Origin of the sequence: Methylocystis borbori (assembly GCF_036576025.1) — a bacterium.
Classification (GTDB): Bacteria; Pseudomonadota; Alphaproteobacteria; order Rhizobiales; family Beijerinckiaceae; genus Methylocystis; species Methylocystis borbori.
Genome location: NZ_JAZHYN010000018.1, coordinates 1 through 56,565 on the forward strand (window position 1 = coordinate 1; position 56,565 = coordinate 56,565).

Here is a 56,565-nt window from a genome sequence, read left to right on the forward strand (position 1 = left end):
GCCGTCGCGCAGCGCCGCCATGGCCGCCTCGCGCGCGAGACGCGGCGCCGGCGCGCCGGGTTCGCCGAGCTCCAGATGAATGATGCGCCGTCCCGCGCGTTCGAGCGTCCTCGCTTCGCGGAGCGCGTCCATCGCCATGAACGGCGCGACGGCCGAGCGACGCGACGGCTGCAGGGGGCTGGTCATCGGCGTTTCCCTTATCTCGATAAAATCGTTTCGCGTCGTCCCGCGACGCACTACCTCTTATCAAGCGGCGGCGACGTGCGCTTTCCGATCAGACGGAATCGTCTGATCGATTAGAAATCGCGCCATTAAACTGGAGCGAGTTCTGATCGAAAAAGCCTGTCAACTTTTTAAGAATTTGCTCTAAGCGAGAGAGAGCCTCAATGTATGAGATGGACACGGTCGACCTCATCCAGCGTCTCTCCGTCGCGCTGGCGATCGGCCTGCTCATCGGTCTCGAACGCGGCTGGAGCGCGCGCGAGGAGGCGGAGGGAGAACGCGCCGCCGGCTTGCGCACGAACGGGCTCGCGGCGCTTCTCGGCGGCGTCTGGGCCGCGATCGTGCAGCCCTATGGGGCCGTGGGCGTCATCGCGCTCGCATTGGCCTTCGTCTTCGTCGGCGCATTGATCGGCGTTTACCGTTTTCGCGAAATCCAGCATGACGAGACATTCGGCGCGACGACGGCCGTCGCCGTGTCGCTCGCCTTCGCGCTCGGCGCTTTCGCCGTGATCGGCGACATGCAGGCCGCCGCCGCCGCGGCCGTCGCGACGGCGGCGATTCTCGCGCTCAAATCCTTTCTGCACGGCGTCGTCAAACGCGTGACCTGGGACGAACTGCGCTCGGGACTGGCGCTGCTCGCGATGAGCTTCATCCTGCTTCCGGTTCTCCCCAACGACGCGATCGATCCCTGGGGCGCCATCGTTCCCTTCCAGCTCTGGCTGATGACGGTGCTGATCGGCGCCATCTCCTTCGCCGGCTATGTCGCCGTTAAAATTGTTGGCTATCGCAAGGGCGTCGCCGTCGCGGGCCTTGCGGGCGGGCTTGCGTCCTCCACTGCGGCGACCGCGGCGATGTCGCGGCTCGCGCGCGAAAATCCGGGGCAGACGAATGTGCTCGCGGCCGGCGCCGTTTTCGCCAGCGCCATTATGGCGCCGCGGCTCTTGGCGATCGTCGCCCTGCTCAATCCGAATCTTGGCCTGCGACTCGCGGCCCCGCTCGTCGCGGCGGGCGTCGTCTTCGCGCTTGCTGGCTATGTTCTGTTGCGGCGAAGCGGCGATGACAGGCCGGAGGAGTCGCGCGATTTTACGCTCGGCAATCCGCTCGATCTCATCGCCGTGCTGAAATTTGGCGCGCTGCTCTCAGCGGTGATGATCCTCTCGCGGATCATGACCCATTTCGCCGGCAGCGCCGGCGCCTTCGCGCTCGCGGCGATTTCCGGCGTCGTGGACGTCGATGCGATCAGCCTCGCCATGGCGCGCTTGGGCGCGGCCGAGATCGGCGCGACGGCCGCCGCCGGCGCCATCCTGCTGGCGCTGCTCTCGAATACCATTGCCAAGACGGCTATGGGCTGGATTATCGGCGGCGCGCCCATGGGCTTGCGGCTCGCGGCCGTGTCCGCGCTCGCGGTCCTTTGCGCCGGCGCGGCGATCTGGCTCGCGCCGGCGTTATAGAGGTTTGGTCAGGCGACGGCGCCGGTGATCCAGCGCGCCAATTCGCCCTTGGGCGCCGCGCCGACCTTTTGCGACGCGGCCTTGCCGTCCTTGAAGACGATGAGCGTCGGAATCGAGCGAATGCCGAGTTTGCCGGCGACGCCGGGATTTTCGTCGACATTGAGCTTGACCACTTTGACCTTGCCCTTGAGCTCCGTCGCGATTTCCTCGAGCGCGGGCGCGATCATCTTGCAGGGGCCGCACCATTCCGCCCAGAAGTCGACGACGACCGGCTCGGCGGATTTCAGCACTTCCTGCTCGAAAGTGTCATCGGTGACTTTTTGCGTGGACATGGAGGGCCTTTCGTTGGCGGGATTTGATGGCGCGAAGCGTGCGCGGAAGGTAGGAAGCGCGCCGTCGCCCGTCAAGGCGACAAAGCCGTGGCGCCATGACATTCGTCAATCGAGCGCGGGCGTCGTCGTGCAAAAACGCGCCGCTTAAAACACAAAGAGCGGGGATGGCGGCCCGCCGCTCCCCACTCTTTGGCACCCCGTCCTTTACCGAAAGAAACGCCTGGCTCCGAAGTCTTTAAGTCGCTCCGATCACCTGTTCGCGGCGGCTCGTCTTGCGAGCCTCTGGCGAACCGCGTTCCGTTCGGCGTCCTCCCCGACTTGGACCGTAGCTGGGCGATTTCCCGCAACCCATTCGGCGCGAAGTAATATCCCAGCCAACCTGGCGAGGCGGACACTATGACAAAATCCAAAGGCTGTCACTCCAAAAATGTGCAGTCTGTGGAATTTTGAAGTCACGGCGCCGTCATTTTGGGCGTCGTCGGCGCGCCTGCGCCAAAGTGGCGCAAGTCGGCGCCGTCGCAGAGCGATCCGCCGCGCGCCGCTTGCGTCACAGCGGTATGTTGTCGTGCTTCTTCCAGGGATTTTGCAGCTGCTTATTGCGCAGCAGCGCGAGCGCGCGCGCGATTCGCTTGCGCGTGCTGTGCGGCATGATGACTTCGTCGATATAGCCGCGCTCCGCCGCGACGAAGGGAGAGAGGAAACGGTCCTCATATTCCTTGGTGCGCTGCGCAATCTTTTCGGGATCGCCGATGTCGGCGCGGAAGATAATCTCGACCGCGCCCTTGGCGCCCATCACGGCGATCTGCGCCGAGGGCCAGGCATAGTTCACGTCGCCGCGCAGATGCTTCGACGCCATGACGTCATAAGCGCCGCCGAAAGCCTTGCGCGTGATCAGCGTCACCTTCGGCACGGTCGCTTCGGCGTAGGCGAACAGCAGCTTCGCGCCATGCTTGATGAGGCCGCCATATTCCTGCGCCGTGCCCGGCAGAAAGCCCGGCACGTCGACGAAAGTGACGATCGGAATATTGAAACAGTCGCAGAAGCGCACGAAGCGCGCGGCCTTCTTGGAGGCGTCGATGTCGAGGACGCCGGCGAGCACGAGAGGCTGATTGGCGACGAAGCCGACGGTGCGGCCCTCGATGCGGCCGAAGCCGACGACGATGTTTCTGGCGTGCGCCTCCTGGATCTCGAAGAAGTCGCCCTCGTCGACGACCTTATGGATCAGCTCCTTGATGTCGTACGGCTTGTTGGGATTATCGGGCACGAGCGTGTCGAGCGAATCGTCGAAACGGGCGACGTTGTCGAAGCTCGGCCATTCGGGCGCAGCTTCTCCGTTGGAGGCGGGCAGGAAATCGATCAGCCGGCGCATCTGCAACAGCGCCTCGACGTCATTGTCATAGGCGCGGTCGGCGATCGAGCTCTTCGTCGTGTGCACCGAGGCGCCGCCAAGCTCTTCCGCCGTCACCGTCTCATTAGTGACGGTCTTCACGACGTCGGGGCCGGTGACGAACATATAACTCGTGTCGCGCACCATGAAGATGAAGTCGGTCATCGCCGGCGAATAGACGTCGCCGCCGGCGCAGGGGCCCATGATGACGGAAATTTGCGGAATGACGCCTGAGGCGAGCACATTGCGCTGAAACACCTCGCCATAGCCGCCGAGCGCCGCAACGCCTTCCTGAATGCGCGCGCCGCCCGCATCGAAGAGGCCGATGATCGGCGCGCGGTTCTTGAGCGCCATATCCTGCAGCTTGGTGATCTTCTGCGCGTGCGTCTCCGAGAGCGAGCCGCCGAACACGGTGAAGTCCTTGGCGAAGACGAAGACGGCGCGGCCATTGACCGTGCCCCAGCCGGTGACGACGCCGTCGCCCGAAATCTTCTCGCCCTGATCCATGCCGAAATCGGCGCAGCGATGGGCGACGAACATATCGAATTCTTCGAAAGACCCATGGTCGAGCAAGAGATCGATGCGCTCGCGCGCGGTGAGCTTGCCGCGGGCGTGCTGCGCCTCGATGCGCTTATGTCCGCCGCCAAGCCGCGCGGAGGCGCGCCGCTGTTCGAGCCCGTCGAGAATATGTTTCATTTGGCGTCCTGCTTGTGATCTTCGATGGAGGGAAGCGCGCTTTAGAGTTTGCGCGATCCGAGCCGCCAGCGCGCGATGTCGGCGCCGGTCAGCATATAGAGCTGATCGGGCGACGTGCGTTCGGCGAGATTAACGAGGTCGGTGCTGACGCCCATCATATTCGCGTAGCGCGAAAGCATGGCGCGCATGCCGCCGTCGTCGTAATTGCGCTCATGCACGATCCCGCCCTCGGAGAAGTCGAAACTCGTCGAATAGTTGAACATGCGATGGACGCCGACGCGGCTTTGCGCGGGAATGACGCGCTTCTTGCCGCCCATCAGCGCGTAGACGCAGGCCGAGTAGCAGCGGCCCGAGACGAGCGACATATTCTGCCGCGACATATCCGCCGCGGGACGGGCGACGATGACAGCCATGCCGAGCTTACGGATCGCCTGGCCAAGCTCCATCGAGGCGACGACCTTGCCGCCGGGAGAATCAAGCAGCACGATGCCGTGCAGATTGCCGCCGCCGACATTCTCGCGCACGAAGGCGAGAAAGGCGTCAGGCGTCGCCTCGCCGATCTCGCCCTGGGCGGCGACCACCTGCGGGCAGTTTGCGCCGCAGCCCCCCGAGTTCAGCCCGATGACGCGAAAGTTCATCTCCTCGGCGCGCGCCGCGCCGGCCCCCACAAAGAAGCCGAGGCAAAGGGCGAGGACGATGGTTTCGATCAGCTTCATCCGTGCGGCCTTCCTATCCCGACGCCATTGCGACCTAAAGCCTAGCACGAATTCGGCAAACATGAATTCGCGGGCCGCGGCCAGCGACCCCATCGCCGATGGTGGGCGGTGACGGGCTCGAACCGCCGACCCTCTCGGTGTAAACGAGATGCTCTACCAACTGAGCTAACCGCCCGGTCCAGCGAAGAAGATGGCCGCGGCTCGGTTTTTAAAGTCGGCGCCCGCGCGAGGCAAGCGCGGCGCTCTTCCATCCGGAAAGATAGCGCTCAAATGGCGACGGCCGCCGGAGCGCTCCGACGGCCGTCTGCGGTGAAAGGATGGCGACCCCTCTCTGGCGCGCCTCTTAAAGGCGGCGCGCGCGGGCTTACTTGGTCTTGTTGAGCGCCGTCTTCAGCGTCGCGCCGGGCTTGAAGCGGGCGCTCTTGGACGCAGGAATCTTGATCTCTTCGCCGGTCGCCGGGTTGCGGCCCTTGCCGGCCGCGCGCTTCTTGACCGAGAACGTGCCGAAGCCGACGAGACGGACTTCGTCTCCCTTTTTGAGAGCCTTGGTGATGCCGTCGAGCACGGCGTCGATGGCCGCCGCCGCGGCAGCCTTCGAGCTGTCGGTCGCGGCCGCGACATGTTCGACTAATTCAAGCTTGTTGACCATGGCCTGTTCCTTCTTTTTCGCTGCGGTCCGCGGGGCGCGAAAGAGCGCGATCTCGAATCGGCGTCACGCAGCGATGGCGAGTGTTGGGCGCGAATCGCTGCAAATGCAAGGGATACGGGCCAACAGGGACGAAAAAAGGCCGGAAATCCGGGGGAAATGGCCACCCCGTCACGAAAATTGGCTGAAACAGGCGGCTTGCGGCCGTTCGCGCCGCGGCCGTTTCGAGCAAAACGCGCCAAAAGAAAGCCCCGCAAGAGCGGGGCTCTTGCGGGGCTTTCAATTCATTCGCTAGAGCGCGCCGCGAAAAAATGCAGCGTGATCTCGTCTCAATCGATCAGTGGGCGCGAACGCCAGACCCATCGTCGTCGGCGATAGTCGCATTATGCTTGGCGATCGCGGCGGCGTCCTCTTCCCAAGTGATGGGCGTCGGCTGCGAGACGAGCGCATGTTTGAGCACTTCATCCATGCGCCCGACCGGCACGATCTCCAACCCGTTCTTCACCGCGTCGGGGATGTCCGCCAGATCCTTGGCGTTCTCCTCCGGGATCAGAACCTTCTTCATGCCGCCGCGCAGCGCCGCGAGGAGCTTCTCCTTCAGGCCGCCAATCGGCAGAACCCGGCCCCGCAGCGTGATCTCGCCGGTCATGGCGAGATCGCGCCGCACCGGAATGCCGGTGATGACCGAGACGATGGCGGTCGCCATGGCGACGCCCGCCGATGGGCCGTCCTTGGGCGTCGCGCCTTCCGGCACATGCACATGGATGTCGCGGCGATCGAACAGCGGCGGCTCGACGCCGAACTCGACCGCGCGCGAGCGCACATAAGACGCGGCCGCCGAGATCGACTCCTTCATCACGTCGCGCAGATTGCCGGTGACGGTCATTTTGCCCTTGCCGGGCATCATGACGCCTTCGATCGTCAGCAGTTCGCCGCCGACCTCGGTCCAGGCGAGGCCGGTCACGACGCCGACCTGATCTTCCAGCTCGGCTTCGCCATAGCGGTATTTCGGCACGCCGAGATAATCCGCGATGTTGTCGCTGGTGATGAGGATCTTGTCCTTTTTCTTGAGAAGGATTTCCTTCACCGCCTTGCGCGCGAGGTTGGAGATTTCGCGTTCGAGATTACGCACGCCCGCTTCGCGCGTATAGCGGCGAATGAGGGTGAGCAGACCGTCGTCGGCGATCATCCATTCTTCCGGCGCGAGCCCATGCTTATGCACCGCATTGGGGATGAGGTGCCGGCGCGCGATCTCGGCCTTTTCGTCTTCCGTATAGCCGGCGATGCGGATGATCTCCATGCGGTCCATCAGGGGCGCCGGGATATTCAGCGTATTCGCCGTCGTGACGAACATCACGTTCGAAAGGTCGTAATCGACTTCGAGGTAATGGTCGTTGAAGGTTGCGTTCTGCTCCGGGTCGAGCACTTCGAGCAGCGCCGAGGACGGATCGCCGCGGAAGTCCATGCCCATCTTGTCGATCTCGTCGAGGAGGAAGAGCGGATTGGACGTCTTCGCCTTGCGCATCGACTGGATGATCTTGCCCGGCATGGAGCCGATATAGGTGCGCCGGTGGCCGCGGATTTCCGCCTCGTCGCGCACGCCGCCCAGCGACATGCGCACGAATTCGCGGCCCGTCGCCTTGGCGATCGATTTGCCGAGCGAGGTCTTGCCGACGCCGGGCGGGCCGACGAGGCACAGGATCGGGCCGGTCAGCTTATTGGCGCGGCTCTGCACGGCGAGATATTCGAGAATGCGCTCCTTGACCTTGTCGAGGCCGAAATGCTCGGCGTCGAGCACCGTCTGCGCCTGTTCGAGGTCGCGCTTGACCTTCGAGCGCTTGCCCCACGGGATCGAGAGGATCCAGTCGAGATAGTTGCGCACGACGGTCGCTTCCGCCGACATCGGCGACATCTGCCGCAGTTTCTTGAATTCGGCGAAGGCCTTGTCGCGCGCCTCCTTCGAGAGCTTGGTGTTCTTAATGCGCTCCTCGAGCTCGGCGAGATCGTCCTTGCCGTCCTCGTCGCCCAGCTCCTTCTGGATCGCCTTCATCTGCTCGTTGAGATAATATTCGCGCTGCGTCTTCTCCATCTGGCGCTTGACGCGCGTGCGGATGCGCTTTTCGACCTGCAGCACGGAGATTTCGCTCTCCATCAGCGACAGGCACTTCTCAAGGCGCTTGACGACGTTCACCGTCTCCAGGACGTCCTGCTTCTCGGCGATCTTGACCGAAAGATGCGAGGCGATCGTGTCGGCGAGCTTCGAATAATCGTCGATCTGCGTCACCGCGCCGACGACCTCGGAAGACACGCGCTTGTTGAGCTTCACGTAATTTTCGAATTCGCCGACGACCGAGCGGCCGAGCGCCTCGACCTCGACCGGCGAGCCGAGTTCATCGGCGAGCGGCTCGGCGTCCGCCTCGTAATAGTCGTCGGAGCGCGAATAATTGCGCACGCTGGCGCGCGCCACGCCTTCAACGAGCACCTTCACCGTGCCGTCGGGGAGCTTGAGGAGCTGCAGGACAGAGGCGAGCGTGCCGATCGAATAGATGGCGTCGGTGGCGGGATCGTCGTCGCCGGCGTTCTTCTGGGTGGCGAGCAGGATCAGCCGGTCGGATTTCGTCACCTCTTCGAGCGCACGGATGGATTTCTCGCGCGCGACGAAAAGCGGAACGATCATATGCGGAAAAACGACAATATCCCGGAGCGGCAGCACGGGATAGCTTTCCACGGCTCCGGGCGTGATGGCGTCGCGCTTTTCATTCGACATTTTTTTGTGCCCTGTCAGTTGGCGCGCCCCGCTTGGCGGCGACGCGAGTACGCAGCGATTTTCAGGCCAAGCCGCGATACGGTCGCTTTCCGTTATCACGCCGATGGGGATGCGTCGGTCCAGGCCGCCCGAATCCCCTTGAACGCAAAATGGGATACGCGAACAATCGATTCAAGGCGCGGCCGCGCGGCTCCCCTGCGCTGTGACTCGCCGCTGCAACGGGGCGCCCGCTCAGGCGCTGGCGCCGCCGCTCTTCTCGCTGCGTTCCGCGTAAATATAAAGCGGCCGGGCCTTGCCCTCGACGACTTCCGGCCCGATCACGACCTGTTCGACGCCCTCAAGGCCCGGCAGGTCGAACATGGTGTCGAGCAATATGCCCTCCATGATCGAACGCAGGCCGCGCGCGCCGGTGCGGCGTTCGATCGCCTTGCGAGCGACGGAAGACAATGCGTCGTCCTGGAAGGTCAGCTCGACATTCTCCATCTCGAACAGGCGCTGATACTGCTTGACCAGCGCGTTCTTGGGCTCGGTGAGGATTTTCTTCAGCGCCTCCTCGTCGAGGTCCTCTAGGGTGGCGATGACCGGGAGGCGGCCGACGAATTCCGGGATCAGCCCGAACTTCAGCAGGTCCTCCGGCTGCACCTGGCGGAAAATATCGCCGGTGCGGCGCTCGTCGGGCGCTTGGACCGTGGCGGCGAAGCCGATCGAGGTGCTGCGGCCGCGGGCGGAGATGATCTTTTCGAGCCCGGCGAAGGCGCCGCCGCAGATGAAGAGGATGTTGGTCGTGTCGACCTGCAGGAACTCCTGCTGCGGATGCTTGCGTCCGCCCTGCGGCGGCACGGAGGCGATGGTGCCCTCCATGATCTTGAGCAGCGCCTGCTGGACGCCTTCGCCCGAGACGTCGCGGGTGATCGAGGGGTTGTCGGATTTGCGCGAAATCTTGTCGATTTCGTCGACATAGACGATGCCGCGCTGGGCGCGCTCGACATTATAGTCGGACGCCTGCAGCAGCTTCAGAATTATGTTCTCGACGTCCTCGCCGACATAGCCCGCCTCGGTCAGCGTCGTGGCGTCGGCCATGGTGAAGGGCACGTCCAGAATGCGCGCGAGCGTCTGCGCCAGCATGGTCTTGCCGACGCCGGTCGGGCCGATGAGCAGGATGTTGGACTTGGCGAGCTCGACGTCCCCGTGCTTCGTCGCATGGTTCAGGCGCTTGTAGTGATTATGGACGGCGACCGAGAGGACGCGTTTCGCCTGGGCCTGGCCGATCACATAGTCGTCAAGAACTTTGCATATCTCTCGCGGCGTCGGAATGCCGTCCCGCTGCTTCACGAGCGAGGATTTGTTCTCCTCGCGGATGATGTCCATGCAGAGTTCGACGCATTCGTCGCAGATGAACACCGTCGGGCCAGCGATGAGCTTGCGCACTTCATGCTGACTTTTACCGCAGAAGGAGCAGTAAAGCGTATTCTTCGAATCGCCGCCGCCGACTTTGCTCATGTCTTTCTCCCGCTGGGCCGGCTCGTCGGACGAATCGGCCCAAACTAATTTGGTAGCGGCGTCAGCCTAACAAAAGATGGAGGCGTTTGGCGTCGTCGCCCCCGTCCATCGTCGGCCGTCAGCGACGCGCGCCTGTGGAACCCCTGACAGACTACTGTATTTTAGGCGGAGGCCAATTGGCAACCTTCGCCGGGAGTCTCAGGCAAGCAAGAAAGGCGCCCGGCGTCTAGGGTGAAATTTGCGTCACGCCGTCAGGATTTTGGGCACGCGATTGAGCCGCAGCCGATAAGCGTCGGGCATGCCGCTGCCGAGTAGGGGCCGCAGATAGAGGCGGAAGGCGTCGGTCACGTCCGTCCCCGACGGGCCGATGAACTCGTCGGGCATGACTTTGGTCTTGGCGGCGATCTCTTCAAGAGGGGTCAGATGGTAGTCCACCGAGTAAAAGCCGGTGCGGTGGATCGTCACGGAGCCGTCCTTCTCGCCCCAAATGCCGTATTGGACGGCCTTTTCGCCGACCTCCCGCGCCTCGCGCTGGTCGACGTCGGAGACGCAGCCGACGAAGCTTCGCTGCACATAGCCGAAGGTGTCGGCGCGCACCCGCTTATACCCAAGCCTGTCCTTGACGAGCTGGGTCAGTTCGTCGGCGAGCGCGCCGCCGCCCAGATGCACATTGCCGTGATCGTCCCGCTCGACCGATTTGGCGAGTTTTTCGGCAATGGGCGTATGATTTTCGTCGCAGACGCCTTCCGAGACGGCGACGACGCAGCGGCCGTATTTATCCACCGTCGCCTTCACGTCGGCGAGGAACTTGTCGATGATGAAGGCGCGCTCGGGGATATAGATGAGATGCGGCCCGTCGTCAGGGAATTTCTTGCCGAGCGCCGAGGCGGCGGTGAGGAAGCCCGCGTGCCGGCCCATGACGATGGCGATATAGACGCCGGGCAGCGCCCAATTGTCGAGATTGGCCCCGGCGAAGGCCTGCGCCACCCAGCGCGCCGCAGAAGGAAAGCCCGGCGTGTGGTCGTTCACCATCAGATCATTGTCGATGGTTTTCGGAATATGGACGGTCCGTAGCGGATAGCCGGCCTTCTTCGCCTCCTCCGAGACGATGCGCACCGTGTCGGATGAATCATTGCCGCCGATATAAAAGAAGCAGCCGATACCATGCGCGCGCAGCACACGGAAAATCTCCTGGCAATATTTCAGGTCGGGCTTCTCACGCGTCGAGCCGAGCGCGGATGACGGCGTGCAGGCGACGAGTTCGAGATTATGCGTCGTCTCCTGGGTGAGGTCGACGAAGTCCTCATTGACGATGCCGCGCACGCCGTGGAAGGCGCCATAGACGCGCTCCACCTCGCGGAACTTGCGGGACTCAAGCGCGACGCCGACGAGCGACTGGTTGATGACGGCGGTCGGGCCGCCGCCCTGCGCGACGAGGACTTTGGAGAAATCGATTGCGGTCACGACAAGCTCCTGCAAACGCCTGCGGCGGCCGCTTTCCCGCCCGGCGCGGGACAGCGGCGCTTCAACCGCGCTGCGCTTATATTCTGAGGCATGAGGCGGTTCAAATCGGATCGGACGCTATTTCGATGGCTCGCTTGAGCAAACGCGCGCGAAGAGTCCGTCGTAATAGGGCGGCGTCGGCGACCAGCCGTCTTTCCCCGGATAGGGCTTGGTGATTTTCCCTTCGCCCATCTGGCCTTCACGCCAGCCGCCCCCCTCGGATCGGTATTTCCGATTGACGCAATCGAAGGACACTTTCTCGATTTCCGAAAGCCCTTTCGCCGCAAGGCCGAAGGCGGCGGCTTTGGGCGAGGCGGCGTTGTAGTCGGTCAGCGCGTCGACCGTGACGATTCCGTCGGGCGATATCCGCCGCGAGCCGGGATCCAAATAGACAGTGGAAAAATCATCTTTGGAGACCTGAACCCAATCGACGCGGGCCGAGGCGGAGGAAGCCAGCGACGACATGAGCGCCGAGACGCCGATCTTCCACATGGCTCGCCTCATCTTCGGCTCAGACAAGCGCGCCGTGGCAATGCTTGTATTTCTTGCCGGAGCCGCAGGGACAGAGTTCGTTGCGGCCGACCTTGCCCCATGTCCCCGGATTGGCGGGATCGCGCTGCTGCGCCGTCGCCTCGCTCATCGCCGCAAGCCCGCGCGGGGAGAAATCCGCCGTCGCGAGCCGCGCATTGAGATCGTCGAGGGCGGCCTGCGAGCCGGAGCCGATAAGCGCCTCGGGATTGGGATGCGACATTTCCATCGGCGGCAGTTCGGGGGGCGCAGAAGGCGGCGCCTCGAAGGAGACTTCGACCCGCATCAACTGGGCGATGACCGCTTCGTCCCAGCGCGTCATCAGGCTCTTGAAGAGCTCCAGCGCCTCGGACTTATATTCATTGAGCGGATCGCGCTGCGCCATGCCGCGCCAGCCGATGACCTGCCGCAGATGATCGAGCGCGACGAGATGCTCGCGCCAGAGCGTGTCGAGCGATTGCAGCACGACCTGCTTCTCGATCATGCGCATCAGCGGGGCCGTGCTCCTTTCGACGCGTTCCGCATAGGCCGCATCGGCCGCCTTTAGCAGGCGCTCCTTGATCTCTTCGTCGGCGATGCCCTCTTCCTTCGCCCATTGGGCGATGGGCAAATCGAGATTGAGCTTCGCCCGCACGTCTTCGGCGAGGCCTTCGACATCCCAGGCCTCCGCATAGGCGTCGTGCGGAATGCGGCTCGCGACGAGGGCGTCGATCACGTCGGCGCGCATGTCGGCGACCTGCTCCTCGACGCTTTCGTCGGTCATGATTTCGCGCCGGCGCTCGAAGATCACCTTGCGCTGGTCGTTCATGACATTGTCGAATTTCAGAATGTTCTTGCGGATGTCGAAATTGCGCGCCTCGACCTTATGCTGCGCCTTCTCGATCGCCTTGTTGATCCAGGGATGGACGATCGCTTCGCCTTCCTGCAGGCCGAGCTTGACGAGCATGGAGTCCATGCGCTCGGAGCCGAAAATGCGCATGAGATCGTCCTGCAGCGACAGGAAGAATTTCGAGCGGCCGGGGTCGCCCTGGCGGCCCGAGCGGCCGCGGAGCTGATTGTCGATGCGCCGGCTCTCATGGCGCTCCGTGCCGATGATATAGAGGCCGCCGGCGGCGATGGCCTTCTCCTTGAAGGCGGCGACCTCCTCGCGAATTTCCGCTTCTCTCTTCGCGCGCGCCTCGCCCTCAAGCCCGGCGCATTCCTGTGTCACGCGCATCTCGACATTGCCGCCGAGCTGAATGTCGGTGCCGCGGCCGGCCATGTTGGTGGCGATGGTGATCGCGCCCGGAACGCCCGCTTCCGCGACGATATAGGCTTCCTGCTCGTGGAAGCGCGCGTTCAGGACGGCGAAGAGCTTTGGCGGCTTGCCGGAGCGCGCCGCCTCATAGAGCTTGGCGAGGCCCTTGGGATCGCCGAAATCGATCATCTTATAGCCCTGCGTCTGCAGGAATTCGGCGAGCTGCTCGGATTTCTCGATCGAGGTGGTGCCGACGAGCAGCGGCTGCATCCGTGAATTGGCTTCCTGCGCCTCGGCGGCGATGGCGGTGAGTTTCTCCTTAGCCGTGCGATAGACTTCGTCGTCCTCGTCGAGGCGGCACACCGGGCGGTTCGTCGGAATCTCGACGACGTCGAGCCTGTAGATCTCGGAGAATTCATTCGCCTCGGTCGCCGCCGTGCCGGTCATGCCGGCGAGCTTGTCGTAGAGGCGGAAATAATTCTGGAAGGTGATCGAGGCGAGCGTGACGTTCTCGGGCTGGATCTGGACGTGCTCCTTCGCCTCGAGCGCCTGGTGCAGTCCTTCCGAATAGCGGCGGCCCGGCATCATGCGGCCGGTGAATTCGTCGATGATGACCACTTCGCCCTTGCGGACGATATAGTCCTTGTCCTTCTGGAAAAGCTTATGCGCGCGCAGCGCCTGATTGATGTGATGCACCAGCGTGACGTTATGCGCTTCGTAGAGCGCGCCTTCCGTCAGCGCGCCGACTTCCGTCAGCAGCTCTTCCATATGTTCGTTGCCGGCGTCGGTCAGATGGACGGTGCGCTGCTTCTCGTCCAGTTCGAAATCGTCGGCGTTGAGCTTGGGGATGAGGCCGTCGATCGTATTGTAGAGATCAGACTTGTCGTCGACCGCGCCGGAAATGATGAGCGGCGTGCGCGCCTCGTCGATGAGGATCGAATCCACTTCGTCGACGATCGCGAAACTATGCCCGCGCTGAACCATCTGCGCGAATTCATATTTCATATTGTCGCGCAGATAGTCGAAGCCATATTCGTTATTGGTGCCGTAGGTGATGTCGCAGGCGTAGGCCGTGGCGCGCTCGTCGTCCATGATGTCGTGCACGACGACGCCGACGCTCATGCCGAGGAATCGGTATATCTGCCCCATCCACTCGGCGTCGCGCTTGGCGAGATAGTCGTTCACGGTGACGACATGCACGCCCTTACCGGCGAGCGCGTTGAGATAGACCGCGAGCGTCGCGACGAGCGTCTTGCCCTCGCCGGTGCGCATCTCGGCGATGGCGCCTTCATGCAGCACCATGCCGCCGATGAGCTGAACGTCGAAATGGCGCTGGCCGAGGGTGCGCTTGGCGGCTTCGCGCACAGTGGCGAAGGCGGGGACGAGCAAATCGTCGAGCGCCTTGCCAGCGGCGATCTCCTCGCGAAACTGACGGGTGCGGTCGCGCAGCTCGTCGTCGGTCAGCGCTTCCAGCTGCGGCTCCAGGGCGTTGATCGCCTTGACCTTCGGCGCATAGGTCTTGAGGCGGCGGTCATTGGCCGAGCCGAAAATCTTCTTGGCGAGGGCGCCGATCATTCCCGCGAACCTTTCTTCAGCGGAGCGTCTGCCGCCTTCTCGGCGCGCCGGAGGACGGCGGACGGGCGGAGCCTCGCATCATGCAAGAAAAACATCCGCTTGCGACGTCGCCCCGCTTGAGGGCGTCGTGATCGACGCGGCTTTTCCGCCGGAGAGATAAGAGCCGCGCGAACCCTTGTCAATGTAAGGGAATTTGGGGCAGGGGGCCGGGCCGGGGCCAATAGTTTCATGACGCCCGACGCTTATGATCCAAACGGACGAGGACGGGCGCGCCGCCGGGGCCTAGCCTCGCTCAATCGTCTGGGCCGGGCTTGCGTCGCGGCGCGGCGCGGGCGGATTTCCAAGGGGGTTCTCTCATGAGACGCAATTTTCAACTCGTTGCGGCGCTCGCCGCCGCCGCGCTCCTCCTCGCTTGCGGAGAGGCGCAGGCCCAGCGTCGCAAGCCTTCCGAGGCGGCGGTCAGCGGCACCGAGCATTTCGGCGACAAACCGCCTTCAAAGGAAGTCCTGGGGCCGGGAAGCGCGAAGCCGGTCTCTGGGGAGGAAGACGCGCGGCCGGGCGTCGGAGAAGTCTCCAAGGAGCCGACGGTCGCCACGAAGGCGCGATCCGTGCGCCGCGATCCCGCCGAGCAACCCAAGCCAAAGCCCTGAATGTCATTGCAGCCCAAAGCGTTTCCCGGGGAGGGGATTATGCGCAGATTTTTGATTCTATTCGCGGCGTTGGCCGTCAGCCTGATTGCTTTCGCGCCCAGCGCCGCCCAGGCCTGGTTCAAATTCCGCAACAAGACCAACGCCACCGTGTGGGTGTCGTTTCTCTGGTATGCGCCGGGCTGCTCCGACGGCGGCGACTGGGAAAAGAAGGGCTGGTGGAAACTGGAGCCGGGGCAGATCAAAACCGTCTTCGGCCAGGACCTCCAGAGCGTTAACACTTATTACTATTATTACGCCGAATCGAGCGACGGGACGAAGTGGAGCGGCCCCTTCAACATTTGCGTGCCTCAGACCGCCTATGATTGGTGCATCAACACCTGTTGCACGCCGACATGCCGGACCGTCGGCTTCCGCGAAAAATATATCGGCGGCAATAACAACTATACGGTCAACCTGGTGAAATAGCGGGGCTCACGGCGCCTCATTGATCGGCCGCAGCGGGCGGGGCAGCCTGCCCGTCTTGACGAGCCGGGAAAACAGCCGCAGGCCCACGGGCTCATTGCCGTTGGGATGCACCAGCACGATGGAGCCCGGCCGCGGCGGCGGGCCGAGCGCAAGCCAACTGTCCGCGCCGAGCGCCACAAGATGTCGGGCGCGGATATGGTCGAGCAGCGCGCCGTCGGCGACGAGGCCCGGAAAACGGAAGAAGACCGAAGGCGTTTCGCCATTGGCGATGATGAGCTTCTCGGTCTCGAAGATTTCGCGATCCATATCGACGCCGGGGCGCAGCAGATAATTCCGACTGTCCGCGAGTCCGACGACATAGGGGTGGCTGTAGGAGTGGTTCGCCCAGGCGATGTCGAGCGCGCCGCTGCGCGCCTTCTCGCGCAACCAGGCGAAGTCGGCGCCGTGGCGCGCGATCCAACCCCCGGAGACGGCGAGCGTCACGGGGGTGTGCGGACCCTGCGCGGCGAGTTCTTCGAAAAAGGCGCGGTCGAGCGGCTTGCGGCTGGGGCAGAGGTCGCCGGTGACGAAAGCGCCGTCGCCCGCCCCATGAATGAGGCCGGCGTTGACGAGCGCCGGCGGACGCGCCGGGTCGGCGGGCGGGCGCAGCGCCTGCAGATAGCGCGTCTGTTCCTCGGCCGCGTCGCTCGTCTCGGCGCAGCGCCAGCACGCGGCGCGCTCCAGCGACGTCTGCAGCGACTGCGGGTCGACGGCGAGCAGCAGCGCCTCTCCATCGACGCGCATGCGGCGGATGGCGAGCCGAGTCGCGCCGCTTTCGCTCGCGCAGCTCTCGAAGACCGGCGCATAATCATGTACGCGCTCGGCGGTCGACGCAGCTCCAGGCGCGATTTCCGCCGGCGCACAGGACCCTTCTTGGCCGCGCGCAGTTGCGGCGCCGGCGAGGCATGCGCAGAATAGAAGAGCGAACATCCGAGTCATGCGCAGGACCATGGCCAAAAGCATCGAGATTGAAAAGCTCGCTCTGTCGATCGAAACGGCGGAATCGGCGGAGCTTTCGGCGCGTCTTGGCGCGGCGCTGAGCGAACGTTTCGGCGCGCGCGCCGAGCAGACCTTCTCCATTCTGGCGCGCGGGGAAGATGGCGCGCTGATCGGCGGAGTCAATGGCCTCACCCATTGGCGATGGGCCTATGTGCGCCATCTCTGGGTGGCGGAGTCTTGGCGCGGCCAGGGCCTCGGCGCGCGGCTCATGGGGGAGGCGGAGCGCTTCGCGCGGGACTGCGGCTGCGTGGGCGTCTATATCGACACATTCGAGAGGCGCGTCGCCGCCTTCTATGAGACGCTCGGCTTCGCGCCCGTGGGAGAGATCGCCGATTTTCCGCCGGGCCACAGCCGCATCTCCCTGAGCAAGCCGCTCCGATGACTGAGATCATGAAAGCGATGGTCCTGCCGACGCCCCATGCGCCGCTCGTCATGGAGGAGCGGCCGCTCCCGTCGCCTCGCGCGGGCGAACTGCTGCTCAAAATCGAGGCCTGCGGCGTCTGCCGCACCGATCTCCATGTCGTCGACGGCGAATTGACCGAGCCGAAGCTTCCCATCGTTCCGGGCCATGAGATCGTCGGCCGGGTCGCGGCGGTCGGCGCCGACGTCGCGGGCTTCGCCCTCGGCCAACGCGTCGGCGTCCCCTGGCTCGGCCATACATGCGGACATTGCGCCTTTTGTCTGAGCGCGCGCGAGAATCTGTGCGACGATCCGCTCTTCACCGGCTATACGCGCGACGGCGGCTACGCCACCCATACGATCGCCGACGCTTCCTATTGTTTCGCGCTGCCTGAAGCTGGCGATCCGGCGACGCTCGCGCCGCTGCTTTGCGCCGGCCTCATCGGCTGGCGCACGCTGAAGATGGCGGGCGCGGCGCAAGTCGTCGGAATCTACGGCTTTGGCGCCGCCGCCCATATCATCGCGCAGGTCGCCATCGCGCAGGGAAAGCGCATCCACGCCTTCGTGCGGCCGGGAGATAAGGCGGCCGCCGATTTCGCGCTGTCGCTCGGCGCGGCCTCGGCGCAAGGGTCGGACGCGCCTGCGCCGGAAAAGCTCGACGCCGCGCTGATCTTCGCGCCCGTGGGCGCGCTCGTTCCGCCGGCGCTCGCGGCGACGAAGAAGGGCGGCTCGGTCGTTTGCGGCGGCATTCATATGAGCGATATTCCAAGTTTTCCCTATGCGCTGCTGTGGGAGGAGCGGCGGCTTCTCTCGGTCGCGAATTTAACGCGCGAGGATGCGCGCGAATTTCTCGCGCTCGCGCCGACGCTGCCTTTGAAGATGCACGCCGCTCCCTATCCGCTCGCGCTGGCGAATGAGGCGCTTGCCGATCTGCGCGCGGGACGCCTGCAGGGCGCGGCGGTGCTCATTCCATAATCCGTGATCGCTTACGCGCTCCGCAATGATAGGCGCTTGCCGATTGTCATTCCCGGCAGGCCGAAGGCCTGACCGGGAGTCCAGAGCAATATGCAAGACTATTGTTGCGATTCTGGATTCCCGATCGCGCGCAAATCGCGCGTCGGGAATGACATCACGACTTGGCGTCTCGCAACGAGGGGTCCAGCGCCTTCTCGATCTCGGCGGCGATCGTCGCCGCGTCCTTCGACGCGTCGATCTTGAGCCAGTCGATGCCGCCCGTCGCTTTCTCCATTTGTTTGGCGAGCACCTCGCGCGTCGCGTCGGAGACGTCATTGCGGCGCTGATCGACTCGCGCCGCGCGCTTCTCGAAATCGAGATCGAGCCAGACGCCGAGAAAGGGCGCTTGACGCCGATCCGCGACGCTCTTGATTTCTTCGCGGTCGGGCGCGCGGTCGAAGACCGCGTCGACGATAACAGGCCAGCCCGTGGCCGCCGTTCGCGCCGCGGCGTCGAACATCTCGCGATAGACTTTCTCCGAAACCGCGCTCGCATAGGCCTCTTGCGGCAGCCGCTCGGTGGGCGCGGCGCCAAAGAGTCGCTTGCGGATACGGTCGCTGTTGACGATGCGCGCGCCGGGCGGCGCGCCGACGCCGGGCGCCAGCGCCGCGGCGACGCTTGATTTGCCCGAGCCGCTCAGGCCGCCGATGGCGATAACGGCGGCGCGCGGCGCCGCGAGAAGTTGGCGCGCGAGCACGAAATAGGCGCGGGCGCGTTCTTCATGGTCTTGCGAGGCTTCGACATGGGCGCGGATCGCGGCGCGCAGCGACATGAAGAAAGGGAGCAGCGGCAAGCCGTCCGTCTCGTCGCGGGAGTCGAGATAGCGGTTCAGCGCCAGATTGGCGAAAGGCGGCGCGCCGACGCGCCATAGGTCCATCAGGAGAAACGCCAGATCGTACAGCACGTCGATCGTCGCCATTTCCTCATCGAATTCGAGACAGTCGAAAGGCGTCGGCGCGCCCCGATAGAGGCAGATGTTGCGCAAATTCAGATCGCCATGACAGCGCCGGACCTTGCCCTGCGCCTGGCGCGCGTCGAGCAGCGCGGCCTGCGCATCGAGCGCCTTATTTAAGTCAGCGACGAGCGCCTCGACTTCTTCGGGAGCGAAAAGCTTGGCGTCGCGCATGCTCGCCGCCGTGCTGTCGAGACTATGCCGCATCGCCGCCGATCCGCCGCGCGCGCGATCGACGGGCGCTTCGTCATGCGTCCGGGCGAGCTTTCTCGCCAGCGTCTCGATCACCTCTTTCGTCAGCCGGCCGCTTTGCGCGACCTCGTCGAGAAGATCGCCGTCGGCGAAGCGGCGCATCGCCACGACGGCGTCGATCGTCTCGCCTGCGCCGTCGAGCGCGAGGCTCCCGTCCGCTTCGCGCGTGACGCGATGGACGCCGAGATAAAGTTCGGGCGCGAAGCTTTTGTTAAGCGCCGCCTCGCGCTCGCACATGGCGAGGCGAAGCTCGGGCGTCGAGAAATCGAGATAGGGGAAACGCACCGCGCGCTTGAGTTTGAGGACCCGCTCGCGTCCCAGAAACACGATGGAAATATGCGTCGTGACGATCCGCTCCGCGCCGCCGCCCTGCGACGCGAGAAACTCGACGACTTCTTCCTGCGCGCCGAACGTCATGCCTTGGTCGACGCCTCCCGCATCACTCCTCCCAACGTTCCACGAAAGCGGTCTTCGCAAGATGCGCAAGGATGGCGTAGCCGATGAGAAAGCACAGGATGATCGGCCAATAGATCCATGGCAAGGGCGTAAAGCCGAAGACATGCGCGATCGGCGAATAGGGCAGCGCCGCGCCGACAAGACATACGAGGATCGTCGTCGCGAGCAGCGCGCCGCTCGCCCGGCTCTGGAAGAAAGGGATGCGATTGGTGCGGATGATATGGATGATGAGCGTCTGCGTCAGCAGGGATTCGACGAACCAGCCCGTCTGAAACAATTGCGGCTTGTCCCAGGCGTTAAAGAGCGTGAGCATGAGAATGAAGGTCGCATAGTCGAAGATCGAGCTGATCGGCCCCACATACAGCATGAATTTGGCGACGCCGCCGATATCCCATTTGCGCGGAAGCGCGAGATATTCTGGATCGACATTGTCGGTCGGGATGGCGGTCTGCGAGAAATCATAGAGCAGATTATTGGTGAGAATCTGAATGGGCGTCATCGGCAGGAAGGGAAGGAAGGCGCTGGCGCCGACCACGCTGAACATATTGCCGAAATTCGAACTCGCGCCCATCTTGATATATTTGACGATGTTGGCGAACACTTTGCGGCCTTCGACGACGCCGTCGTTGAGCACAGCGAGACTTTTTTCGAGCAGGATGATGTCGGCCGAGTCCCGCGCGATATCGACCGCGGAGTCGACGGAGATGCCGACATCGGCGGCTTTGAGCGCCGGGCCGTCATTGATGCCGTCGCCGAGATAGCCGACGACATGGCCATGCGCGCGCAGCGCCCTGATGACGCGCGCCTTCTGCGGCGGCGACAGTTTCGCGAAAACCGTGACGGAGCCGACGAATTCGGCGAGGCTTTCGTCGTTCATTGGCTCGATCTCGGCGCCAAGCGCCAGGCCCTCGATCGCAAGACCTACGTCGCGGCAAATCTTGCGCGTGACGATCTCATTGTCGCCGGTGAGGATTTTCACAGAGACGCCCACGCGCGCCAGTTCCGCGATCGCCTGCGCGGCGCTGTCCTTGGGCGGGTCGAGAAAGGCGATATAGCCGAGCAGCGTCAGCTCTCTTTCGTCGGCGATCGTATAGGCGCGCTGCTCGGGCGCCATCTCCTTATAGGCGACGGCGACGACGCGAAAGCCGTCGGCGTTCAATTCGGCGGTCTCGCGTTTCGCCGCTTCGCGATGCGAAGGGTCGAGCGCGCCGCGTTCGCCCTCTGTTTCGTAACTGGTCGAGGCGGCGAAGATTTCCTCGACGGCGCCCTTGCAGATCAAAAGATGCGGACCGTCGTCGCGCGCGACGACGACAGAGAGGCGCCGCCGCTCGAAGTCGAAGGGGATTTCGTCGATTTTGTCGAAGCGATGACCGGGTTGAAGTTTTTCTTCGAGTTCGACGTGCTGGAGCACGGCGACGTCGAGGAGGTTCTTGAGGCCGGACTGGAAGTGGCTGTTGAGATAAGCGAATTCGAGCACGCGCGCCGAGTCGTTCCCGTAAAGGTCGGTGTGGCGCTTCAGGATGATGCGGTCCTGCGTCAGCGTGCCGGTTTTGTCGGTGCAGAGCACGTCCATGGCGCCGAAATTCTGTATGGCGTCGAGCCGTTTGACGATCGCCTTCTTGCGCGACATCGCCAGCGCGCCCTTCGCCAGATTGACCGTGACGATCATCGGCAGCATTTCGGGCGTGAGGCCGACGGCGACGGCGACGGCGAAAAGCAAGGCTTCCGTCCAGTCTCCTTTCAGATATCCGTTGATGAGAAAGATCGTCGGCGCCATCACCGACATGAATTTTATCATCAGCCAGGTGAAGCTTTTGACGCCCTCGTCGAAGCTCGTATCGCCCTTCTTGGCGAGAAGGCCGCCCGCGACGGCGCCAAAAGACGTGCGCCCGCCGGTCGCGAGCACGAGTCCGCGCCCATAGCCGCTGAGGACGTTCGAGCCCATAAAGGCGAGATTCTCGGAAGACAACGGGTCGGGGCAATCCGCGACGGCCTGGGCGAATTTTTCTAAAGGCATCGCCTCGCCCGTCAGCGCGGATTGATTGACGAAGAGATCCTTCGCCTCGATGAGCCTCAGATCGGCCGGGATCATATCGCCCGCCGAGAGACGGACCACGTCGCCGGGAACGAGCGCTTCGAGCGGCGTCTCGACGAAGCCGTCATCGACGCCGGCCGCTTCCGGGCGGCGGACGGTCGCGTGGGTTTGAACCATGGCGCGCAGCTTCGCGGCGGCGGCGTTGGAGCGATGCTCCTGCACGAAGGCGAGCGTGACGCTGAGAACGACCATGATCGAAATGACGATCGCGGCTTGCTCGTCGCTCAACAGCCAGGAAATGATGGCGAGCGTCAACAGCAGGCCGTTGAGCGGATTGAGGATGTTTCTGACGATTTCGCGCAGCAGTCCCGCGCGCGCCTCATGCGCGATCGCGTTCGGCCCCACGCGCTTCAGCCGCAGCAAGGCCTCCTCGCCCGACAAGCCTTCTGGCGCGGCCGAAACAAGCCGGAAGGCGGCTTCGACGTCGCCCGTCGCGGCCGCGGTTAGCACGGCGCGGACCTCTCCTTCCGGCTCGAGACGCTTGCGCTCGCGATTGGCCATTGTTTTTCCGTCGGACTTGCTTTGCGACTAGAACAAATCCGCGCGTCGCCCGCAACGCCTCGCGTCAGGGGCGCGACTTTTTAAAATTCACGATCGCGTAACATCGGAGCCTAGCATGTTCCGCTTCGACCCTCGCAGCGGGGTCAGGGGACACGCGGAGCGCGCGCGGCTACTCCATGCCGAGCGCCGAGAGATAGAGGTCGAGAATCTCTTCCTCTTCCTGCCGCTTATGCTTGTCCTGCCGGCGCAGCGATACGATCTTGCGCATCACTTTGGGGTCGAAGCCCGTGCCTTTCGCTTCCGCGTAGACGTCCTTGATGTCGTCGGCGATGGCGCGCTTCTCCTCTTCGAGCTTTTCGATTCGCTCGACAAAGGCGCGCAAATGTCCGCCGTCGACGGCGTTGCTGGCCATGTGATCTTTCCCGAGGCTGTCCCACGCGGGCGAAGGCGCCGCGCCGAGGTAGACCGAGGCTTTCGACAATCGCAGCGCCGCCGTCAAGGCGGGGAAGCGACTAATCCCCGAATTCCGCAGGCAGAGGCTCGATTTTAATCTTGGCCGTCCCTTTATTGTTGCCATAGGTATGGCGGGGGTCGCCGTCGGGATTTGGCTCCTGCCCAAAGATCGTCGTGAGCGGGAGGACGCCCGAATAGGCGTCGTTGAGGTAAAGGAAGAGTTCGCCGGCTGCGGGCGATTTGAACCGCACGGTCATTTCGTTTTTCGGCGATCCGTTCGGGAAGGGCACAAAAGGCTCTCCCGGGACGAGGTCGAAGCCGCTTCGGCCAATTTGCAGGATCGGCTCCAGCCAGGGCTCGCCGAGCACGCGTTTGACCGTGAGCCCCATCAGGAAAAACCCAATTTTTTGGCCGCGGGAGAGTTCGTCGCGCTTAAGGCCGCCGAGATTGGCGGCGAGCGAGGCGTCTTTCCATTCCTTCTCGATCTTGAAGGTCGCGGCGTAATAGCGGCCCTTTTCCAATTTAAAGCCGGTAGCGGCGCAAGGATTGTCGATCGAGAAGTCGATGGTCTCTTCCTTCGACAAATTTTGGAGCGAGGCGGAGTCTTTGCACACGCCGCCCTGAAAAGCGCGATAGTGAAAATAAAGCCGGTCGAAAAAGAAGAACATGGCGATCGCGGTCGCGAGGAACAGGGCGGTTGGCGCGACTTTGAAGGAGAGGAATCGCCAGGCGCCATTGGCGAGTCGGGAGTTCAGCAAAAGGGTCGCGATGGGATCCCAAAGCCAGCGGCCGAAGAAATTTTGAGACCGGCGCTCGGTCATATGCCAGGCGTAGCGGGAGCGATCCGCGATGGTGCGCTTTAAGCGGAATCCCCAAAGGAATGACGCGACAAAGAGCGCGGCTAACAGACCAGAATAGACCGGATATTGGCGGAAGGCGTCGAACCAGGGCGTCAAAAAGCCAGGGAGATAGCCTGCGACAAAGCCGACGATCCAATTGAAAAATGTGGTGAAGGGATTGCGGGGATCGACCTCCCGGCGCTCGAAGAGCGGCGTCAGCAAGAGAAAGATCAGCGACCAAAGCGTGACCTGATAGGAGACGCGCCGCCAGAAAACGGCGGCGGCGACAAGATCGAGGGCTTCCTTGGTGGGCGTGTCCAGCTTTTCAACGAGTTCGGCCAGCCCCGCCATCCTTGCCGGCGCTCCCGTCTGTTTGCCGCTGATGAATCGGCCTTTGCGCGATCGCGCATCGGCGTGGAAATCGACGAAGGCTTTCGGTCGACCCGTATTGTCGACGACATCGAAATGCGGCGGCAGGGCGATGGGCGCATAGCCCTGGAACCCCAGCGCCATTCGATAGATGACGCTTTCATGGATTAATGCGCGCGCCAGCGGCGCTTCGGCGATTTCCCGCGCGCTCTTCCCCCGCACCCTCAAGGTGCGTTGACGCGCGCATCTCAATACGTCGGGAATGTCGCGCGGTTTGTAGCGATAGAGCGCGTTGAATCCGCTGCGCGAGTCATACAACTGCCCGAAGGGAGTCGCCTTGCCGATAATGTCGTTTCTCGCTGAATCGAGAAAGACGAGATCCCCTCGCGCCTCCGCCTCCAGCATCATCCAGCGCAGCGGCAACATCGCCTGGCTGTCGTCGGGATAGCCGCCGCCGACATTGGCGTGCACGCCCGCGAACCAGATCTGCTGGCTGCGCTCACAGACTTCTTGAAAGGCCGTGTCTTCCGCCTCTTCGGGAGTCTTTCCCGCGGCGATCTCGCGCCCGATGATCTTTTCTCGCGCCGCTTGCGCCTCGCGGCGCGCTTCCGCGTCGTCGAAAGGGATCGGCGTAAAGGCGTCGCGCTCGTCGTCGATCGAAAGCGCGTGGCGCGAGACGCGAACGATCGGCAAAAGATCGTAACTGCTGAAGGTTAAGGGAAAGATGAATTTGTCGATGAAGATGCGAAGCTCCTCGACCGGCATGCCATAGGCGCCGACCGTGTCCCATAAGGCGAGAAAATCGATCCCCTCGACATGGCAATTCTTGTTAGGGTCATAAGGATCGACGTTGCGGTCGAGAAAGGGAATAAGAATCCTGTCGCGGAAGCAGCGCCAGATGTTTTCGAGCCTGAAGACGGTGTGGAATTTCTGCGCCCTGAATCGCTGATAGGCGCGCCGCGCCAGCCGATCGAGCTCCTTTTCCGAATCCGCCTTGACCGGCAGGCCTTCCGAAGCGACGAGGCCGATCAGGACGCGAATGGTGAAGGCGCCCCGGCTGAAGCCGAAACAGGCGATTTTCGGAATATATTGTTTCTTGTCCTCGGGGATTTTCCCTGTCGCCGGATCTTTGAGCGTCTGCAACGAATCCGCGTAATGGCGCGTCAGGAATTTATAGAGATCGAGCACATTGCGCTTCAGCCCATAGCCGAAAGCGCCGCCCAGGATGGCGAGCCAGCGATGCTGGGAGGAGCCGACGCCGTCGTCGTAATAGGCGATCTGGCCCTTATCCGGCCGCATGTCGAGGGCGGCGTAGAGACGAAAGACATTGGTCTTGAAAGGCGAGGACGAACTATTGCCGGTGCCGTCCGAAAAAAGGACGATGGTCTTGAACATCTCCATCTCCAAATAAATTGAGCGAAGCGAATTGAAAATTTTACGCGCGCGACGCCGCGTCGTGCAAGGGCTATTCGCGCCTGCAATCCATCGGCGGCGTCGGCTGTCGCATTTACGCCGCGCTGCGGCGGGGCATCGGCTCGGGCGCCGGGCAGACGCGACGCAGGTCCCGCATGAAAGCGTCGATCTTCGCCTTGCTGACATGCGGCATCATGATGAGATGGGCGAAATCGTCCTTCACCGCGAGCTGCCATTTGCGAATGATTTCTCGCGGCGGCCGGTCAAGCACGACGATGTTGGAGTAAGGATTGACCCAGGCCGGCCAGCCGATTTCGGCCAGCCGCGCGAGCGCATAGTCGGCCATGTTCAGGCAGGCTTTCACCTGGGCTTCAAATCCCTTGCGTCCGAGCGCCTGGATCGCGCGCCACAGCATCAACGACGACAGGCCGTTGCGCGATCCCGCGATGGTCGTGTCCGAGGCGCCGATATATTCGATCGCCGCCTTGACGCGCTCGACATTGTGTCGCTTGGCGATGACGACGCCGGAGGGCGTCGGCATGCCGATGAATTTATGGCCCGAAACGGCGATCGAATCGGCGCCCGCGGCGAAATCGAAAGCCGGCGCGTCCTTGATGAACGGCAGCGTCATGCCGAACAATGCGGCGTCGCAGTGAATATAGGAATGGTGGATGGCGTTGTCGTGCAGCGCCTGGCGGATCTTGCCAAGATCGTCTACCGCGCCTTTCATCGTCGTGCCGATATTGGCGAGCGCGATCACGGGCTTGTCGCGGTTGAGCCGGAGCATGTCGGCGAAGTCGCCGTAATCCATCTCGCCGTTCTTTTGCGACCGCACGACGATATGCTTCAAATTGAGGACATGCACGATCTTCATCACGCTGTAATGAGTGTCCTCGGAGAAATAGACGACGCCGTTGGGGCAGACTTCGCGCGCGAGATAAAGGCCGTACATATTGCCTTCGGTGCCGCCTTGCGTGACGTAACCCCAATAATTCGGCTTTTGGATGTGATAGAGCTGCGCGAAGAAGTCGATCGCTTCGCGCTCGAATTCATGGGTGTTGACCGAGTAGAGGGTGTCCTCGAAAGGATCGCCGACATTGTTCATCGAGAAGGCGAAAAAGCGTTCAAGCTCCCGATAGTCGAAATCGAAATTGGTGGGATAGCCCAGCATATGCGCGGCGCGTCTTTTCAGCGCCTCATAGAGCCGGTCGAGGCGGGCCTGCGCCGCGGCGTCCAGCGCGCCGGCGGGCGGCGCCGCGAGCGGTCCTCTTTCCTCAGGGACTGGCGCGAATTCTTCGAGAGCGAAGGTCTTCAACATGGCGGTCCTCCGCTTGCTTAGATATGCGTTTTCGCTGAAATTACGAGGCGCGCGGCCTACTTGAAACCACGGCTCGGCTCGCCGATCTCTGCAGGACCAAACGCAAAGGCGAGGATCGATGAACGACGGCAATTCTTATGACGCCGGCCGGCCGGACGCCGGCGGTTCGCGCGCCGCGCCTTATATTCCGCGCGAAGCTTTGGAGGGCGTGCGGACGCGCCGCATCGTCGCGGTCGGGCTCGACTTCATCCTCGTCGCCGGCCTGTCGGCGGCGCTCTTCGTGGCGCTTTTCATCTTGAGCGCAGGCTTGTCGGCGTTCCTGCTGCCGCCGCTCTTCCCGATCGTCGCCTTTTTCTACAATGGGCTGACCGTCTCCGGCTGGCGCATGGCGACGCCCGGCATGGCCGTCATGGACCTCGAAATGCGCGGCATGGACGGCGAGCCGGTCCCTTTCCTGCAGGCGGCCGTTCACGCCGTGCTGTTCTACGTCACCTGGCTGTTTCCGCCGCTGCTGCTCGTCTCGCTGTTTACAAACGACAAGCGGTGCCTGCACGACATTCTCGCCGATGTCGTCGTTTTGCGCCGTTCGGCCTGAATTCTTCTTTTTGGCGCCTCAAAATTCGGTCTGGGCCAAATCCGGTCTTGGCGCAGCGGGCGCCGGCGCTCTAGATTAATGAACGAATCTGGACCGATCGAGCGTGACGAAAGAACCCCGCGACGCGCCGCAGTTCTATCTGACCTCCCCCGCGCCCTGCCCCTATCTGCCGGGCCGCGAGGAGCGGAAGGTTTTCACCCATCTCATCGGACTGCGCGCGCCGGCGCTTAACGATACGCTGACGCAATCGGGCTTCCGCCGCTCGCAGACGATCGCCTATCGGCCGGCCTGCGAACAATGCCGCGCCTGCGTCTCGGTGCGCGTCAAGATCGACGAGTTTTCGCTCTCGCGCGGCATGCGCCGCGTCCTTCGCCGCAACGCCGATCTCGTCGGCGAGACGCGGCCGGCGCGCGCGACGCCCGAGCAATACGCCTTGTTTCGCCGCTATGTCGGGGCGCGCCATTTCGACGGCGGCATGGCCGACATGAGCATGGTCGATTATCAGATGATGATCGAGGACAGCCATGTCGACACGCGGCTCTTCGAATATCGACTGGCGAGAGGGCGGGGCGGGGCGGCCGGCGCGCTCGTCGCCTGCTGCCTCACCGACCGGCTCTCCGACGGTCTGTCGATGGTCTATTCCTTTTACGAGCCGGAGCTGGAGCAACGCTCGCTCGGGGCCTTCATGATTCTCGACCATGCCGAGCGGGCGCGAGCCTTCGGGCTGCCGCACGTCTACCTTGGCTATTGGGTCGAGGGCTCGCGCAAGATGGAATACAAGTCGCGCTTCCTGCCGCAGGAGCGGCTCGGCATGGGCGGCTGGACGCGGGTCGGCTGACGGTTTCGCGCAAAGGCTCAATTAACAAGGCGTTAACCGCGGTTGAGGCGGCGAAACGGCGGAAGCGTTCCGCTCTCGGCCCCGGCCACAAAAACGCCGGACTATTCGCGCCTTGTTAACGCTGAAGATGCACAAGTGAGGGGAATGACGCGGCGCGGCCCGTGGGCCGGCGTCGTCTTTTGGCCATCCCGCCGCGGTTGCGCCGGGCGGAGGACGCAAAAGTGGAGCGATCTGTGCGAATACTCAAGATTTCCCGGCTTTCCTGCGGCGCGGCGCTGATTCTTTCGGCCGGCCTGTCGCCCGCCCTGGCGGCTTCCGACTTCGGCGGCCAGGCGGAGTGGGCGCAGCGCTATGACGCCGACGCCCGCCTCACGGTTTCCCGCTCGACGACGCCGATTCTCTCGCCGCAGACGGTCGCGGCCACCGAGGCGGCGATCGAACATTTCCGCGAGATCGTCGCCAATGGCGGCTGGCCGCAGGTGCCCGCCGGCCAGCAGTTGCGGCTCGGCTCGAACGGTCCGGCGGTCTCGATGTTGCGCCGGCGCCTGATCGTCTCTGGCGACATCGGGTCGGAGACCGGGACGAGCCCCGTGTTCGATTCCTATGTCGAGGCGGCGGTGCGCCGCTTTCAGGCGCGCCATGGCGTCATCGCCACCGGCGTCGTCAATCAGTCCACGCTTCAGGCGCTCAACGTGCCGGCGGAGACGCGGCTGCAGCAGCTCGAGACCAATCTCGTGCGGCTGCGCAGCTTCTCGCATGATCTCGGCAATCGCTACGTCACCGCCAATATTCCGGCCGCCTCGGTGGAGACGGTCGAGAATGGCGAGGTCATCACCCATCACATGGCGGGCGTCGGCAAGATCGACCGGCAGTCGCCGGTGATGCAGACCAAGGCGATTCAGGTCAATTTCAACCCGTTCTGGACCGTCCCCGCCTCGGTGATCCGCAAGGATCTCATCCCCAAGATGCAGGCGGACCCCAATTATCTCAGCGCCAATCACATCCGCGTCTACAACAAGGACAATCAGGAGCTTCAGCCCGAGCAGATCAACTGGCGCTCGCTCGACGCGCTGAACTTCCGCTTCCGGCAGGACATCGGCGGCGACTTCAATTCGCTCGGCGTCGTGCGCATCGACATCGCCAATCCCTACGGCGTCTATATGCACGACACGCCGGCGAAGGGCGTCTTCGGCGACGACTTCCGCTTCGTCTCCTCGGGCTGCATCCGCCTGCAGAATGTGCGCGACTATGTCGCTTGGCTGCTGAAGGAGACGCCCGGCTGGGACCGCGACCACATCGATCAGGTGATCGCTTCTGGCGAGCGCATCGACGTCAAGATCACGCCTGCCGTGCCGGTCTATTGGGTCTATGTGACGGCCTGGGCGGCGCCGGACGGCGTGACGCAGTTCCGCGACGACATCTATCAGCGCGACGGGCTTGGCCTTCGCGCCGCCGCGGCCGAAACCGCGCAGGCCCCCGCGCCGGTCGCGCAAATGTCCCGCCGGACGGCGAACGAGCCCATATCGCTGCTGCCGCGCGACGACGACGAGATGTTTGTCGACGAGCGGCTGCGCTAACGCCGTTTCCGATCGAACGGAATCGTCCGATCGATCGGAAATAGCCGCAAATCAAGAAATCAGGGCGCGTTCGTGAACGCGCTCTATTGGACCGCCGCCTCGCGGCTGCGCGAAGCGCGCCAGACGCCGCCGCACATGTCGGTGGACGAAGACCAGGCTCCCGACGCCTGGCCGCCCCGCATCGTTCCGTGCAAGCGGACGACGCGCTCGCCGGAGCCGGTGAAGCGCGCGACGATCGAGCCCTCCTGGTCGACATAGCCCCAGGACGAGAGCTGCGCTCCCTGCGTCGGGGCGATCCTGTTGTCGGCGATCTCCAGGGAGGGAGGGATGAGCGTCGGGCATTCGCCGACGGTCGTCGTCGCCTCGACGGTCCAGGAGCCATTGGGATCGCCCGGCATGGACGCCGCTTGTTCGCTCCCAGGCTTCGGCTTGGTCTTGGATGGCTGTTTGGCGTTCGCGCCGCCCGCGGCGACGCATATCGCGAGCATCAACAAAAGTTGCTTCATTTGGCCCCCATCAGCGCCCGTTGCAGAACCTCCTGCATGTCGCAGCCCGCGTAAATGAATTCGGCCACGCCGGCGTGACGCAAACGCTCTTCGAGTTCGCCGGGCCGCCCGGCGAGATAGAGAAGCGCGCCGGCCCCTTTTAGGGCAAGCGCCGCCGCTTCCGCAGCGTCTCCATAAATCCGGTCCGACGAGCAGAGGCAAGCGACTTTCGCGCCACAGTTGCGATAGGCCGCCACGATCTCGCTTGTCGACTCCGTCTCCGGTCCGAATACCGCTTCGACGCCCCCCGCCTCGAAGAAATTCTTGGCGAAATTGGCGCGCGCCGTAAAGGCGGCGACCGAACCGAGATTGGCGAGGAAAATTTTAGGCCGGCGCCCCGTCGCGGCAAGATGCGCGTCGGAATCGTCGCGCAGCCGCTCGAAGGGCGCCGCGAGGCGATGCGGCGCGAGCGGCTGGCTTTGGAGCGCGCCGGCGGGCGCCGGCGCCGCGTCGAGCGCGGGGTTATACGGGGCAAGGACCGACAGCGCGATTTCGTGAATGTCGGGGAACTGATTGGCGCCGATGATCTTGTCCTTCGCCCGCGCGACGTTTTTCGCGCGCAAGGCGGCCGCCTCGGCGACGCGGGCCTGAAAAGCGCCGGTCTCCAGCGATTTGGGAAGGCCGCCCTCGGCCTCGATCTGCTGAAAGCCGGCCCAGGCGCGCTCGCACAGCGCCTCGGTCAGCGCCTCGAAGCCGCCGGCCCCGTTCGTGGGATCGTCGACGGCGTCGATATGGGATTCGTCCTGCAGGACGAGTTGGGTGTCCCGGGCGAGACGGCGCGCGAATTCGTCGGGCGCGCCCAGCGCCTGCGTGAAGGGCAGTACGCTTACGACGTCGGCGCCGCCGATGGCGGCGGAGAAAGCGGCCAGCGTGCCGCGCAGAATATTGTTCCAGGGATCGCGGCGCGACATCATCCGCCACGCCGTTTCGGCGAAAAGCAGCGTCGTCCTGGGCGCAAGGCCGCAAGCTTCCTCGACGCGCGCCCAGAGCCGGCGCGCCGCGCGGAACTTGGCGACGCTCAGGAATTCGTCGGCGTCGGCCGCGAAGCGGAAGGCGATGAGCGCCCGCGCCGCCTCGATGTCGAGGCCGCCGTCCGTCAATCCGCGCAGATAGGCGAGCGCCGCCGAGAGCGCGAAGGCGAGCTCCTGCGCCTCGGCGCCTCCCGCCGCATGGACGCTTCGAGCGTCGGCGACGGCGGTGGCGTAGGCGAAACCGGCCCCTGCGGCGCTTTTGACGCTTTGCGCGAAGCTCTTGGCCGTCTCGTCCCAGGGCGCGGGCGCGAACCCATGGCGCGCCTGCGCGCCGAGCGGGTCGTATCCCAGCGAGACGCGGGTGATGGAGGGGTCGATATGCTGGGCGTCGATGAAGCGCATCAGCGAGAGCGCGGCGCCGGGCGCCCGCGGCGAATAGTCGAGCGTGACCGGAACCCCGTAGTCGAACCGCACATGGGCGAGCGCATGGGAGATCGTCTCCGCGCCGTCGTCGGGGAGGCCCCCGCCATAAGCGCCCGTCGACCCGGCGAAGACGAGATGCAGCCCGTCGGCTCCCCCTTCAAGGTCCTGTAACGCCAAGCGGTTGGCGGCCTCGGGGTCGGCGCCGTCGAGACGGGCGAGGATCGCCCAGCGGCCCGGCCTCTTGCGCAGGGCGCGGGGGCCGGGGAGGGCGGCGCGGCCATAGAGCGGCTGGAGCGCGAGGCCGTCATAGGTCTTGGAGACGAGCGTGGCGGAGGACGCGCCCTTCAGCGCGCGCTCGACGAGCTTTTGCCACTGTTCCTCCGTCGGCTGTGGAAAAACCCCAGCGAGCGCCGTCTCTTGGCCTGTCATTTCGTTCAAAACCCTCCATTGTTCGCGCGGCCTTTTCGCACGAAGCGCTACGGGGGGCCACCGCAAAACCGCCGCAGGCGGGGCGGGCTTTATTTTCGCCGCTAAACCCCTTAACCAGAGGCGCCGCGCCGACGGGCGGGAGAAAGGGACGCGGCGCGGCGGAATTAACGATGGGCGCGCGCCGCTTTGGGCGACGGCGCCTCGCGTCCCGGCCGCATTTGGGCGCGTCGGCGGGCCGCCTTCCCTTATCAACGCCTCACGCGATCGCCGCCTTTCGGGCGGCCGGAAAGACCCCGAACGGAGGGATTCGTGACAGATAATCCGCAGGACAAGAGCCAGCTCGTCGAGGAGATCATCGAGGTGATCGCGGCCGAAGGCATGGTCGACCGCAGCAAGATCACGCCCGACGCCAGCATCGAAAGCCTCGACCTCAAATCCGTGGACATTGTGATGATCCTCACGGCGCTCGAGGAGAAGTTCAACGTCTATATTCCGATGGATGGCTCGCTTCAGGAGGCCAAGGACGTCAAAAGCCTTATCGACGCCATCGCCGACCACATTCAGAAAGAGCGCGAGAAGCAGTAAATGGCGGCATCGCGGGGGCGCGCCGGAGAGCGTCGCGTCGTTATCTCCGGCATGGGCGCCGTCTGCGCCTCGGGCGTCGGCGCGCAAAAGCTCTGGGAGGCTGCGCGCGACGGCGTCGCGCAGATCCGCGCGCTCAAAACTCAGCGACCCTATGACGGGCGCATCAAAATCGCGGCGCAGGTGCCCGATTTCAATCCAGCCGACCATATCGAGCCGGAAGTCCTGCCCTTTTGCGATCCTTTCACCCAGTTCTGCGTGGTCGCCGCCGACGAGGCGATGGCGCAGGCGGGCTTCAAGCGCAAGGATATTTCAGGGCCGAGAACCGCCGTCATCATCGGCTCCGGCATCGGCGGGATGACGACGATCGAGGACGGCATCTATCGCTATTATGTCGAGAAGCAGCGCCCCGAAACTTTAAGCGTCCCGAAGCTCATTCCGAGCGCGGCGCCGACGACGCTCGGCATGCGCTTTTCGGCGCTCGGACCCACTTTCGCCATCGGCAGCGCCTGCTCCTCGGCGAGCCAGTCGCTGGGGCTCGGCATGCAGATGATCCGGCAGGGGCTCGTGGACAAGGCCATCGTCGGGGGCGCCGAGGCCTGCGTCATCAACGCCACGATCCGCGCCTGGGAGGGTCTGCGCGTGATGACGCCCAACCTTTGCCGCCCCTTCTCCAAGGGCCGCAACGGCATGTCGCTCGGCGAGGGCGCGGCGGTCTTCATTCTCGAGACGGAAGAGTCCGCCCGCGCCAGAGGACACGAACCTCTCTGCGAACTCGCGGGCTATGGCACGACGAGCGACGCCAAGGATCCCGTGCGGCCCGACCTCGAAGGCGCGTCGAACGCCATCAGGCTTGCGCTGGAGGATGCGGGGCTCGAGCCCGGCGATATCGATTATATCAACGCCCACGGCACCGCGACGCACGCCAATGACATCACCGAGGCCGAAGCGATCCTGCGCATCTTCGGCGAGTATGGGAAGGTCGTTCCGGTCTCGTCGACGAAGCCCATTCACGGCCATGCGCTCGGCGCGAGCGGCGGCCTCGAGCTTGTCATCACGATCCAGGCGCTACGCGAGCAGATCGCGCCGCCGACGATCAATTTCCTCGAGGCGGACCCGCGCTGTCCGCTCGACGTCGTTCCCAATGTCGCGCGCAAGCATAAGATCGACGCCGCCATGTCGAATTCCTTCGCCTTCGGCGGAATCAACGCCGTACTGGTCGTGCGCCATGCCGGTTGAGACGTCGCTTGAGGCGCCGATCGCGCTCGGGCCCTTCAGGCTGCGCGTCGATCCCGCGCGGGCGGCGGCCTACGCAAGAGAGATCGGCGCCGATGAGGCGAGCGTGCCGCTCGCCTATCCCGCGGTTTGGCTCGCCGAGCCCGAGCTTTTCGCCAAGGTGCGCGAGCTTTGCGCCTCTCTCGACGTTGTGCCGGTGCATGAATCGCAGAGTTTCGCCTATGAGTCGCCGCTCGTCGCCGGCGAGAGCTATGATTTGAGCGTCACGCTGAATCGCGAGGAGAAGCCGCCACGGCTGACTCTTGCGGCCTCGATCGCGACGCCTTCCGGCGCGCCCTGCGGAAGGATCGAAACCATGCTGCGGCTCGTGCCGCGCGCGGGCTTCGGGAGCGGATCATGAGCGCGCCGATCAATGTCGGCGACAGACTGCCGGAGAGGGTCATCGGCCCCTTCGACGCGGGGGCGCTCGCGCGCTACGCCGAAGTTTCCGGCGACGACAATCCGCTCCATCTCGACGATGCGGTGGCGGCGGCGATCGGCCTCGCCGCGCCGCCGGTGCATGGCATGAAGCTTCTCGCCGCTTTCGAGCCGATGCTGAAGGCGTGGCGCGACGACCTCGTCATCGCCGCGCTTGGGGGCAAATTCGTGCAACCGATCCTGCGCGGCGAGACCGTCACGCTCTCGGGCCGGGTGCTGCGCGCCTCGGAGCAGGAGATTTTCGTGCGCCTCTTCGCCCATGGGGCGGCGCGCGCGCCGGGCGTCATCGGCGAAGCGACGCTGCGCCCTGCGGAGCGACGCCTATGAGGTCTCTCGAAACCTTAGGACCGATCCTCTCCCCATGGGAGAGGGCGGGCGCGCGCCTATGACGCCGCGCCTCCTCATCACCGGCGCGTCGAGCGGCATCGGCCGGGCGCTCGCCATCGCCTATGCGCGGGAGGGCGCGAGCCTCGTCCTGCTCGGGCGCGACCGCGCGCGCCTCGAGGAGACAGCGAAGGCCGCTCTCGCCGCCGGCGCCGGGGGCGCGGAGACTTACGTCGCGGATGTGAGAGATCGCGAGGCGATGGCGCGCCTCGTTCGGGACGCGCATGACAAGCGCCCGATCGACATTCTCGTCGCCAACGCCGGCGTCGCCACCGGGCTCGCGCCGGGGCAGATTATGGAGACGCCCGAGGCGGTGCGCGCCATGCTCGCGATCAATGTCGGCGGCGTCTTCAATACGGTGGAGCCGATCCTCACGCAGATGTGCGAGCGAAAGAGCGGGGCGATCGCCATCGTCGGCTCAATGGCGGGCGTGCGCAGCCTGCCTTATTCGCCGTCTTATTGCGCCGCCAAGGCCGCGACTCATATGTGGGCCGATTCGCTGCGCGGGCGCCTCGCGCCGCATGGCGTCTCGGTCAGCCTCATCGTGCCGGGCTTCGTCAAGACGCCCATGTCGGCGCGCACCAAATCCTGGCAGCCCGGCGCGATCTCCGACGAGCAAGCCGCGCAGATCATCAAGCGCGGCCTCGCGCGCCGTCGCCCCGTGATCGCCTTTCCGCGCTCCATGTATTACGCGATGCGCTTCTTCTCGCTCTTGCCGCCCGGTCTCGTCGACGGCGTCATGCGCCGCTTCCATGTCGAAGTGCCGGAGACGGCGGAGCGCGGCGAATCGTGACGGCCATGGCCGTTTTCGCCTGGGCCGCGGGCTTCTACTGGATCGTCGCCGTCGCGTTGCTCGTCGTCTCGGTCGCCGCGACGATCGCGCAGCCCTGGCTCGCCGCGCGCCGAGCGACGCGGCGCGACAAGCCGCCCATTTCTCTCGTTCTGCCGGTGAAGCTGCTCGAAGAAGGGTTCGAGCGCACGCAGGAATCGGCGCTGACGCAGCAATATCCGGTTTACGACGTGACCGTCGCGGCCGTCGAACCCGATTCGCCTGCGCTCGCCGCGATGCGCGCCCTTCTCGCGCGCCATGCGAATGCGCCGTCGCGCATCCTGCGTTCGACCGCGCGATTCGCCGTTAGTCCCAAGGTCGACAATCTTTACGCGCCTTTCATGCAGGCGACGCACGACACGATCTTCATGAAGGACGCCAATGTGCTGCTCGAAGCCGACGCGCTCGCCGAGCATGTCCGGCAATTGACTGATTCGGTCGGCCTCGTTTGCGCCATTCCCTATTGCGCCAGGCTCGAGAATTTCGCCGCCCAGGTGGAGGCGGCGATTATCAACGGGCCGCATGCGCGCATGCTGTTTCTCGCCTCTGCGCTGGGACAGGGGCATGGCGTCGGCAAGATCATGCTTTTCCGCCGCTCGGATTTCCTGCGCGCCGGAGGGTTTGACGCGATTTCCCATACGGTGGGCGAGGACAATGCGCTCGCCAAGGCGATGCGGCGCATCGGCAAGCGGCCGGTCTTCTCGCATCGCCTTGTTCGGCAGGAATTGGGAAAGCGCGCCTTCCGTGATGTTTATCAACGACAATTGCGGTGGAGCGTCGTGCGCCGCAACGACGAGCTTCTCTCCTTCCTGCTGGAGCCGATATGCCAGGCGATTCCAGCGGTTATGGCGGCTATCGTCGCCGCGCCGCTCGCCGGGCTTGCGCCGCTCGCGGCGGCGGGAGCGACGTTTATTCTGTGGTTTGTCTTGGAGACGTTGCTTTCCATGGCAAAAGGATGGCAGTTATCCTGGGTTGCGCCCGTGGTCTTTGTCGTCCGCGAGGCGCTGATGATTGCGGTCTGGTTGAACGCCTGGACCACCGATCGGGTCATCTGGGCGAGGGATAGCGTGAACGCCAGCGCCGGCGCCAAGCCCGCGCCGGTTCCGCATGAAGAAGGATAAGCCGTCTAGTGCTGGGGCTTTTCGGATTCCTCATTGACGTCGTCGCTTTCTCTTGCGCCCTGATCTTGGTCGCGCTCGGCGTCGGCTTCCTGGTCGTTATCGGCCGCTTCTTCTACGATCAGTTGCGCGGGATTCGCGATCCCGAAGCGCGCGCTCCGCAGGACGCGGCGCTGCCATGCGTGCTGTTGCAGATCCCCGTCTTCAACGAGCCGCTCGTCACCGAACAGTCGCTGCGCTGCGTGGCGCAGCTCGACTGGCCGAAGGAGAAGCTGCGCATTCAGCTTCTCGACGATTCGACCGACGAAACCAGCGCGCGCGCCGACGTCGTCGCGGCGGAGTTGCGGGCGGGCGGGGCGGTGATCGACCATGTGCGCCGCGCCGACCGCTCGGGCTTCAAGGCCGGCGCCTGCGCGCATGGGCTGACGCTGACCGACGAGCCCTTCATCGCCATGCTCGACGCCGATTTTCGGCCGCCGACGAACTGGCTGAAATGCGCCGTGCCGCTGTTTCTCACCGACGATCGCGTCGGCTTCGTGCAGTCGCGCTGCGAATTTCAAAATTACGAAAAGAACTGGCTCACGCGCGCCCAGGGCCTCGTGCAGGACGGCCATTACCTCGTCGAGCAGCGAAGCCGCGCCCACGCCGGCTGGCTCTTCCAGTTCAACGGCACCGGCGGCATATGGCGGCGCGCGACGATCGAGGATTCAGGCGGCTGGTCGGATTATTCGCTCTGCGAAGACCTCGATCTCACCGTGCGCGCGGCGCTTCGCGGCTGGCATGGGCTCTTCATCGCCGAGCCTGCGATCCCCGGCCAGGTGCCGGAAGGCATCCGCGACTTCCGCCGCCAGCAGCGGCGCTGGTCCAATGGTTTCGTCCAGGTCGCGCAAAAGACCATTCTGCCGATCTGGCGCTCGCCCTGGAGCCTGACGAGCCGGCTGATGGCGATCTTTCTGATCGTGCATCAGATTTTCTTCCCCATCGTCGCCATCGGACTGATCGCTTTCACCCTCGGCGCGATCCTGCATGGATCGCTCGCGCCTTATCTTTGCGTGCTCAAGCTCATTGCGATCCTGACGGCGCTGGTGGCGCTCGGCTTCACCTTGCCGCCCTATCTCGCGCTGAAACGCGGGACGCTCATCGATTACGCCAAGACGGTCGCCTCGATCCCGCCGCTGATGATCTATCTCGCCTTCGCCAATGGCGCGAAGATTTTGCAGACGCTGCGCGGGCGCAAATCCACTTTCAAGCGCACGCCCAAGCTCGATCATGAGACGGCGGCGGCGGTGGACGTCGAGGCGGAGTGACTCATTCCAGCCGCGCCGGGGCCTCGAAGGCTTCCTGATCGGTGACGATGGTGAGCGTGGCGTCGGCGGCCTTGGGCTTTTCGCCGGTCGCAAAGAGCGTCAGCTCGAATCCGTCGCCGACCTTTTTGCTGTCGAGAAACAAGGGCTCCGGCGCCTCGGGAAATAAATCCAGCGCCTTGCCGGGGCCAAGATAGACGAGCCGCCAAGCGGCGTCGCCTTCCGCCCGTTTGAGCGTGAGGCGCTTTTTCGCCTCCCCCGCCGTCAGTTTTTTGGGCACGAGCCGCTCGGCTTCGGCGATGTCGGCCGCATGGGGCGAAGACCCTTCGCGCGGCAGATCCAGCGACAGATCGGCCCGGCCGGGCAGGCAGATTTTGCTGCAAGCGGCGTAGTCGAGCGCGAGGTTGAGTTTCACCGGCGCGCCGGGATCGCGCGGCGTGACCTTCAGGGGGAAGATCACCCGCGAATCATAGCCGGCGACGGTCGTTCCCGCTTCGTCGATATGTTTGGGCGCCGGAAAGAAGGGCTCCACCTTCGCGACATTGACCGAATGGGAGAAATCGAAAACTGGCGGGGCGCCCGACTCGCCGGGCTGGCGCCAATAGGTGATGGCGCCAGCGTCGAGATCGATCTCGACGCCGGCGCGATAGACGCCCGCCTGCGGCGGACCGGCCGACAGCAGCCGCGCGCTTGAAAGCGCGCCCTTGGCGGCGGCCGAGGCGAAAGGCGCGTCGCCGGCGTGAGAGGCCGGCGTCAGCGCCACGAGCAGAGCCGGGAGAAGGAATGTCAGGCGCGTCATGGGCTTCCTACCGCCTCGACTTATACAGTCGAGGCAATCAGTTGTGACAGTTGAGCCGCTTGTCCTAGCGCGGCGGCCGGCGTAGCATGATTTTATGCGCGCCATCAGCAAGAAAAAAGATTTGGGAAGACCTGTCGGCAGCGGGCCGCGCAAGGCGGAAAAGCGCTACCTCGACGGTCAGATGCTCATCGCCATGCCGAGCATGCTCGATCAACGCTTCGCGCGATCTGTCATCTATATGTGCGCCCATTCCGAGGAAGGCGCGATGGGGATTGTGGTCAACCAGCCCGCGCGCGTGCGCAATTTCCCCGAACTCCTCGTGCAATTGCAGGTCATCGCGCCGGAGGAGCGCATCAGCCTGCCACACGGCGCCGAGGACATTCAGGTGCTCTCGGGCGGACCGGTGCAGACCGATCGCGGCTTCGTGTTGCATTCGCCGGATTTCTTCCTCGACAATTCCACCTTGCCGATCGACGACGACGTGTCGCTCACCGCGACAATCGACATTCTGCGCGCCATCGCCTCTGGGGAGGGGCCGCATCGCGCGCTGCTCGCGCTGGGCTACGCCGGCTGGGACGCCGGCCAGCTCGAAGAGGAAATTCAGCGCAACGGCTGGCTCAACTGTCCCGCCGATCCGGCGCTGCTGTTCGACCGCGATCTCGACACCAAATACGTCCGCGCGCTGCGCTCCATCGGCGTCGACCCCGCGCGCCTGTCGGGAAGCTCGGGCCACGCCTGAGGGCGCGATCGCTGCCTAAAGTATAGAGCGCGCTTTACGCGAAAAGCCGCATTCCACTTTTTCGTAGCGGCCTGCTAACGAAGGCAGTCGCTCGACTGCAGATCGAGCCGCAGTTCGAAGCTTTGAAACTGGGTGAAGATCGGCAAAATCCATGCCTTGAGCGCGGCGCGCACGACAATGGACATGTCGGCTGGCGGCTCCCTCAGAAAGCCCGATAGCGACAGGTCGAGATCGTCGAGTATGGCCGAAATCGGCGCATCGAGGCGCGGAATGACAAATTTGCCTGTCGCCGGATAGCCCGCGAGGATGGCGAGCGCGTCGCGTCCAAGCGGCGCGGCGCCCTGATTGTGAATGACTGTCATGCCCATGTCCGGCCAGCTCGCGGCGAGCGCCTCGGCGCTGTTCGCAGCTCTCTCGCTGGCGTCGGCCTGATAGAGGACGAGCGGCTCGATTCCGATGCGCCGCGCCGCCTCGAAGAAGCCGCTCTCGGCGATCCTCGCGAAGAGCCGCTCGAAGGAATGATGCGAAACATCGACGATCTTGGGCGTTTCGTCCGCGACGAGCAGTCGCTCGAAGAGCGAAACCTGTCCTTTGGCCTCGCCAATGTCGACGACATGGGCGCGGTCGGGGAAGAACAACGCATAGGCGGGTTCGCGCGCGGCGGCGTCGAAGCCGGCGACCTCGACATGGCGGGAGAGATAATAATCGGTGAGGAGGCGCGCCGCCGTGGTGACGCCGGTTCGCGAATGCGGCGAGCAAACGAAGAAAACGAGCGTGCGGCGCCTCATGCGATCCTCGCGGAAACCATAGGCGACGCGACTGCCGCTTTACCGTCTCTTTTCGCTGGAGAGGAGATCGAGAAGCCCGACGCGCTCGAATTCGTCGGCGACGCGCGCCAGCCATGTGCGCACATAGCCGCGCAGCACGAAGGAATGGTCGGCCTGATTGCCTTCCGCATCCTGATTGGCGATGAAGGTCGAGAAGGGCGTCCCGGAGAGCTCCACCTGCTCATAGGCGAGTTCGCCGAGCTTCGGGATAGTGATTTCGCCCGAGGTGATCACGTCTTCGAAATATTTCGCATGGGTCTGAGGGTCCCATTCGAAGAAGGTGGTCTCGTTGACGTGATTCTTCACCATGAAATAATTGGCGTCGGCGACATAGGGCGCGATTTGGGCGATTTCCTCGAGCGAGGCGATCGAAGGGCCGATCACATGGAGCAGGATGAAGCGGAATTCGCCGCTTTTGACCGCGTCGAAAAAGCCAATCTCGTCGAGCGCCTCCAAAGCCGGGCTTAAGCCGCCGGCGCGCACGTCGATGACGCTGACCTTCGCCTGAGAGGTGTTCAGCGTGTCGATGATCTTCATCTGATCGGCGGGCTCCGTCAGATCGACGATGGCCGTTTCCTCGGGATGAAAGCGATGCAGCGTGCCGCGCGGCGTCTCCGTGTCGAAGGCGCGGGCGTGGATATTATTGAGCGCGAGAAAGTCGAGAATGGCGCGTGCGATCGTCGTTTTGCCGACGCCGCCCTTGTCGGCCCCGACGACGATGACGGTCGGCAGCGCCCGAGCGGCGGCGGGCGCTGGCGGCGGCGGGGGGGCTGGCCGCGCCTCTCGTTGCGGCTCGGCTTCCCGCTTTGCGGGCGGGGCTCTCAAGGCTCGGACGGACTTTTTGACCATACGTACTCCTATGGATTGGCGATTGCTAACGCGGCTCGGCAATGAGGATGAGAACTTACCAAACATGGTTTTAAGCTGCTTGTCATGAGCGAATTTGTGTCGCGACAAATGTGACCGGCGTAAAACACAATTAAATCAAGTTAAATAATTTCTTATCCGTCATTTTTAAAGTGAATTGACAAGCGTACGGTTTGGAGGTTTATGCGTTCGAAATACAGAACGTCCGCGACGGGGTCGTCGGGCGGGTTCATTGCCCTCGACGATATGAGCAACTCCGAAGACATCGTCGCGCAGGCCGCGGCGCCGGCGGCCGAAACGCCCGCCGTTTTGCAGGTGGAAGATCGCGCGGGCGCGATCCATGAAGTCGAAGCCGTCGAAGGCTGGCGACTGATGGAGATTTTGCGCGATCATGGAATCGGCATGGCGAACACATGTGGCGGGGCGCTTGCTTGCGCCGAATGTCACGTCGTCCTCGACGCGGAATCGGCGCGGCGCGTGCCGCCTCCGACCGAGGATGAAATCGAAAAGCTCGATGAGTTGCCGATCCTTTACGAAAATTCGCGGCTCGCTTGCCAGATCATCTGGTCGGACGACATGACGGGACTGAGGCTCAAGCTGGCGCAGGAGACATAATGCCGGCCCTGAAGCATCCGCAAATCCTCGTCGCCTCCAATCTGGCGGACGGCGAACCGGTTTTTCTCGGCCTTGAGGGCTGGGCGCGCGCGCTTGGCTGCGCCCGCGTCGCCCGCGCGCCGGAAGAAGCCGCTGCGCTCGAAGCCTTCGGCAAGAGCGAAATTGCGGCGAACCGCGTCGTCGACGCCTATCTCGTGGATGTGGAGATCGGCGCCGATGGCGCGCCGGCGCCTCTGCATTATCGCGAAAAGATAAGGGCGAAAGGTCCGAGCGTTCGGCTCGATCTTGGCAAACAGGCGGCGGGAGGAGCGTCATGACCGCTCACGATCCCCAGGCGACGCGTCGCCCCAACGCGCCGACGACGACCTATCGCTACGACGAATTCGACGCGGCCTTCGTGCGCGAGCGCGTGGCGGAATTTCGCGAGCAGGTGCGCCGACGGCTTTCCGGCGCCCTGACCGAGGAGGAGTTCCGCCCCTTCCGCCTGATGAACGGGCTCTATCTCCAGCTTCATGCCTATATGCTGCGCGTGGCGATCCCCTACGGCACGCTGATCGCGCCGCAAATGCGCCGGCTCGCCGATATCGCCGACAAATGGGACAAGGGCTACGGCCATTTCACCACGCGGCAGAACCTGCAATACAACTGGCCGAAGCTCGTCGACACGCCCGATATTCTCGAAGCGCTCGCCGAAGTCGAGATGCACGCCATTCAGACGTCGGGCAATTGCATCCGCAACGTCACGGCGGATCATTTCGCCGGCGTCGCGCGCGACGAGATCGAAGATCCGCGCCCGACGGCGGAATATCTGCGCCAGTGGTCGAGCCTGCATCCCGAATTTTCGTTCCTGCCGCGCAAGTTCAAGATCGCCGTGACGGGCGGCGAGCACGATCGCGCCGCGATCATGGTGCATGACATCGGCCTGCGCATCGTCAGGAACGAAGCGGGAGAGATCGGCTATCAGGTGGTGGTCGGCGGCGGGCTCGGCCGTTCGCCTTTCGTCGGCAAGGTCGTCCGAGATTTCGCGCCGCGCGCCGATCTCCTCGCCTATATCGAAGCGGTGATGCGGGTCTATAACCGCTTCGGCCGCCGCGACAATAAATATAAGGCGCGCATCAAAATCCTCGTCCATGAGAAGGGGATCGACGAAATCCGCGCCGAGGTGGAAGCGGAATTCTCCGCGATCGACCGCACGGTCTTCGCGCATGATCCCGAGGAATTCGCGCGCATCGCCGCCTTTTTCGCGCCGCCGCCCTATGAGGCGCTGCCCGCCAAATCGCCAGCCCTCGATGCGGCGAAGCTCGAATATCCCGCCTTCGCCAATTTCGTCGACGTGAACGTCAGCCCGCACAAGGTCGACGGCTACGCCATCGTCACCGTGTCGCTCAAACCCATCGGCGGGGTTCCGGGCGACGCGACCTCCGATCAGATGCGCGTCTTGGCCGATTTGAGCGAGCGTTTCGGCTTCGGCGAATTGCGCATCAGCCATGAGCAGAACGTCATCCTGCCGCATGTGAAGCAGGACGACCTCTTCGCTTTATGGCGTGCGCTCGACGCGGCGGGACTCGCGACCGCCAACGCCGGGCTCATCTCGGACATCATCTCCTGCCCAGGCCTCGACTATTGCTCGCTCGCCACGGCGCGCTCGATTCCGATCGCCCAGGCGATCTCGAAGCGCTTCTCCGACATGTCGCGCCAGCGCCGCATCGGCAAATTGGGCGTCAAAATATCCGGCTGCATCAACGCCTGCGGACATCATCACATTGGCGCGATCGGCATTCTCGGCCTTGAGAAGAAGGGCCAGGAATCCTATCAGATCACGCTTGGCGGCGATCCGACCTTCTCGGCGTCGATCGGCGAATTGCTGGGGCCGGGCGTGACGGCGGAGCAGGTGCCCGACGTGATCGAACATCTCGTCGATTTCTATCTTTCCGAGCGGCTGGAAAACGAGCAATTCATCGATACATGGCGGCGCGTCGGCCACGCGCGCTTCAAGGACGCCTTGCGACGGGAGGGCGAGGATGGCGCTGATATCTGACGGCCGCTTCGTGGAAGACGCCTGGCGCCGGCTCGCCGACGAAGAGGCGCTGCCGAAAAGCGGCAAGGTCATCGTCTCTCTGCCGCGGCTCGACCATGCGCTCGAAATTCAAACGTCCGAGATGACGCTGGGCGCGATCGTTCCCAATACGGCGGAGCCGTCGGCGCTTATGAGCGCCTTGCCGCGGCTGGGCCTCGTCTCCATCGCCTTTCCCGCTTTCGCCGACGGACGCGGCTTCTCGCTTGCGCGCCTCTTGAGACGCGCGGGGTTCGCCGGCGAACTGCGGGCGAGCGGGCGCCTCGTCGCCGATCAATATCCGCATCTTGTCGGTTGCGGTTTCGATACGGTCGAAATTCCCGACGATCTTGCGGAGCGGCAGGACGAGAGCCAGTGGCGCGCGGCGCTCGCGGCCTATTCGCGCGCCTATCAGCGCGGCTACGCTGCGCGCAGCTCTGTTCTCGAAGCGCGCCGAAAGGCGCTGCGCCCATGAAGCCGTCGCTCGTCGAAACGCTGGAGCCGCGCCTCGCGCCGCTCGATCTCGACCATCGCCTGCTGCTCGTGCGGGAATTCATTCCCGGACGCATCGTGTTCACGACGAGCTTCGGGATCGAGGACCAGCTGATCGCGCATTCGATTTTCACCCAGGGTCTCGACATCGACGTCGCGACGATCGATACGGGCAGGCTTTTTCCGGAAACCTACGAACTTTGGGAGCGCACGGAGGCGCGCTACGCCCGGCGCATTCGCGCCGCCTATCCGCAGGCCGCGCCGCTCGAAGCGCTGATCGAAGAGCAGGGGATCAACGGCTTTTATAAATCCATCGAGGCGCGCAAGGCCTGCTGCCATGTGCGCAAGGTTGAGCCGCTTTCGCGCCTGCTCGCGGGCGTTTCGGCCTGGGTGACGGGGCTTCGCGCCGATCAGTCCGACGCGCGCGGCGATGTCGCGCTCATCGCTTTCGACGCCGCGCACAAGCTCTTGAAGCTCAACCCGCTGGCCGACTACAGCCGCGACGCCGTCGTCGCCGCGGTCGAGGAATTTTCCGTGCCGATCAACGATCTTCACGCCAAAGGCTTTCTCTCCATCGGCTGCGCGCCCTGCACGCGCGCCGTGCTGCCGGGAGAAAGCGAACGCGCGGGCCGCTGGTGGTGGGAAGAAGACAATAAAAAGGAATGCGGCCTCCATGTCGGCGAGGACGGCGTCTTGCGTCGCGGGCCGCCGCCGCATGAGGCGCGCCAATGAGCGCTCTCGCCACGCGTTCGCTCGGCCATCTCGATCGCCTCGAAGCCGAAAGCATTCACATCCTGCGGGAGACCGTCGCCGAGTGCGAACGGCCGGTGATGCTCTATTCGATCGGCAAGGATTCGGCGGCGATGCTGCATGTCGCCATGAAGGCTTTCTATCCCTCAAAGCCGCCCTTTCCGCTGCTGCACGTCAATACGACCTGGAAATTTCGCGAAATGATCGAATTTCGCGATCGCCGCATGAAGGAGCTAGGGCTCGAGCTGATCGAATATATCAATCCCAAGGGGATTGAGATGAACATCAATCCCTTCGTCCATGGCTCCAAGCTGCATACGGAGATCATGAAGACGGAGGCGCTCAAACAGGCGCTCGACAAATATCAGTTCGACGCGGCCTTCGGCGGCGCGCGCCGCGATGAGGAAAAGTCGCGCGCCAAGGAGCGCGTGCTGTCCTTCCGCACCGCACAGCATCGCTGGGACCCCAAGAATCAGCGGCCCGAATTCTGGCGCCTGTACAATACGCGCAAGGCGCCGGGAGAGAGCCTGCGCGTCTTCCCCATGTCCAATTGGACCGAGGCCGACATATGGGATTACGTCGCGCGCGAAGGCATCCCCGTCGTTCCGCTCTACTTCGCCAAAAAGCGTCCCGTCGTGCGCCGCAACGGCTCGCTCATCATGGTCGACGATAATCGCATGGAGCTTCTGCCCGGCGAAAAGATCGAACAGAAGATGGTGCGGTTTCGTACGCTCGGCTGCTATCCGCTGACGGGCGGCATCGAGAGCGACGCGACCAATCTCGAGGAGATCATCGCCGAGATGCGCGACAGCCGGTCCTCGGAGCGGCAGGGACGGCTGATCGATTACGACGGCTCCAGCTCCATGGAGCAGAAGAAGCAGGAAGGATATTTCTGACAATGCATGGGGCCGTCGCCGTCGTATCGCCTTCGCCTTCGCGCGCGCCGACGCGGCACGTCGGCGAAAAGCCGTTGCTGCGCTTTATCACCTGCGGCTCGGTGGACGACGGCAAATCGACGCTGATCGGGCGGATGCTCTATGACGCCGATCTTGCGCCCGACGACGTCATCGCCGCGCTCGAAAGCGATTCGAAGAAGCACGGCACGCAGGGCGAGGCGCTCGATTTCGCGCTGCTCGTCGACGGGCTGGCCGCGGAGCGCGAGCAGGGCATCACGATCGACGTCGCCTATCGCTATTTTGCGACCGACAAACGCAAATTCATCGTCGCCGACACGCCGGGCCACGAGCAATATACCCGCAACATGGCGGTCGGCGCCTCGACCGCCGATCTCGCGATCCTGCTCGTCGACGCGCGCAAGGGCATATTGCCGCAAACGCGCCGGCACAGCGTCATCACCTCGATGTTCGGCGTGCGCCATGTCGTCGTCGCCGTCAATAAGATGGATCTCGTCGGCTATAGCGAAGAGGTTTTCCGCAAGATCGAACGGGACTTCCGCGTCTTCGCCGAACATCTTCGCTTCGCCTCCATCTATGTCGCGCCGCTCGTCGCCACCAATGGCGACAATCTCGTCCATCGCAGCGCGGAGATGCCTTGGCACGACGGCCCGCCGCTGCTCTCCTATCTCGAAGGCGTCGCGGTCGAGGACGCGATGCGTATCGCGCCGTTCCGCATGCCGGTGCAATGGGTGAACCGGCCAAACCTCGATTTTCGCGGCTTTTCCGGCTTCATCAGCGGCGGCAATATTCAGCCCGGCGACATCATCCGCATTCAGCCGGCCGGGCGCGATACGCGCGTCGAGAGAATCGTGACCTTCGACGGCGATCTCGACAGCGCCGTCTCCGGCCAATCCGTGACCGTGACGCTCGCCGAAGAAATTGACGTTTCGCGCGGCGATCTCCTCTGTTCGCCCGTCTCGCCGGCCAAAGCGGGCGACCGTCTCGAAGCGCGGCTCCTGTGGCTGGTGCGCGAGCCGCTCGCCATCGGCAAGAGCCATCTCTTGAAGATCGGCGCGAAGACGACGCCGGCGCGCGTCACGGCGGTCGACGCCCGCATAGAGATCGAAACCGGCCTTGCGACGCCGCTTGCGGCGGGAGAGTCGCTCGCCTTCAACGAGATCGGCGAGGCGCGCCTGTCGCTCGAGACCGTCGTCGCCTGCGACCCCTATGTAGAAAATCGCGAAACCGGCGGCTTCATTCTCATCGACCGCGTCACCAACGAGACGATCGCGGTCGGCATGGTGAAATCGGTCGCGGCCTCGAACGAGCGTCCCGCGCCGCCGCTGACCGAGCTCAGCTACGCCTCGATGGAAGGCTTGCCGCTGGCGCGCCAATCGCTGCGGCCGACGCCGACGCGCAGCCTCGTCAAGGCGCTGTCCTGGCTCCTGCCGGCGAGCGCTTCGACCTGTCTGATTCTCTATGCTTTCATCAAGGACCTGGAGCTTTCCGCCGAAATCACCGGCGTCGAGATGCTCGCGATTTTCGCGCTTTATTATTTCCACGAGCGGTTCTGGGCGCGGCTTAGTTTCGGTCTCGCGAGCAGGGAAACGCCGCCGCCGGACGACGCGGGCCTGTAGTCGAGCCGCTCTCTACGGCATCCGTTTGATTCGTTCGCTAGGCGTGTCATTCTCGGCAGGCCGAAGGCCTGACCGGGAATCCAGAGCAACATCCACGCGGCTTGTTGTGATTCTGGATTCCCGATCGCGCGCATAGCGCGCGTCGGGAATGACAGCCGAGCCGTTCAACCGAGAATGGCGTTATTTCTTGAATTAATGCGCCTCGTCCCAATTGGCGGCGGCGCGGGCGTCGACTTTGAGCGGAACGGAAAGATGGGCGGCGGGCGCCGGCGCCCGCTCCATCACGCGGCGCGCCACTTCGATCGTCGCCTCCGCTTCGCCCGCCGCCGCCTCGAAGACGAGTTCGTCATGCACTTGCAGCAGCATTTGCGCCGAAAGGCCGGCGCTCGCGAGCGCGTCGTCCATGCGCACCATCGCCCGGCGGATGATGTCGGCCGCCGCGCCCTGGATCGGCGCGTTAATCGCGGCGCGCTCGTAGAAGGCTCGGTCGGAGGCGTTGGCCGAGGCGATGCGCGGGAAATGATAGACGCGGCCGAAGATGGTCGTGACTTCGCACTTCTCGCGCACCGTCTTGCGGGTCGCGTCCATATAATCGCGAATGCCGGGGAAGCGCTCGAAGTAACGCTTGATATAGGCGCCCGCCTCCTCGCGCGAAATGCCGAGCTGATTGGCGAGGCCGAACGCCGAAATGCCGTAGATGATGCCGAAATTGATCGCCTTGGCGCGTCGGCGCACCTCGGCCGGCATGTCCTTGACCGGCACGCCGAACATTTCGCTCGCCGTCATGGCGTGAATGTCGAGATTGTCCGCGAAGGCTTTCTTCAATTGCGGAATATCGGCGATATGTGCGAGGAGCCGCAGCTCGATCTGCGAATAATCCGCCGAGATCAGCACGCGTCCCGGCGCGGCGATGAAAGCCTTGCGAATCTTGCGGCCCGCCTCGTTGCGCACGGGAATATTCTGCAGATTCGGCTCCGAGGAGGAGAGCCGCGCGGTCGTCGTCGCGGCGAGCGCATAGGACGTATGCACGCGGCCCGTCTCCGGATTGACATAGCCGGGCAGGGCGTCGGCGTAGGTGCTCTTGAGCTTCGAGAGCTGGCGCCAGTCGAGAATGCGCCGTGCGAATGCGTTGCCTTCCGCGGCGAGGTCTTCGAGCACGCTCGCCGAGGTCGACCAGGCGCCCGTCGCCGTCTTTTTGGCGCCGGGCAGACCCATCTTGCCGAAAAGAATATCGCCCAATTGCTTGGGCGAGCCGAGGTTGAAGCTCTCGCCCGCAAGTTCGAAGATGTCGGCCTCAAGGCGCGCCATGTCCTGCGCGAATTCGCCCGAGAGGCGCGAGAGAATGGCGCGGTCGATCATGACGCCGCGCCGCTCCATGCGCATCAGCGTCGCGACCATGGGCCGCTCCAAGGTCTCATAGACATTGGTCATATGCTCGGCGGGAAGCCGCGGCTTCAGCGCGCGCCACAGTCGCAGCGACACATCCGCGTCCTCTGCGCCATATTCCGTCGCCTTGTCGAGCGCGACGCGGGCGAAGCCGATGAAGCTGCGTCCCGAGCCCGCGACCGAAGCGAATGTGATGTTCTCATGCCCGAGATGCTTGAGCGCCAATTCGTCGAGGCCGTGATTGTTGAGGCCGGAGTCGAGCGCATAGGAGATCAGCATCGTATCCTCGATCGGCGCCACGTCGATTCCGTAACGTGCGAGAACGAGCAGATCATATTTCATATTATGCGCGATCTTGAGGATCGCCGCGTCTTCGAACAAGGGCTTCAGTTTCGCAATCGCCTCGCCGAGCGGGATCTGGCTGGAAAGCAGAGCGGCGCCGCCAAAGAGATCGCCGGAGCCATGTTCGCGATGCCCGAGCGGAATGTAGCAGGCGCGACCGGGCGCGACCGCCAGGGAGACGCCGACCAGTTCGCATTGCATGGGATCGAGCGAGGTCGTTTCCGTATCGAGCGCGACGATTCCAGCCTCGCGGGCGTCGGCGATCCAGCGATCGAGGCGCTCGAGCGAGGTCACGCATTCGTATGCGGAGCGGTCGATCTTCGTCGCCTGCGCTTCGGCCTGGCGCGTGGCGACAAGGCTTGCGGGCGTGAATTCTTCCGCCGCGCTCTTTCCCGCCGGCTTGGCCGGTTCGGCGGCTTGCGGCGCGGCTGGCGCGTCTTCCCGCACTTCGCCGTCGCGCGCGCGCCAGCCGGCGGGGCCGACGAAATTGGGATCAGGCGCGACGTCATGGATATCGACGCCGTAAAGCTCGGCGACGCGCCGCGTGATCGTCGTGAACTCCATCGCCTGCAGAAAGGCGACGAGCGTCCTGGCGTCGGGCTCGTGCAAGCCCAAATCTTCGAGCGGCGTCTCGACGGGCGCGTCGCGCACAAGCGTGACGAGCTTTTTGGAGAGGCGGATGAGCTTGACGGCTTCCGGTTCGGTCAGCGCCTCGCGGCGCTTGGGCTGCTTGATCTCGGGCGCCTTGGCGAGCAGCGTATCGAGATCGCCATATTCATTGATGAGCTGCGCGGCGGTCTTTACGCCAATGCCCTTGGCGCCCGGCACATTGTCGGTCGAATCGCCGGCAAGCGCCTGCACGTCCACCACTTTGTCCGGCGTCACGCCGAAATAGTCGATGACCTCGGCCTCGCCGATGATCCGCTCTTCGCGCGATCCCTTCGCGCCCGCGGTTCCCGAGGCGGGGTCGTACATGACGACGCCCGGCTCGACGAGTTGCATCAAATCCTTGTCGGCGGAAACGATCAGAACGTCGGCGCCCTTGGCGCGCGCCTGCACGGCGTAAGTGGCGATGAGATCGTCGGCCTCATAGAGATCCTGTTCGATCGGGGTGAGGCCGAAGGCGCGCACGGCCGCCCGCATCAGCGGAAATTGCGGAACGAGATCTTCCGGCGGCTCAGAGCGATGCGCCTTATAATCCGGATAGATTTCCTTGCGGAAGGACTGCTCGCTCTTGTCGAAGATGATGGCGAGATGCGTGGGCTTCGCGCCCGCCGCGCCGTCGCGCACGAATTGCAGAAGCTTCGTGCAGAAGAGCCGCACGGCGCCGGTCGGCAGCCGGTCGGAGCGATAGTTGTATTTCGCGTCCTGCCGGATCGACTGGAAATAGGCGCGAAAGACGAAGGATGAGCCGTCGACGAGAAAGACATGGCTGCCGGGGCCGACGGGCTTATGCGTGAGGGTCATATGTCTATCTTAACGGTCTTGGAAGGCCGCGTCATGGCTCGGCTCGCCGGAGGGCGCCCGTTTGACCGGCGCCGGCGCGCGGCCTAGAAGACCGGCATGTCCCACAATAGTTTCGGCCATCTCTTCCGGGTCACGACCTTTGGCGAAAGCCATGGGCCGGCGCTCGGCGCGATCGTCGACGGCTGTCCGCCGCGGATCGCGCTCGATGCGAGCGACATTCAGGTCTTTCTCGACAAGCGCAAGCCGGGACAATCGCGTTTCACGACGCAGCGGCGCGAGGCCGACGAGGTGAAGATTCTCTCCGGCGTTTTTGCGGGCGCCGATGGGCGCCAGGTGACGACCGGAACGCCGATCGCGCTTCTGATCGAAAATACCGATCAGCGCTCGAAGGACTATGGCGAGATCGCCGACAAATATCGCCCGGGCCACGCCGACTATGTTTACGACGCCAAATATGGCGTGCGCGACCATCGCGGCGGCGGCCGCTCCTCGGCGCGCGAAACCGCCGCGCGCGTCGCCGCCGGCGCGATCGCGCGCAAGGTGATCGCGGGCGTCGTCATTCGCGGCGCGCTGGTGCAGGTCGGGCCGCATAAAATCGACCGCGCGCGTTTCGACTGGGATGAGGTCGAGCGCAATCCGCTCTTTTGTCCCGACGCGCGCACGGCCGAACTCTGGGCGGATTATCTCGACGACGTGCGTAAGGACGGCTCTTCCATCGGCGCGGTCGTGGAGGTCGTCGCCGAGGAGGTTCCCGTCGGATGGGGCGCGCCGGTCTATGGCAAGCTCGACGCCGATCTCGCGGCGGCGATGATGTCGATCAACGCCGTGAAAGGCGTTGAAATCGGCGCCGGCTTCGCCGCCGCCCAATTGACGGGCGAGGAAAACGCCGATGAAATGCGCGCCGGCCGCGATGGGCCGACGTTTCTGTCGAACAATGCCGGCGGCGTGCTCGGCGGCATCTCGACCGGCCAGCCGATCGTCGTGCGCTTCGCGGTGAAGCCGACCTCGTCGATTCTGACGCCGCGCCAGACCATCGACCGCTTCGGCAAAGAAACCGACATCGTCACCAAGGGCCGCCACGACCCTTGCGTCGGCATCCGCGCCGTGCCGGTGGGCGAAGCGATGATGGCCTGCGTGCTCGCCGACCATTTCCTGCGCCATCGCGGGCAGGTGGGGTGAGCGGGGCCTTATGCGCGCCGATTATTTAAGAAGGCTCGCCGGGGGGACGAAGACGATCGCCCCATGAAACTTGGTTGCGGGGGCAGGATTTGAACCTACGACCTTCAGGTTATGAGCCTGACGAGCTACCGGGCTGCTCCACCCCGCGCCAATCGCCGTCTATCTAGGCGCCCTGTCGGCCGACAACAAGGGATCGCCAACGCCTTAGGCGGCGAGGTCCGCCACCACGGCGTCGAGCACCGGAAAACCTTCAGAGCTCACCCGCAGCCGGTTCTCGCGGGTGAACTCCACAAGCCCGTCGCCCACGAGCTCGCTGATGCGCGACTGCGACAGGCGCTTGCCGGTGAGCAGGAAATAGCGCTGCGGATCGACGCCCTCGCGCAGCCGCAGCCCCATCAGCAGAAATTCGTCGCCTTCCTGCTCGGAGGACAGCAAGTCGTCCTCGACGAGGCCATGGCCCTCGGTCTCGACGCAGGTGAGCCACATTTCCGGATGGCGCTCGGCGGCCTGGGCGCGGCGTCCGCGCGGCGTGACGATGCGCCCATGGGCGCCGGGGCCGACGCCGACATATTCGCCATAGCGCCAATAAACGAGATTATGCCGGCACTCCGCGCCGGGCCGGGCATGGTTCGAGACTTCGTAGGCGGGAAGGCCGGCGCGGATGGTCGCTTCCTGGGTCACGTCCCACAGCGCGCGCTGGGCGTCGGCGCCCGGCAGCGTCATCTTGCCGGAATTGACCATGCGCTCGAACATGGTCTCGGGCTCGATCGTCAATTGATAGAGCGAGACATGCTCCGGCGCGCGGACAAGCGCCAGCTCCAGCTCCTTGCGCCAGGCGGCGGGCGTTTGGCCCGCGCGGCCATAAATGAGATCGAAGGAAACGCGCTCGAAGACGGAATTGGCGACGTCGAGCGCCATCAGCGCTTCCGCCACGGAATGCTGGCGTCCGAGCGCGCGCAGATCAATGTCGTTCAAGGCCTGCACGCCGAGCGAGACGCGATTGACGCCGGCCGCCTTGAAGCCCCTGAAGCGCGAGGCTTCGACGCTCGTCGGATTGGCCTCGAGCGTGATCTCGCAGTCCTTGGCGAGGGTCCAATGGCTCGAAATCTGTGAAAGTATCGCCTCGACCGTCGAAGGCGACATCAGCGAGGGCGTGCCGCCGCCGAAAAATATGGAGCGCACTTCGCGCCTTGGCGTGAGCGCGGCGCGGTGGGCGAGCTCCACGCCAAAGGCCTCGACGAAGCGGTCCTCGTCGATCTCGGCCTTGCGGACGTGGCTGTTGAAGTCGCAATAGGGGCATTTCGACAGGCAAAACGGCCAATGGACATAGACGCCGAAGCCTGGGTCGAAAGCGTTGCGAATCGGTGTCGCCATGCCCCTTTATCGCATGAAATGCGGGGCGGGGCACGGCGTCGGCCCTTACCCTTTGGCCTCTTTCGCGATAATTTCCGCGCCGGCATTGGGGACCGCCGCATGGGCGTATGGGATATTTCACGGCTCTGGCGCAGGGTGGGCGCCGCGGAGAAGGGCGATCCGGCGATCGCGGAAATCGCCGGCGAGATTTGCCGCAATCTCGCCGCGCTCGGCCTCTTTGTCGAGTCGAAACAATATGGAACGAGCTTCTGGGAGATCAGGGCGTCGACCTCGCCCAAGATGATCACCACGCCCGACGGGACGGAGGCTTCCGGCGTCGCCTTGCTGCTCGCCGGAAAATTCGAGCCGCCCGCGCTCGTTTTCGAGCAAATCAATTCGCTGAGGCGCGGGCTGGGCCGCGAGATGGTCGAGGCGGCGATCGCCGGCCTGAAGGCGCGCCCCGCCGTCTTCGGGCGCGTCAAGGTCAATGATCTCTCCCCGCGCATGAAGGACGGCCGCAGATGGTGGGAGCATGTCGCCGACGCGCACGCCGAATTCGACTGGGCCATCACCCATGAAGAGCCGTTCGCAAGCGCGTCACGCGTCGCGCAATCGCGCGAACCGTCTCCCTTAACGCTTACAGATATCGCCGCTACGCCAGACTTTCTAAAAAAGCGGCGCAAGCTTGAGGCGCTCTGTCGCGAGCTCGGCTATGACGCGAAGAAAGCGACTCTCAGCCCCGAGAAAAAGACCTTCGACTATCTCGGCCAGAGCTTCGCGTCGGAAGGCGAATCCTTTCCTAATGGCCGCATCGTGATCTTCTATGATCCCGAGATGAGCAAGGCGCGGCTTGGCTGCTGCCTTGCGCATGAAATGCAGCATGTGAAATATTTCTTCGTGCGCGACGCCTATCGCGCCGAGCCGGAAGACGGCCCGCTGCATAAGCGCTTCGCGAAATTTACGCCGGCGGCGCTCGCCCTGCTGCGCGGCGTTTCCAACTATTCGAACGAACATTGGGACGCCTGGAAAGGCGCGGCGCCGCCGAGGCTCTTCTCCATGGAGCTGGAGGAAGGGGAAAGCGAACCGATCAATGAGACGATCGCCGAGGTCGCCAAGGCCCAATATAATTGGGGGCCGGACGTGTGGATCAATCCTGTTTGGCGGGAGCTGCAACAGGCGATCAACGAAGAATATGAGCGGCTCCGGGGGTAAGCGGGCTTTCGCTCAGCGCTCCTTCTCCCTTTCCAAAAGCGCGCGCTTCCTCTCGACGCCCCAATAATAGCCCGAGAGCGCGCCGTCGCTGCGCAGCACGCGGTGACAGGGCACGGCGAGCGAGACAGGATTGGCCGCACAGGCGCCGGCAACGGCGCGCACGGCTTTCGGCGCGCCGATGCGCCGCGCAATCTCGGCGTAGCTTGCCGTTTCTCCCGCCGGAATTTTGCGCAGCGCCGCCCAGACGCGCTGCTGAAAAGCCGTGCCCCGCATGTCGAGCGGCAGGTCGAATGGCGCGCGCGGTTTTTCGACGAGACCCACCGCCGCAGCGACATAGCGCTCGAACGCTTCGTCGGCGCCGATCAGCGTCGCGCGCGGAAAGCGATCCTGCAGATCGCGCAACAACTCCTGTGGATCGTCGCCGAGCGAGATGGCGCAGACGCCCTTGGCGCTCGCCGCGACGAGCACGGCGCCGAGCGAAGATTGGCCGATCGCAAAGCGAATTTCCTCGCGCGCGCCGCCTTTGCGATAGGCGCCTGGCGTCATGCCCAATGTCTCCTTCGCGGTCGCGTAGAAGCGTCCGCTGGAATTAAAGCCTGAATCATAGATCGCTCCGGTCACGGTCGCGCTACTATTCAATCGCTCGCGCAGGCGCGCCCGCCGATGCGCTTGCGCATAGGCCTTGGGCGTTACCCCCGCGATGCGCGAGAAGAGTCTGTGGAAGTGATGAGGGCTGAGACCGGCGGCTCGCGCGAGTTCGGTCAGCGTCGGCGCTGTCTCCGCGGTCTCGATCATCCGGCAAGCGCGCGCAACCTTTGCGGCGTCTTCCGCTTCGCGCGGCGGCGCATTGGGTCCGCAGCGTCGACAAGGACGAAAACCCGCGGCTTCCGCCTCCGCCGCCGTGGCGCAAAAGCGCACATTGGCGCGCTTCGCCGGCCGCGATGGGCAGGAGGGGCGGCAATAGACGCCCGTGGTCGTCACGCAATAGAAAAAGTCGCCGTCGCAACGTCCGTCGCGCGCGACAACCGCCCCCCAGCGCGCGTCGTCGGCGATGCCGAGTAAATTCGCCTGCGTCATGTCCGTCGCCTGCTCCATGGCCTATCTTCGAGGCGAACGCATATCGGCGCAATCCGTTTCTTGCGGTCGAATTGACGACAGGCTGACAGGCGAAAACGATGATCTTATGATTTGCCGAGCGGCGGCGAAGGATCGGATGGAGCGGGATGATGAAGGAGAGCTGCGCCGCCGTTACGCGCCGCGCCGCGATGGCCGGCGCGGCCGCAAGCCTCGCCCTCGGCGGCGCGCGGGCCGAGACGGCGAAGACCCTTCTCGTCACCCACGCCGCTGCGCTCGCGCATGAGATGGGGCCCGCGCATGTCGAGCGGCCTGAGCGGCTGCGCCCGGTGTTGCGCGCGCTGGACGATTCCCGTTTCGCCTCCCTTGCGCGCCTGGATGCGCCTTTGGCGTCGACGGAGGCGCTGTTGCGCGCGCATGCGCCTGAGCATGTGTCGCGGCTTGTGCGAGCGGCGCCGAGGGACGGCTATGCGCGTCTTGGCCCCGACGTCTCGATGAACGGCGCTACGCATGAGGCGGCGCTGCGGGCGGCGGGCGGCGCGTGCGCGGCCGTCGACGCCCTCATGCGCGGCGAAGCGAAAAACGCCTTTGTCGCCATGCGTCCGCCGGGCCATCATGCGACGCGGAGCGAGGCCATGGGCTTTTGCTTCCTCAACAACGCCGCGGTCGCCGCCTTGCATGCGCGCGCGGCTTATGGGGCGTCGCGCGTCGCCGTCGTCGATTTCGACGTGCATCACGGCAATGGCGTGCAGGAGATTTTCTGGAACGACAAGGACGCCCTTTACGCCTCGACGC

The 56,565-nt window shown here is 64.3% G+C and carries 49 protein-coding genes, 2 tRNA genes and 1 pseudogene (1 of these 52 only partly in view); 26 read left to right on the plus strand and 26 right to left on the minus strand.

Annotated elements, in window-relative coordinates; translation table 11 throughout:
• Positions 1–186, minus strand: a pseudogene (locus V3H18_RS07850) (pyridoxal phosphate-dependent aminotransferase); the annotation flags it as partial.
• Positions 187–386: 200 nt separating this feature from the next.
• On the opposite strand from V3H18_RS07850, the gene V3H18_RS07855 reads away from it, so the two are divergent.
• On the plus strand, positions 387–1,673 hold the full coding sequence (locus V3H18_RS07855) for an MgtC/SapB family protein (protein ID WP_332081458.1): 1,287 nt from the start codon (positions 387–389) through the stop codon (positions 1,671–1,673).
• A gap of 8 nt (positions 1,674–1,681) precedes the next feature.
• Here V3H18_RS07855 and trxA read toward each other — a convergent pair whose 3' ends face one another.
• The 10 genes from trxA to secA all read right to left on the minus strand — a co-directional run bounded on the left by trxA (position 1,682) and on the right by secA (position 14,560).
• Complete coding sequence (gene trxA, locus V3H18_RS07860) at positions 1,682–2,005, minus strand: thioredoxin (protein ID WP_332081459.1); 324 nt, start codon at positions 2,003–2,005, stop codon at positions 1,682–1,684.
• Positions 2,006–2,552: 547 nt separating this feature from the next.
• Positions 2,553–4,088 (minus strand): acyl-CoA carboxylase subunit beta, encoded by a 1,536-nt coding sequence (locus V3H18_RS07865; protein WP_332081460.1) that lies wholly within the window; start codon positions 4,086–4,088, stop codon positions 2,553–2,555.
• A gap of 41 nt (positions 4,089–4,129) precedes the next feature.
• Complete coding sequence (locus V3H18_RS07870) at positions 4,130–4,804, minus strand: COG3904 family protein (protein ID WP_332081461.1); 675 nt, start codon at positions 4,802–4,804, stop codon at positions 4,130–4,132.
• Between the two features lie 99 nt (positions 4,805–4,903).
• Positions 4,904–4,979 (minus strand) — tRNA-Val (locus tag V3H18_RS07875).
• A 189-nt stretch (positions 4,980–5,168) separates the two neighbouring features.
• A complete protein-coding gene (locus V3H18_RS07880; RefSeq protein ID WP_332081512.1) occupies positions 5,169–5,504 on the minus strand; it encodes an HU family DNA-binding protein in 336 nt (111 codons plus the stop codon).
• Between the two features lie 283 nt (positions 5,505–5,787).
• Positions 5,788–8,217 (minus strand): endopeptidase La, encoded by a 2,430-nt coding sequence (gene lon / locus V3H18_RS07885; RefSeq protein WP_332081462.1) that lies wholly within the window; start codon positions 8,215–8,217, stop codon positions 5,788–5,790.
• A 231-nt stretch (positions 8,218–8,448) separates the two neighbouring features.
• Positions 8,449–9,717, minus strand: coding sequence for an ATP-dependent Clp protease ATP-binding subunit ClpX (gene clpX / locus V3H18_RS07890; RefSeq protein ID WP_332081463.1), 1,269 nt, complete (start codon positions 9,715–9,717; stop codon positions 8,449–8,451).
• A 243-nt stretch (positions 9,718–9,960) separates the two neighbouring features.
• A complete protein-coding gene (locus V3H18_RS07895) occupies positions 9,961–11,181 on the minus strand; it encodes a 6-phosphofructokinase (RefSeq protein WP_332081464.1) in 1,221 nt (406 codons plus the stop codon).
• A 117-nt stretch (positions 11,182–11,298) separates the two neighbouring features.
• On the minus strand, positions 11,299–11,712 hold the full coding sequence (locus V3H18_RS07900) for a surface-adhesin E family protein (protein WP_332081465.1): 414 nt from the start codon (positions 11,710–11,712) through the stop codon (positions 11,299–11,301).
• Between the two features lie 19 nt (positions 11,713–11,731).
• Positions 11,732–14,560: a preprotein translocase subunit SecA gene (gene secA, locus V3H18_RS07905; protein WP_332081466.1), complete on the minus strand. Its 2,829-nt coding sequence runs from the start codon at positions 14,558–14,560 to the stop codon at positions 11,732–11,734.
• Between the two features lie 356 nt (positions 14,561–14,916).
• On the opposite strand from secA, the gene V3H18_RS07910 reads away from it, so the two are divergent.
• Together V3H18_RS07910 and V3H18_RS07915 are read left to right on the plus strand one after the other, a co-directional pair.
• Complete coding sequence (locus V3H18_RS07910; RefSeq protein WP_332081467.1) at positions 14,917–15,210, plus strand: hypothetical protein; 294 nt, start codon at positions 14,917–14,919, stop codon at positions 15,208–15,210.
• A 39-nt stretch (positions 15,211–15,249) separates the two neighbouring features.
• Entirely contained in the window at positions 15,250–15,675 is a 426-nt protein-coding gene (locus V3H18_RS07915; protein WP_332081468.1) for a DUF1036 domain-containing protein, read from the plus strand.
• Positions 15,676–15,681: 6 nt separating this feature from the next.
• Here the strand turns inward: V3H18_RS07915 and V3H18_RS07920 are convergent, their stop codons facing one another.
• Positions 15,682–16,644, minus strand: a complete 963-nt coding sequence (locus V3H18_RS07920; RefSeq protein ID WP_332081469.1) for a polysaccharide deacetylase family protein — start codon at positions 16,642–16,644, stop codon at positions 15,682–15,684.
• Positions 16,645–16,663: 19 nt separating this feature from the next.
• Here V3H18_RS07920 and V3H18_RS07925 point away from each other — a divergent pair, with 19 nt between their 5' ends.
• Together V3H18_RS07925 and V3H18_RS07930 are read left to right on the plus strand one after the other, a co-directional pair.
• Positions 16,664–17,095, plus strand: coding sequence for a GNAT family N-acetyltransferase (locus V3H18_RS07925; protein WP_332081470.1), 432 nt, complete (start codon positions 16,664–16,666; stop codon positions 17,093–17,095).
• A gap of 8 nt (positions 17,096–17,103) precedes the next feature.
• On the plus strand, positions 17,104–18,087 hold the full coding sequence (locus V3H18_RS07930; protein ID WP_332081513.1) for a zinc-dependent alcohol dehydrogenase family protein: 984 nt from the start codon (positions 17,104–17,106) through the stop codon (positions 18,085–18,087).
• A gap of 154 nt (positions 18,088–18,241) precedes the next feature.
• On the opposite strand, the gene V3H18_RS07935 is transcribed toward V3H18_RS07930, so the two are convergent.
• From V3H18_RS07935 to V3H18_RS07955, 5 genes are all read right to left on the minus strand, one after another.
• Complete coding sequence (locus tag V3H18_RS07935) at positions 18,242–19,747, minus strand: bifunctional aminoglycoside phosphotransferase/ATP-binding protein (protein WP_332081471.1); 1,506 nt, start codon at positions 19,745–19,747, stop codon at positions 18,242–18,244.
• Positions 19,748–19,769: 22 nt separating this feature from the next.
• On the minus strand, positions 19,770–22,382 hold the full coding sequence (gene mgtA / locus V3H18_RS07940) for a magnesium-translocating P-type ATPase (protein ID WP_332081472.1): 2,613 nt from the start codon (positions 22,380–22,382) through the stop codon (positions 19,770–19,772).
• 169 nt (positions 22,383–22,551) lie between these two features.
• Complete coding sequence (locus V3H18_RS07945) at positions 22,552–22,794, minus strand: DUF2312 domain-containing protein (protein WP_332081473.1); 243 nt, start codon at positions 22,792–22,794, stop codon at positions 22,552–22,554.
• A 100-nt stretch (positions 22,795–22,894) separates the two neighbouring features.
• Positions 22,895–25,438, minus strand: coding sequence for a DUF2235 domain-containing protein (locus V3H18_RS07950; RefSeq protein ID WP_332081474.1), 2,544 nt, complete (start codon positions 25,436–25,438; stop codon positions 22,895–22,897).
• A 112-nt stretch (positions 25,439–25,550) separates the two neighbouring features.
• A complete protein-coding gene (locus V3H18_RS07955; RefSeq protein ID WP_332081475.1) occupies positions 25,551–26,774 on the minus strand; it encodes a histidine decarboxylase in 1,224 nt (407 codons plus the stop codon).
• A gap of 118 nt (positions 26,775–26,892) precedes the next feature.
• Here V3H18_RS07955 and V3H18_RS07960 point away from each other — a divergent pair, with 118 nt between their 5' ends.
• The 3 genes from V3H18_RS07960 to V3H18_RS07970 all read left to right on the plus strand — a co-directional run bounded on the left by V3H18_RS07960 (position 26,893) and on the right by V3H18_RS07970 (position 29,784).
• Positions 26,893–27,369: an RDD family protein gene (locus V3H18_RS07960; RefSeq protein WP_332081476.1), complete on the plus strand. Its 477-nt coding sequence runs from the start codon at positions 26,893–26,895 to the stop codon at positions 27,367–27,369.
• Positions 27,370–27,472: 103 nt separating this feature from the next.
• Positions 27,473–28,207, plus strand: a complete 735-nt coding sequence (locus V3H18_RS07965; protein WP_332081477.1) for an arginyltransferase — start codon at positions 27,473–27,475, stop codon at positions 28,205–28,207.
• Positions 28,208–28,440: 233 nt separating this feature from the next.
• A complete protein-coding gene (locus V3H18_RS07970; protein ID WP_332081478.1) occupies positions 28,441–29,784 on the plus strand; it encodes a L,D-transpeptidase family protein in 1,344 nt (447 codons plus the stop codon).
• Between the two features lie 83 nt (positions 29,785–29,867).
• Here the strand turns inward: V3H18_RS07970 and V3H18_RS07975 are convergent, their stop codons facing one another.
• On the minus strand, positions 29,868–30,290 hold the full coding sequence (locus tag V3H18_RS07975) for a hypothetical protein (protein WP_332081479.1): 423 nt from the start codon (positions 30,288–30,290) through the stop codon (positions 29,868–29,870).
• On the minus strand, positions 30,287–32,152 hold the full coding sequence (locus V3H18_RS07980) for a methylmalonyl-CoA mutase family protein (protein ID WP_332081480.1): 1,866 nt from the start codon (positions 32,150–32,152) through the stop codon (positions 30,287–30,289). The genes V3H18_RS07975 and V3H18_RS07980 overlap by 4 nt, the downstream gene beginning before the upstream one ends.
• 309 nt (positions 32,153–32,461) lie before the next feature.
• Here V3H18_RS07980 and V3H18_RS07985 point away from each other — a divergent pair, with 309 nt between their 5' ends.
• The 7 genes from V3H18_RS07985 to V3H18_RS08015 are packed head-to-tail and all read left to right on the plus strand — an operon-like array spanning position 32,462 to position 38,085.
• A complete protein-coding gene (locus tag V3H18_RS07985; protein WP_332081481.1) occupies positions 32,462–32,737 on the plus strand; it encodes an acyl carrier protein in 276 nt (91 codons plus the stop codon).
• On the plus strand, positions 32,738–33,973 hold the full coding sequence (locus tag V3H18_RS07990; protein ID WP_332081483.1) for a beta-ketoacyl-[acyl-carrier-protein] synthase family protein: 1,236 nt from the start codon (positions 32,738–32,740) through the stop codon (positions 33,971–33,973). It begins immediately after the preceding gene.
• The gene (locus V3H18_RS07995; RefSeq protein ID WP_332081484.1) at positions 33,963–34,370 is read left to right on the plus strand and encodes a hypothetical protein; all 408 of its coding nucleotides are present in this window, start codon (positions 33,963–33,965) and stop codon (positions 34,368–34,370) included. Before V3H18_RS07990 ends, V3H18_RS07995 begins: the two co-directional genes overlap by 11 nt.
• Positions 34,367–34,774 carry a MaoC family dehydratase gene (locus tag V3H18_RS08000; RefSeq protein ID WP_332081485.1) on the plus strand — a complete coding sequence of 136 codons (408 nt, stop codon included), beginning with the start codon at positions 34,367–34,369 and terminating at the stop codon, positions 34,772–34,774. The genes V3H18_RS07995 and V3H18_RS08000 overlap by 4 nt, the downstream gene beginning before the upstream one ends.
• A 58-nt stretch (positions 34,775–34,832) precedes the next feature.
• Positions 34,833–35,624, plus strand: a complete 792-nt coding sequence (locus tag V3H18_RS08005) for an SDR family NAD(P)-dependent oxidoreductase (protein ID WP_332081487.1) — start codon at positions 34,833–34,835, stop codon at positions 35,622–35,624.
• A gap of 5 nt (positions 35,625–35,629) precedes the next feature.
• Positions 35,630–36,781 carry a glycosyltransferase gene (locus V3H18_RS08010; RefSeq protein ID WP_332081514.1) on the plus strand — a complete coding sequence of 384 codons (1,152 nt, stop codon included), beginning with the start codon at positions 35,630–35,632 and terminating at the stop codon, positions 36,779–36,781.
• 8 nt (positions 36,782–36,789) lie between these two features.
• A complete protein-coding gene (locus V3H18_RS08015; protein ID WP_332081488.1) occupies positions 36,790–38,085 on the plus strand; it encodes a glycosyltransferase family 2 protein in 1,296 nt (431 codons plus the stop codon).
• 1 nt (position 38,086) lies between these two features.
• Here V3H18_RS08015 and V3H18_RS08020 read toward each other — a convergent pair whose 3' ends face one another.
• Positions 38,087–38,881: a protein-disulfide reductase DsbD domain-containing protein gene (locus tag V3H18_RS08020; protein WP_332081489.1), complete on the minus strand. Its 795-nt coding sequence runs from the start codon at positions 38,879–38,881 to the stop codon at positions 38,087–38,089.
• Positions 38,882–38,975: 94 nt separating this feature from the next.
• Here V3H18_RS08020 and V3H18_RS08025 point away from each other — a divergent pair, with 94 nt between their 5' ends.
• The gene (locus V3H18_RS08025) at positions 38,976–39,620 is read left to right on the plus strand and encodes a YqgE/AlgH family protein (RefSeq protein ID WP_332081490.1); all 645 of its coding nucleotides are present in this window, start codon (positions 38,976–38,978) and stop codon (positions 39,618–39,620) included.
• A gap of 74 nt (positions 39,621–39,694) precedes the next feature.
• Here the strand turns inward: V3H18_RS08025 and V3H18_RS08030 are convergent, their stop codons facing one another.
• Both V3H18_RS08030 and V3H18_RS08035 read right to left on the minus strand, forming a co-directional pair.
• Positions 39,695–40,408 (minus strand): hypothetical protein, encoded by a 714-nt coding sequence (locus V3H18_RS08030; protein ID WP_332081492.1) that lies wholly within the window; start codon positions 40,406–40,408, stop codon positions 39,695–39,697.
• 39 nt (positions 40,409–40,447) lie between these two features.
• Complete coding sequence (locus tag V3H18_RS08035) at positions 40,448–41,296, minus strand: P-loop NTPase family protein (protein WP_332081493.1); 849 nt, start codon at positions 41,294–41,296, stop codon at positions 40,448–40,450.
• 264 nt (positions 41,297–41,560) lie between these two features.
• Between V3H18_RS08035 and V3H18_RS08040 the strand changes: the two genes are divergently transcribed.
• The 7 genes from V3H18_RS08040 to cysN are packed head-to-tail and all read left to right on the plus strand — an operon-like array spanning position 41,561 to position 47,757.
• Positions 41,561–41,929: a 2Fe-2S iron-sulfur cluster-binding protein gene (locus V3H18_RS08040; protein ID WP_332081494.1), complete on the plus strand. Its 369-nt coding sequence runs from the start codon at positions 41,561–41,563 to the stop codon at positions 41,927–41,929.
• Positions 41,929–42,246 (plus strand): DUF2849 domain-containing protein, encoded by a 318-nt coding sequence (locus tag V3H18_RS08045; protein WP_332081495.1) that lies wholly within the window; start codon positions 41,929–41,931, stop codon positions 42,244–42,246. The genes V3H18_RS08040 and V3H18_RS08045 overlap by 1 nt, the downstream gene beginning before the upstream one ends.
• Positions 42,243–43,967, plus strand: coding sequence for a nitrite/sulfite reductase (locus V3H18_RS08050; RefSeq protein WP_332081496.1), 1,725 nt, complete (start codon positions 42,243–42,245; stop codon positions 43,965–43,967). Before V3H18_RS08045 ends, V3H18_RS08050 begins: the two co-directional genes overlap by 4 nt.
• The gene (locus tag V3H18_RS08055; protein WP_332081497.1) at positions 43,951–44,457 is read left to right on the plus strand and encodes a DUF934 domain-containing protein; all 507 of its coding nucleotides are present in this window, start codon (positions 43,951–43,953) and stop codon (positions 44,455–44,457) included. Before V3H18_RS08050 ends, V3H18_RS08055 begins: the two co-directional genes overlap by 17 nt.
• Positions 44,454–45,206 (plus strand): phosphoadenylyl-sulfate reductase, encoded by a 753-nt coding sequence (locus V3H18_RS08060; protein WP_332081498.1) that lies wholly within the window; start codon positions 44,454–44,456, stop codon positions 45,204–45,206. Before V3H18_RS08055 ends, V3H18_RS08060 begins: the two co-directional genes overlap by 4 nt.
• Positions 45,203–46,120 carry a sulfate adenylyltransferase subunit CysD gene (gene cysD / locus V3H18_RS08065; protein WP_332081499.1) on the plus strand — a complete coding sequence of 306 codons (918 nt, stop codon included), beginning with the start codon at positions 45,203–45,205 and terminating at the stop codon, positions 46,118–46,120. Before V3H18_RS08060 ends, cysD begins: the two co-directional genes overlap by 4 nt.
• A 2-nt stretch (positions 46,121–46,122) precedes the next feature.
• Positions 46,123–47,757, plus strand: coding sequence for a sulfate adenylyltransferase subunit CysN (gene cysN / locus V3H18_RS08070; protein ID WP_332081500.1), 1,635 nt, complete (start codon positions 46,123–46,125; stop codon positions 47,755–47,757).
• A gap of 192 nt (positions 47,758–47,949) precedes the next feature.
• Here cysN and polA read toward each other — a convergent pair whose 3' ends face one another.
• Positions 47,950–50,952 carry a DNA polymerase I gene (gene polA / locus V3H18_RS08075; protein ID WP_332081501.1) on the minus strand — a complete coding sequence of 1,001 codons (3,003 nt, stop codon included), beginning with the start codon at positions 50,950–50,952 and terminating at the stop codon, positions 47,950–47,952.
• A 96-nt stretch (positions 50,953–51,048) separates the two neighbouring features.
• Here polA and aroC point away from each other — a divergent pair, with 96 nt between their 5' ends.
• Entirely contained in the window at positions 51,049–52,131 is a 1,083-nt protein-coding gene (aroC, locus tag V3H18_RS08080; protein WP_332081502.1) for a chorismate synthase, read from the plus strand.
• A gap of 71 nt (positions 52,132–52,202) precedes the next feature.
• Here aroC and V3H18_RS08085 read toward each other — a convergent pair.
• Both V3H18_RS08085 and hemW read right to left on the minus strand, forming a co-directional pair.
• Positions 52,203–52,279 (minus strand) — tRNA-Met (locus V3H18_RS08085).
• Positions 52,280–52,335: 56 nt separating this feature from the next.
• Positions 52,336–53,505 carry a radical SAM family heme chaperone HemW gene (hemW, locus tag V3H18_RS08090; protein ID WP_332081503.1) on the minus strand — a complete coding sequence of 390 codons (1,170 nt, stop codon included), beginning with the start codon at positions 53,503–53,505 and terminating at the stop codon, positions 52,336–52,338.
• Between the two features lie 99 nt (positions 53,506–53,604).
• Between hemW and V3H18_RS08095 the strand changes: the two genes are divergently transcribed.
• Entirely contained in the window at positions 53,605–54,696 is a 1,092-nt protein-coding gene (locus V3H18_RS08095; protein WP_332081504.1) for a hypothetical protein, read from the plus strand.
• A gap of 12 nt (positions 54,697–54,708) precedes the next feature.
• Here the strand turns inward: V3H18_RS08095 and ada are convergent, their stop codons facing one another.
• Entirely contained in the window at positions 54,709–55,791 is a 1,083-nt protein-coding gene (ada, locus tag V3H18_RS08100) for a bifunctional DNA-binding transcriptional regulator/O6-methylguanine-DNA methyltransferase Ada (protein WP_332081505.1), read from the minus strand.
• 128 nt (positions 55,792–55,919) lie between these two features.
• Here ada and V3H18_RS08105 point away from each other — a divergent pair, with 128 nt between their 5' ends.
• A protein-coding gene (locus tag V3H18_RS08105; protein WP_332081506.1) for a histone deacetylase family protein crosses the window boundary here: on the plus strand, positions 55,920–56,565 show its 5' portion. It continues 377 nt past the right edge of the window; 646 of the gene's 1,023 nt are visible here — the first part of the coding sequence; it begins with the start codon at positions 55,920–55,922; the stop codon falls past the right edge of the window.

Coding starts and splice junctions, on each gene's coding strand:
- V3H18_RS08020 (WP_332081489.1), bottom strand. CDS start 38,881: ATGACGCGCCTGACATTCCTTCTCCCGGCTCTGCTCGTGGCGCTGACG.
- V3H18_RS07960 (WP_332081476.1), top strand. CDS start 26,893: ATGAACGACGGCAATTCTTATGACGCCGGCCGGCCGGACGCCGGCGGT.
- polA (WP_332081501.1), bottom strand. CDS start 50,952: ATGACCCTCACGCATAAGCCCGTCGGCCCCGGCAGCCATGTCTTTCTC.
- V3H18_RS07870 (WP_332081461.1), bottom strand. CDS start 4,804: ATGAAGCTGATCGAAACCATCGTCCTCGCCCTTTGCCTCGGCTTCTTT.
- cysD (WP_332081499.1), top strand. CDS start 45,203: ATGAGCGCTCTCGCCACGCGTTCGCTCGGCCATCTCGATCGCCTCGAA.
- V3H18_RS07900 (WP_332081465.1), bottom strand. CDS start 11,712: ATGTGGAAGATCGGCGTCTCGGCGCTCATGTCGTCGCTGGCTTCCTCC.
- V3H18_RS07915 (WP_332081468.1), top strand. CDS start 15,250: ATGCGCAGATTTTTGATTCTATTCGCGGCGTTGGCCGTCAGCCTGATT.
- V3H18_RS07995 (WP_332081484.1), top strand. CDS start 33,963: ATGCCGGTTGAGACGTCGCTTGAGGCGCCGATCGCGCTCGGGCCCTTC.
- V3H18_RS08055 (WP_332081497.1), top strand. CDS start 43,951: ATGGCGCTGATATCTGACGGCCGCTTCGTGGAAGACGCCTGGCGCCGG.
- V3H18_RS07925 (WP_332081470.1), top strand. CDS start 16,664: ATGGCCAAAAGCATCGAGATTGAAAAGCTCGCTCTGTCGATCGAAACG.
- clpX (WP_332081463.1), bottom strand. CDS start 9,717: ATGAGCAAAGTCGGCGGCGGCGATTCGAAGAATACGCTTTACTGCTCC.
- V3H18_RS07950 (WP_332081474.1), bottom strand. CDS start 25,438: ATGTTCAAGACCATCGTCCTTTTTTCGGACGGCACCGGCAATAGTTCG.
- ada (WP_332081505.1), bottom strand. CDS start 55,791: ATGGAGCAGGCGACGGACATGACGCAGGCGAATTTACTCGGCATCGCC.
- cysN (WP_332081500.1), top strand. CDS start 46,123: ATGCATGGGGCCGTCGCCGTCGTATCGCCTTCGCCTTCGCGCGCGCCG.
- V3H18_RS08035 (WP_332081493.1), bottom strand. CDS start 41,296: ATGGTCAAAAAGTCCGTCCGAGCCTTGAGAGCCCCGCCCGCAAAGCGG.
- V3H18_RS08060 (WP_332081498.1), top strand. CDS start 44,454: ATGAAGCCGTCGCTCGTCGAAACGCTGGAGCCGCGCCTCGCGCCGCTC.
- V3H18_RS07855 (WP_332081458.1), top strand. CDS start 387: ATGTATGAGATGGACACGGTCGACCTCATCCAGCGTCTCTCCGTCGCG.
- trxA (WP_332081459.1), bottom strand. CDS start 2,005: ATGTCCACGCAAAAAGTCACCGATGACACTTTCGAGCAGGAAGTGCTG.
- V3H18_RS07980 (WP_332081480.1), bottom strand. CDS start 32,152: ATGACAGGCCAAGAGACGGCGCTCGCTGGGGTTTTTCCACAGCCGACG.
- V3H18_RS07865 (WP_332081460.1), bottom strand. CDS start 4,088: ATGAAACATATTCTCGACGGGCTCGAACAGCGGCGCGCCTCCGCGCGG.
- V3H18_RS07920 (WP_332081469.1), bottom strand. CDS start 16,644: ATGTTCGCTCTTCTATTCTGCGCATGCCTCGCCGGCGCCGCAACTGCG.
- V3H18_RS08010 (WP_332081514.1), top strand. CDS start 35,630: ATGGCCGTTTTCGCCTGGGCCGCGGGCTTCTACTGGATCGTCGCCGTC.
- mgtA (WP_332081472.1), bottom strand. CDS start 22,382: ATGGCCAATCGCGAGCGCAAGCGTCTCGAGCCGGAAGGAGAGGTCCGC.
- lon (WP_332081462.1), bottom strand. CDS start 8,217: ATGTCGAATGAAAAGCGCGACGCCATCACGCCCGGAGCCGTGGAAAGC.
- V3H18_RS08040 (WP_332081494.1), top strand. CDS start 41,561: ATGAGCAACTCCGAAGACATCGTCGCGCAGGCCGCGGCGCCGGCGGCC.
- V3H18_RS08050 (WP_332081496.1), top strand. CDS start 42,243: ATGACCGCTCACGATCCCCAGGCGACGCGTCGCCCCAACGCGCCGACG.
- aroC (WP_332081502.1), top strand. CDS start 51,049: ATGTCCCACAATAGTTTCGGCCATCTCTTCCGGGTCACGACCTTTGGC.
- V3H18_RS07990 (WP_332081483.1), top strand. CDS start 32,738: ATGGCGGCATCGCGGGGGCGCGCCGGAGAGCGTCGCGTCGTTATCTCC.
- hemW (WP_332081503.1), bottom strand. CDS start 53,505: ATGGCGACACCGATTCGCAACGCTTTCGACCCAGGCTTCGGCGTCTAT.
- V3H18_RS08045 (WP_332081495.1), top strand. CDS start 41,929: ATGCCGGCCCTGAAGCATCCGCAAATCCTCGTCGCCTCCAATCTGGCG.
- secA (WP_332081466.1), bottom strand. CDS start 14,560: ATGATCGGCGCCCTCGCCAAGAAGATTTTCGGCTCGGCCAATGACCGC.
- V3H18_RS08030 (WP_332081492.1), bottom strand. CDS start 40,408: ATGAGGCGCCGCACGCTCGTTTTCTTCGTTTGCTCGCCGCATTCGCGA.
- V3H18_RS08025 (WP_332081490.1), top strand. CDS start 38,976: ATGCGCGCCATCAGCAAGAAAAAAGATTTGGGAAGACCTGTCGGCAGC.
- V3H18_RS07930 (WP_332081513.1), top strand. CDS start 17,104: ATGAAAGCGATGGTCCTGCCGACGCCCCATGCGCCGCTCGTCATGGAG.
- V3H18_RS07945 (WP_332081473.1), bottom strand. CDS start 22,794: ATGGCCAGCAACGCCGTCGACGGCGGACATTTGCGCGCCTTTGTCGAG.
- V3H18_RS07910 (WP_332081467.1), top strand. CDS start 14,917: ATGAGACGCAATTTTCAACTCGTTGCGGCGCTCGCCGCCGCCGCGCTC.
- V3H18_RS08005 (WP_332081487.1), top strand. CDS start 34,833: ATGACGCCGCGCCTCCTCATCACCGGCGCGTCGAGCGGCATCGGCCGG.
- V3H18_RS07975 (WP_332081479.1), bottom strand. CDS start 30,290: ATGAAGCAACTTTTGTTGATGCTCGCGATATGCGTCGCCGCGGGCGGC.
- V3H18_RS07935 (WP_332081471.1), bottom strand. CDS start 19,747: ATGACGTTCGGCGCGCAGGAAGAAGTCGTCGAGTTTCTCGCGTCGCAG.
- V3H18_RS07955 (WP_332081475.1), bottom strand. CDS start 26,774: ATGTTGAAGACCTTCGCTCTCGAAGAATTCGCGCCAGTCCCTGAGGAA.
- V3H18_RS08000 (WP_332081485.1), top strand. CDS start 34,367: ATGAGCGCGCCGATCAATGTCGGCGACAGACTGCCGGAGAGGGTCATC.
- V3H18_RS08095 (WP_332081504.1), top strand. CDS start 53,605: ATGGGCGTATGGGATATTTCACGGCTCTGGCGCAGGGTGGGCGCCGCG.